At 62.8% G+C, this 56,238-nt stretch carries 52 protein-coding genes (1 of these 52 only partly in view); 30 read left to right on the top strand and 22 right to left on the bottom strand.

Annotated features, from left to right (window positions below):
• Positions 1 to 122: 122 nt before the first annotated feature.
• Positions 123 to 455: a cupin domain-containing protein gene (locus tag OKC44_RS20845; protein WP_270814884.1), complete on the bottom strand. Its 333-nt coding sequence runs from the start codon at positions 453 to 455 to the stop codon at positions 123 to 125.
• A 226-nt stretch (positions 456 to 681) separates the two neighbouring features.
• Between OKC44_RS20845 and OKC44_RS20850 the strand changes: the two genes are divergently transcribed.
• From OKC44_RS20850 to OKC44_RS20870, 5 genes are all read left to right on the top strand, one after another.
• Positions 682 to 2,040 (top strand): NCS2 family permease, encoded by a 1,359-nt coding sequence (locus OKC44_RS20850; protein ID WP_070169624.1) that lies wholly within the window; start codon positions 682 to 684, stop codon positions 2,038 to 2,040.
• Positions 2,041 to 2,271: 231 nt separating this feature from the next.
• The gene (gene dhaK, locus OKC44_RS20855; RefSeq protein ID WP_158196496.1) at positions 2,272 to 3,342 is read left to right on the top strand and encodes a dihydroxyacetone kinase subunit DhaK; all 1,071 of its coding nucleotides are present in this window, start codon (positions 2,272 to 2,274) and stop codon (positions 3,340 to 3,342) included.
• Positions 3,343 to 3,357: 15 nt separating this feature from the next.
• Complete coding sequence (dhaL, locus tag OKC44_RS20860; protein ID WP_016352257.1) at positions 3,358 to 3,987, top strand: dihydroxyacetone kinase subunit DhaL; 630 nt, start codon at positions 3,358 to 3,360, stop codon at positions 3,985 to 3,987.
• Between the two features lies 1 nt (position 3,988).
• Positions 3,989 to 4,705 (top strand): dihydroxyacetone kinase phosphoryl donor subunit DhaM, encoded by a 717-nt coding sequence (dhaM, locus tag OKC44_RS20865; protein WP_073352063.1) that lies wholly within the window; start codon positions 3,989 to 3,991, stop codon positions 4,703 to 4,705.
• A gap of 138 nt (positions 4,706 to 4,843) precedes the next feature.
• Positions 4,844 to 5,926, top strand: a complete 1,083-nt coding sequence (locus OKC44_RS20870) for a glycerol dehydrogenase (protein ID WP_139749572.1) — start codon at positions 4,844 to 4,846, stop codon at positions 5,924 to 5,926.
• Between the two features lie 95 nt (positions 5,927 to 6,021).
• On the opposite strand, the gene dhaR is transcribed toward OKC44_RS20870, so the two are convergent.
• Positions 6,022 to 7,932: a dihydroxyacetone kinase operon transcriptional regulator DhaR gene (gene dhaR / locus OKC44_RS20875; RefSeq protein WP_270814889.1), complete on the bottom strand. Its 1,911-nt coding sequence runs from the start codon at positions 7,930 to 7,932 to the stop codon at positions 6,022 to 6,024.
• 67 nt (positions 7,933 to 7,999) lie between these two features.
• On the bottom strand, positions 8,000 to 8,893 hold the full coding sequence (locus OKC44_RS20880) for a LysR family transcriptional regulator (RefSeq protein WP_270814891.1): 894 nt from the start codon (positions 8,891 to 8,893) through the stop codon (positions 8,000 to 8,002).
• Positions 8,894 to 9,060: 167 nt separating this feature from the next.
• Between OKC44_RS20880 and OKC44_RS20885 the strand changes: the two genes are divergently transcribed.
• From OKC44_RS20885 to OKC44_RS20900, 4 genes are all read left to right on the top strand, one after another.
• Positions 9,061 to 10,179, top strand: coding sequence for an agmatine deiminase family protein (locus OKC44_RS20885; RefSeq protein ID WP_270814892.1), 1,119 nt, complete (start codon positions 9,061 to 9,063; stop codon positions 10,177 to 10,179).
• Between the two features lie 416 nt (positions 10,180 to 10,595).
• Positions 10,596 to 10,880 (top strand): hypothetical protein, encoded by a 285-nt coding sequence (locus OKC44_RS20890; protein WP_270814893.1) that lies wholly within the window; start codon positions 10,596 to 10,598, stop codon positions 10,878 to 10,880.
• Between the two features lie 75 nt (positions 10,881 to 10,955).
• Positions 10,956 to 11,204 (top strand): hypothetical protein, encoded by a 249-nt coding sequence (locus tag OKC44_RS20895; RefSeq protein ID WP_270814894.1) that lies wholly within the window; start codon positions 10,956 to 10,958, stop codon positions 11,202 to 11,204.
• Positions 11,205 to 11,289: 85 nt separating this feature from the next.
• Positions 11,290 to 11,856, top strand: a complete 567-nt coding sequence (locus tag OKC44_RS20900; protein WP_270814895.1) for a hypothetical protein — start codon at positions 11,290 to 11,292, stop codon at positions 11,854 to 11,856.
• A gap of 311 nt (positions 11,857 to 12,167) precedes the next feature.
• On the opposite strand, the gene ydiK is transcribed toward OKC44_RS20900, so the two are convergent.
• Together ydiK and OKC44_RS20910 are read right to left on the bottom strand one after the other, a co-directional pair.
• Positions 12,168 to 13,253 carry an AI-2E family transporter YdiK gene (gene ydiK, locus OKC44_RS20905; protein WP_017410775.1) on the bottom strand — a complete coding sequence of 362 codons (1,086 nt, stop codon included), beginning with the start codon at positions 13,251 to 13,253 and terminating at the stop codon, positions 12,168 to 12,170.
• Positions 13,250 to 14,629, bottom strand: coding sequence for a bifunctional NUDIX hydrolase/phosphatase PAP2 family protein (locus tag OKC44_RS20910; protein WP_270814898.1), 1,380 nt, complete (start codon positions 14,627 to 14,629; stop codon positions 13,250 to 13,252). Before OKC44_RS20910 ends, ydiK begins: the two co-directional genes overlap by 4 nt.
• 197 nt (positions 14,630 to 14,826) lie before the next feature.
• Here OKC44_RS20910 and OKC44_RS20915 point away from each other — a divergent pair, with 197 nt between their 5' ends.
• On the top strand, positions 14,827 to 15,207 hold the full coding sequence (locus OKC44_RS20915; protein ID WP_024946339.1) for a hypothetical protein: 381 nt from the start codon (positions 14,827 to 14,829) through the stop codon (positions 15,205 to 15,207).
• Between the two features lie 54 nt (positions 15,208 to 15,261).
• Here OKC44_RS20915 and OKC44_RS20920 read toward each other — a convergent pair whose 3' ends face one another.
• Both OKC44_RS20920 and OKC44_RS20925 read right to left on the bottom strand, forming a co-directional pair.
• Positions 15,262 to 16,035, bottom strand: coding sequence for a substrate-binding periplasmic protein (locus OKC44_RS20920; protein WP_135318829.1), 774 nt, complete (start codon positions 16,033 to 16,035; stop codon positions 15,262 to 15,264).
• 158 nt (positions 16,036 to 16,193) lie between these two features.
• On the bottom strand, positions 16,194 to 17,432 hold the full coding sequence (locus OKC44_RS20925; RefSeq protein WP_270814900.1) for a hypothetical protein: 1,239 nt from the start codon (positions 17,430 to 17,432) through the stop codon (positions 16,194 to 16,196).
• Between the two features lie 215 nt (positions 17,433 to 17,647).
• Here OKC44_RS20925 and OKC44_RS20930 point away from each other — a divergent pair, with 215 nt between their 5' ends.
• Positions 17,648 to 17,974, top strand: a complete 327-nt coding sequence (locus OKC44_RS20930) for a YnjH family protein (protein WP_270814902.1) — start codon at positions 17,648 to 17,650, stop codon at positions 17,972 to 17,974.
• A gap of 392 nt (positions 17,975 to 18,366) precedes the next feature.
• Here the strand turns inward: OKC44_RS20930 and OKC44_RS20935 are convergent, their stop codons facing one another.
• Positions 18,367 to 19,815, bottom strand: a complete 1,449-nt coding sequence (locus OKC44_RS20935) for a catalase (RefSeq protein ID WP_044800997.1) — start codon at positions 19,813 to 19,815, stop codon at positions 18,367 to 18,369.
• A 163-nt stretch (positions 19,816 to 19,978) separates the two neighbouring features.
• Between OKC44_RS20935 and OKC44_RS20940 the strand changes: the two genes are divergently transcribed.
• Together OKC44_RS20940 and OKC44_RS20945 are read left to right on the top strand one after the other, a co-directional pair.
• Entirely contained in the window at positions 19,979 to 20,464 is a 486-nt protein-coding gene (locus tag OKC44_RS20940; protein ID WP_270814904.1) for a GNAT family N-acetyltransferase, read from the top strand.
• Complete coding sequence (locus OKC44_RS20945; RefSeq protein WP_029305214.1) at positions 20,461 to 21,318, top strand: AraC family transcriptional regulator; 858 nt, start codon at positions 20,461 to 20,463, stop codon at positions 21,316 to 21,318. The genes OKC44_RS20940 and OKC44_RS20945 overlap by 4 nt, the downstream gene beginning before the upstream one ends.
• Positions 21,319 to 21,510: 192 nt before the next feature.
• Here the strand turns inward: OKC44_RS20945 and OKC44_RS20950 are convergent, their stop codons facing one another.
• A complete protein-coding gene (locus OKC44_RS20950; protein WP_270814907.1) occupies positions 21,511 to 22,410 on the bottom strand; it encodes a DMT family transporter in 900 nt (299 codons plus the stop codon).
• Between the two features lie 148 nt (positions 22,411 to 22,558).
• The gene (locus tag OKC44_RS20955) at positions 22,559 to 22,999 is read right to left on the bottom strand and encodes a DUF2214 family protein (protein ID WP_011707672.1); all 441 of its coding nucleotides are present in this window, start codon (positions 22,997 to 22,999) and stop codon (positions 22,559 to 22,561) included.
• Positions 23,000 to 23,108: 109 nt separating this feature from the next.
• Between OKC44_RS20955 and OKC44_RS20960 the strand changes: the two genes are divergently transcribed.
• Positions 23,109 to 24,719: a sensor domain-containing diguanylate cyclase gene (locus OKC44_RS20960; protein ID WP_039215952.1), complete on the top strand. Its 1,611-nt coding sequence runs from the start codon at positions 23,109 to 23,111 to the stop codon at positions 24,717 to 24,719.
• 15 nt (positions 24,720 to 24,734) lie between these two features.
• On the opposite strand, the gene OKC44_RS20965 is transcribed toward OKC44_RS20960, so the two are convergent.
• From OKC44_RS20965 to OKC44_RS20990, 6 genes are read right to left on the bottom strand one after another with little or no spacing between them, the layout of a single operon-like run.
• On the bottom strand, positions 24,735 to 25,394 hold the full coding sequence (locus tag OKC44_RS20965) for an HAD family hydrolase (RefSeq protein WP_166464753.1): 660 nt from the start codon (positions 25,392 to 25,394) through the stop codon (positions 24,735 to 24,737).
• A 39-nt stretch (positions 25,395 to 25,433) separates the two neighbouring features.
• The gene (locus OKC44_RS20970; RefSeq protein WP_270814911.1) at positions 25,434 to 26,441 is read right to left on the bottom strand and encodes an ABC transporter ATP-binding protein; all 1,008 of its coding nucleotides are present in this window, start codon (positions 26,439 to 26,441) and stop codon (positions 25,434 to 25,436) included.
• Positions 26,442 to 26,447: 6 nt separating this feature from the next.
• Positions 26,448 to 27,224 carry an ABC transporter permease gene (locus OKC44_RS20975; protein ID WP_270814913.1) on the bottom strand — a complete coding sequence of 259 codons (777 nt, stop codon included), beginning with the start codon at positions 27,222 to 27,224 and terminating at the stop codon, positions 26,448 to 26,450.
• Positions 27,217 to 28,116 carry an ABC transporter permease gene (locus OKC44_RS20980; RefSeq protein WP_270814917.1) on the bottom strand — a complete coding sequence of 300 codons (900 nt, stop codon included), beginning with the start codon at positions 28,114 to 28,116 and terminating at the stop codon, positions 27,217 to 27,219. Before OKC44_RS20980 ends, OKC44_RS20975 begins: the two co-directional genes overlap by 8 nt.
• Entirely contained in the window at positions 28,116 to 28,949 is an 834-nt protein-coding gene (locus OKC44_RS20985) for an alkaline phosphatase family protein (RefSeq protein WP_270814919.1), read from the bottom strand. Before OKC44_RS20985 ends, OKC44_RS20980 begins: the two co-directional genes overlap by 1 nt.
• A 10-nt stretch (positions 28,950 to 28,959) precedes the next feature.
• Complete coding sequence (locus tag OKC44_RS20990) at positions 28,960 to 30,006, bottom strand: ABC transporter substrate-binding protein (protein WP_017410788.1); 1,047 nt, start codon at positions 30,004 to 30,006, stop codon at positions 28,960 to 28,962.
• A 212-nt stretch (positions 30,007 to 30,218) separates the two neighbouring features.
• Here OKC44_RS20990 and OKC44_RS20995 point away from each other — a divergent pair, with 212 nt between their 5' ends.
• Positions 30,219 to 31,031, top strand: a complete 813-nt coding sequence (locus OKC44_RS20995; RefSeq protein WP_270814921.1) for a UTRA domain-containing protein — start codon at positions 30,219 to 30,221, stop codon at positions 31,029 to 31,031.
• A gap of 183 nt (positions 31,032 to 31,214) precedes the next feature.
• Here OKC44_RS20995 and OKC44_RS21000 read toward each other — a convergent pair whose 3' ends face one another.
• Positions 31,215 to 31,979: a helix-turn-helix domain-containing protein gene (locus OKC44_RS21000; protein ID WP_011707663.1), complete on the bottom strand. Its 765-nt coding sequence runs from the start codon at positions 31,977 to 31,979 to the stop codon at positions 31,215 to 31,217.
• A 452-nt stretch (positions 31,980 to 32,431) separates the two neighbouring features.
• Complete coding sequence (locus OKC44_RS21005; protein WP_270814923.1) at positions 32,432 to 33,346, bottom strand: LysR family transcriptional regulator; 915 nt, start codon at positions 33,344 to 33,346, stop codon at positions 32,432 to 32,434.
• 257 nt (positions 33,347 to 33,603) lie between these two features.
• On the opposite strand from OKC44_RS21005, the gene OKC44_RS21010 reads away from it, so the two are divergent.
• The 9 genes from OKC44_RS21010 (at position 33,604) to OKC44_RS21045 (ending at position 46,101) form a co-directional block, all read left to right on the top strand.
• Entirely contained in the window at positions 33,604 to 33,936 is a 333-nt protein-coding gene (locus OKC44_RS21010; RefSeq protein ID WP_011707661.1) for a hypothetical protein, read from the top strand.
• Positions 33,937 to 33,966: 30 nt separating this feature from the next.
• Positions 33,967 to 34,653 (top strand): pirin family protein, encoded by a 687-nt coding sequence (locus OKC44_RS21015; protein ID WP_236766238.1) that lies wholly within the window; start codon positions 33,967 to 33,969, stop codon positions 34,651 to 34,653.
• 40 nt (positions 34,654 to 34,693) lie between these two features.
• Positions 34,694 to 35,086 carry a DoxX family protein gene (locus tag OKC44_RS21020; RefSeq protein WP_016352231.1) on the top strand — a complete coding sequence of 131 codons (393 nt, stop codon included), beginning with the start codon at positions 34,694 to 34,696 and terminating at the stop codon, positions 35,084 to 35,086.
• A gap of 226 nt (positions 35,087 to 35,312) precedes the next feature.
• Positions 35,313 to 38,663, top strand: coding sequence for an exodeoxyribonuclease V subunit gamma (gene recC / locus OKC44_RS21025; protein WP_270814927.1), 3,351 nt, complete (start codon positions 35,313 to 35,315; stop codon positions 38,661 to 38,663).
• Positions 38,663 to 42,280 carry an exodeoxyribonuclease V subunit beta gene (gene recB / locus OKC44_RS21030; RefSeq protein ID WP_270814930.1) on the top strand — a complete coding sequence of 1,206 codons (3,618 nt, stop codon included), beginning with the start codon at positions 38,663 to 38,665 and terminating at the stop codon, positions 42,278 to 42,280. Before recC ends, recB begins: the two co-directional genes overlap by 1 nt.
• The gene (gene recD / locus OKC44_RS21035; RefSeq protein ID WP_270814932.1) at positions 42,277 to 44,316 is read left to right on the top strand and encodes an exodeoxyribonuclease V subunit alpha; all 2,040 of its coding nucleotides are present in this window, start codon (positions 42,277 to 42,279) and stop codon (positions 44,314 to 44,316) included. The genes recB and recD overlap by 4 nt, the downstream gene beginning before the upstream one ends.
• A 154-nt stretch (positions 44,317 to 44,470) precedes the next feature.
• Entirely contained in the window at positions 44,471 to 44,800 is a 330-nt protein-coding gene (locus OKC44_RS21040) for a DUF6678 family protein (protein WP_270814933.1), read from the top strand.
• A gap of 176 nt (positions 44,801 to 44,976) precedes the next feature.
• Positions 44,977 to 45,315 (top strand): septation protein IspZ, encoded by a 339-nt coding sequence (locus tag OKC44_RS22220; RefSeq protein ID WP_442865725.1) that lies wholly within the window; start codon positions 44,977 to 44,979, stop codon positions 45,313 to 45,315.
• Between the two features lie 12 nt (positions 45,316 to 45,327).
• Entirely contained in the window at positions 45,328 to 46,101 is a 774-nt protein-coding gene (locus OKC44_RS21045; RefSeq protein ID WP_270814935.1) for a tetratricopeptide repeat protein, read from the top strand.
• Positions 46,102 to 46,229: 128 nt separating this feature from the next.
• Here the strand turns inward: OKC44_RS21045 and OKC44_RS21050 are convergent, their stop codons facing one another.
• Positions 46,230 to 46,628, bottom strand: a complete 399-nt coding sequence (locus OKC44_RS21050; RefSeq protein ID WP_042065484.1) for a VOC family protein — start codon at positions 46,626 to 46,628, stop codon at positions 46,230 to 46,232.
• A gap of 75 nt (positions 46,629 to 46,703) precedes the next feature.
• On the opposite strand from OKC44_RS21050, the gene OKC44_RS21055 reads away from it, so the two are divergent.
• The 3 genes from OKC44_RS21055 to OKC44_RS21065 all read left to right on the top strand — a co-directional run bounded on the left by OKC44_RS21055 (position 46,704) and on the right by OKC44_RS21065 (position 49,393).
• Complete coding sequence (locus tag OKC44_RS21055; protein ID WP_270814938.1) at positions 46,704 to 47,624, top strand: AraC family transcriptional regulator; 921 nt, start codon at positions 46,704 to 46,706, stop codon at positions 47,622 to 47,624.
• Positions 47,625 to 47,812: 188 nt separating this feature from the next.
• Positions 47,813 to 48,814, top strand: coding sequence for a sensor domain-containing diguanylate cyclase (locus OKC44_RS21060; RefSeq protein ID WP_270814949.1), 1,002 nt, complete (start codon positions 47,813 to 47,815; stop codon positions 48,812 to 48,814).
• A 159-nt stretch (positions 48,815 to 48,973) separates the two neighbouring features.
• Positions 48,974 to 49,393 (top strand): hypothetical protein, encoded by a 420-nt coding sequence (locus OKC44_RS21065; RefSeq protein WP_016352223.1) that lies wholly within the window; start codon positions 48,974 to 48,976, stop codon positions 49,391 to 49,393.
• Positions 49,394 to 49,456: 63 nt separating this feature from the next.
• On the opposite strand, the gene OKC44_RS21070 is transcribed toward OKC44_RS21065, so the two are convergent.
• The 3 genes from OKC44_RS21070 to OKC44_RS21080 all read right to left on the bottom strand — a co-directional run bounded on the left by OKC44_RS21070 (position 49,457) and on the right by OKC44_RS21080 (position 52,573).
• Positions 49,457 to 51,451, bottom strand: coding sequence for a methyl-accepting chemotaxis protein (locus OKC44_RS21070; protein WP_270814940.1), 1,995 nt, complete (start codon positions 51,449 to 51,451; stop codon positions 49,457 to 49,459).
• Between the two features lie 225 nt (positions 51,452 to 51,676).
• Positions 51,677 to 52,027 (bottom strand): hypothetical protein, encoded by a 351-nt coding sequence (locus tag OKC44_RS21075; RefSeq protein ID WP_011707650.1) that lies wholly within the window; start codon positions 52,025 to 52,027, stop codon positions 51,677 to 51,679.
• 219 nt (positions 52,028 to 52,246) lie between these two features.
• Complete coding sequence (locus OKC44_RS21080) at positions 52,247 to 52,573, bottom strand: hypothetical protein (RefSeq protein ID WP_011707649.1); 327 nt, start codon at positions 52,571 to 52,573, stop codon at positions 52,247 to 52,249.
• A 441-nt stretch (positions 52,574 to 53,014) separates the two neighbouring features.
• On the opposite strand from OKC44_RS21080, the gene OKC44_RS21085 reads away from it, so the two are divergent.
• From OKC44_RS21085 to OKC44_RS21095, 3 genes are all read left to right on the top strand, one after another.
• On the top strand, positions 53,015 to 53,737 hold the full coding sequence (locus tag OKC44_RS21085; RefSeq protein WP_011707648.1) for a response regulator: 723 nt from the start codon (positions 53,015 to 53,017) through the stop codon (positions 53,735 to 53,737).
• 4 nt (positions 53,738 to 53,741) lie between these two features.
• A complete protein-coding gene (locus OKC44_RS21090; RefSeq protein WP_024946365.1) occupies positions 53,742 to 55,133 on the top strand; it encodes an ATP-binding protein in 1,392 nt (463 codons plus the stop codon).
• Between the two features lie 103 nt (positions 55,134 to 55,236).
• Positions 55,237 to 56,238, top strand: the 5' portion of a protein-coding gene (locus OKC44_RS21095) for a transporter substrate-binding domain-containing diguanylate cyclase (protein ID WP_270814943.1). Its footprint extends 486 nt past the window's final position; 1,002 of the gene's 1,488 nt are visible here — the first part of the coding sequence; the start codon lies at positions 55,237 to 55,239; the stop codon falls past the right edge of the window.

The following is a 56,238-nucleotide window of genomic DNA, read 5'->3' on the forward strand; positions in this document are numbered from 1 at the left end:
TCGCGGGTTCGAGTCCCGTCCGCTCCGCCACTACTTAAGAAGCCCAGTCTAACGACTGGGCTTTTTTTCGTTTCCGATACAGCCATCATTTCCCCCGAATTGCCTTTTCTCCCTCTAGAGACTCAGTAAAACACACAAAGCCAGACGGTGGTCATGTCGGGATGGGTCCATTCCACCCTGTGTTTCTGGCGGGCGGGAATGTTGATGTGATCGCCTGGGCCCAGCTGTACCAGCTGCTGTTGCTGGGTCTGCGGATCGATGAACAGCAGGCTGGCTTCCCCCTGTACCACCAGGATCCACTCATGCTCATCCTGAGCGTACCATTCACCCGGGGCGGTTTGATGGCCGTGGGAGAGGATACGTTCGATCCGCAGGTGGTTGGTGCTGACCAGATCCTGAAAGAGTTCGGTAGGCAGTGGCGAGGGAATATCGTTCAGCAGATTGCGCGTGTGCATGGGTATCTCCCGTCTGACAGTGCGAGTGGTTCTCTGCAGTATAGGAGCGAACCTGGTGGATAAAGGTGAGAGCCGTGACAGGCAGGCAAGCAAATTCGTGCCCGAACGAGAACGATTACGGCCATTTTGATGAAAAAGTCAGGGAATTCGCTGCAATTCCGACAAATTCTTGCTATTTTGCGCGCCACGAAAGCAAACGATTTCCTTCACACTTTCAGGACAAGTTATGGCAAAGCAAGATATGGCCGCCCAATCAGGGAATGGCGGCTTTTTGGACTCTTATTTTTCCATTTCTGCGCGCGGCAGCAGCGTGCGCCAGGAGTTGCTGGCCGGGTTGACCACCTTTTTGGCCATGGTTTACAGCATCATAGTGGTGCCAAACATGCTGGGCGCCGCCGGTTTTGAACAGGGGCCGGTGTTTGTGGCCACCTGCTTGATCGCCGCCTTCGGCTCTCTGCTGATGGGGCTGTGGGCCAAGCTGCCGATGGCCATCGGTTGCGCCATCTCCCTCACCGCCTTTACCGCCTTCAGCCTGGTGCTGGGTCAGGGGCTGAGCATTCCGGTCGCGCTGGGCGCCATCTTCCTGATGGGGGTTCTGTTCACCTTGATCAGCATCACCGGCGTGCGCCAGTGGATCCTAGACAACCTGCCCTCCGGCATCGCCCATGGTACCGGCATCGGTATCGGTCTGTTCCTGCTGCTGATCGCCACCAACGGCGTCGGCATGGTGATCAAGAACGAAGGTGCCGGTCTGCCGGTTCAGCTGGGTGAAGTGACCGCCTTCCCGGTCATCATGACGGTGCTGGGTCTGGCCGCCATCTTTGGTCTGGAGCGTCGCAAGGTGCCGGGCGGCATCCTGATGGTGATCATCGCCATCTCCATTCTCGGCCTTGTGTTCGACCCGAAAGTGACCTGGCAGGGCTTCTTCGCCATGCCGAGCCTGACGGGCGAGAAGGGCTCTCTGGTGGGCAGCATGGATCTGCTGGGCGCCCTCAATCCGGTGGTGATCCCGACCGTACTGGCGCTGGTGATGACCGCGGTGTTTGACGCCACCGGCACCATCCGTGCCGTGGCCGGTCAGGCGGGCCTCATCAACGAGCGCGGCCACATCATCAGCGGCGGCAAGGCACTGACTGCCGACTCCGTCAGCAGCATGGTGGCGGGTGCCGTCGGTGGTGCACCGGCTGCCGTCTACATCGAATCTGCCGCAGGCACCGCCGCCGGTGGCAAGACCGGTCTGACCGCTGCCCTGGTCGGCGTGCTGTTCCTGCTGATGATCTTCCTCTCGCCGCTGAGCTATCTGGTACCGGCCTACGCCACCGCGCCGGCGCTGATGTACGTCGGTCTGCTGATGCTGGGCAACGTCACCAAACTGGACTTCAACGACTCGGTCGATGCGCTCTCCGGCATGCTGTGCGCCGTCTTTATCGTGCTCACCTGCAACATCGTTACCGGCATCATGCTGGGCTTTGTGGCGCTGGTCGTCGGTCGTCTGTTTGCCGCCGAGTGGAAGAAGCTCAATATCGGTACCGTGATCATTGCCGTGGCACTGGTGATCTTCTATGCCGGTGGTTGGGCCATCTAAGGCTCCCGGTTTACGTGAAGGGCTCCTGCGGGGGCCCTTTTTGTTGGCTGTGAGACGGCTAACAGTTTTCCTCATATTGGCTCCGCGCTGTTTCAGATTGAAACGCCGACCACCCTTCTGCCGTTTCAGATCCGAACCAAACTCCCGGTTATTTTTATCCTGATTTCTGTCGTTAGACTGGCTCCATCAACCATCTGCCTACCCGTGTGGTGGCAAGCCAAGGAGTGAGCCATGAAGAAACTGATCAATGCCGTCGATGCCGTGGTCCGTGAACAATTGATGGGGATGGCGGCCGCCCACCCCGAGCTCAAGGTCCGTATCGAGCCACACTACATCACCCGTGCCGACTCCCCCGTGATGGGCAAGGTGGCGCTGGTCTCCGGTGGTGGCAGCGGCCACGAGCCGATGCACGGCGGTCTGGTGGGCAAGGGGATGCTGGATGGTGCCTGCCCCGGCGAGATCTTTACCTCGCCGACCCCGGATCAGATGTATGAGTGCGGCCAGGCGGTCGACGGCGGTGCCGGCGTGCTGTTTCTGGTGAAGAACTACACCGGGGACGTGCTCAACTTCGAGACCGCGGTCGAGCTGCTGCACGGTGACGGGGTCAAGGTGGGCTTCGCCCTCATCGATGACGACGTGGCGGTCAAAGACAGCCTCTATACCGCCGGCCGTCGTGGTGTCGCCACGACCGTGCTGTGCGAGAAGCTGGTCGGTGCCGCCGCCGAGGCGGGCTACGATCTGGCGCGCTGTGAGGCGCTGGCCCGCCGCATCAACAACCAGAGTCGCACCATAGGCGTCGCTACCCACGCCTGTACCGTACCGGCCGCTGGCAAGCCCTCCTTCACCCTGGCGGACAACGAGCTGGAATTTGGTGTGGGCATTCATGGCGAGCCGGGCATAGCGCGCCGTCCCTTCACCAATCTCGACACCCTGGTGGGTGACATGTTCAATGAACTGGCGGACAACACTCCTTATGGCCGTACCCTGCGCCACTGGGACAGAGCCTCCGGCAGCTGGCAGGAGGAGCACACCTTCATCGAGCCGTTCAACAAGGGCGATCGCGTCATCGCACTGGTCAACAGCCTGGGCGGCACTCCCATCTCCGAGCTCTACGGCGTCTATGGTCGACTCGCCACCCTGTGCGAAGAGGCTGGCATCCATCTGGTGCGCAACCTGATCGGCCCCTACTGCACCTCCCTCGACATGACCGGCATCTCCATCACCCTGCTCAAGGTGGATGACGAGCTGATGACCCTGTGGGATGCCCCCGTTCACACCCCGGCCTTGCGCCGTGGCTGCTAAGGAGTCCTCATTCCCATGTTAAGCAAACATCAGATCGTCAACTGGCTGCTCGACTGCGAACACATCTTCACCGAGCAGCGTGACTACCTCACGGCGCTGGATACCGACATCGGCGACGGCGACCACGGCCTCAACATGCAGCGCGGCTTTACCAAGGTGGCCGAAAAGCTGCCGGCAGTGGCGGACAAGGACATCGGCCAGGTACTGAAAACCACCGGCATGACCCTGCTCTCCTCGGTCGGCGGCGCCAGCGGCCCGCTCTACGGCACCTTCTTCATCCGGGCCGCGGCCAGCAGCGATGCCTGCCAGAGCCTGACCCTCGGCCAGCTTGGCAAGATGCTGAGCGACGGGGTGGAGGGGATCGTCTCGCGCGGCCGCGCCGAGCCGGGTGATAAGACCATGTGCGACGCCTGGTGGCCGGCCCTGGCCGCCCTGCAGCAGGCAGAGCAGCAAGGCTTGCCGCTGCCCGAGGCGCTGGACAAGGCGGTGGCGGCCGCTGCCGCCGGCACCGAGGCCACCATTCAGATGCAGGCCCGCAAGGGGCGCGCCAGCTACCTTGGCGAGCGCAGCATCGGCCATCAGGATGCTGGGGCCACCTCGACCCTGCTGCTGCTGACCGCCCTGCGTGACAGAGCGAGGTTGTGACATGATCGGAATCGTAGTGGTCTCTCACAGCGCCATGCTGGCAGCCGGCTTGAAAGCGCTGGCCGACCAGCTGGGTAGCCCGGCGAAACTGTTGCTGGCGGCCGGGGTCGATGACCCCGACCACCCCATCGGCACCGACGCCATCGCCGTGATGAGTGCGATTGAAGAAGCGGACGACGGCAGCGGCGTGCTGGTACTGATGGATCTGGGCAGCGCCCTGCTCAGCGCTGAAACCGCCCTCGAGCTGTTGCCCCCGGAACTGAGTGCCCGGGTGCGGCTCTGCCCGGCCCCGCTGGTCGAGGGCACCCTGGCCGCCGTGGTGGCGGCCGGATCCGGTCTGACGCTGGACGAGGTCGCCGCCGAGGCGCTCGGTGCGCTGGGCCCGAAACAGGCGATGCTGACGGGCAAGGCGGAGCCGCAGGATGTCGAGGCCGCTCCTGCCCCCGACGACGGCTGGCTGCGCTGCGAGGTGGTGGTGGACAATCCCCACGGCCTGCATGTGCGCCCCGCCGCCCGCCTGGTGGCGGCACTCAAGCCTTTTGCCGCCGAACTCAGGCTGCAAAAAGAGGATAAAGAGGCCAACCCCCGCAGCCTGACCCGGCTCACCATGCTCAACGTGCGCCAGGGTGACCGGCTCACCCTGCTGGCGCGCGGGGAGGATGCCGAGGCCGCCTTGGCCTGCTTCCAGCAGCTGGCTGCGGAGCGCTTCGGCGACTGACGCCACTGTTTCAAGGCGCTGCACCCGCTCGCTGAGCCGGTGCAGCCCCATTCAAGACGAAGGAGTCCCCGGCACTGCCGCCCCTTCGCCCCTGTTAGTTTCAAAAGATGTCTTATGAACTAGAGAGAGGGATAAAATATGGACCGCATCATCATCAGCCCCAGCAAATACGTGCAAGGCAACGGGGCCCTCGCCAACATCGGCAACTACGTCAAGGCGCTCGGCGCCAAGCCGCTGATCCTGGCCGACGCCTTCGTCACCAAGCTGGTTGGCGATACCGTGGCCACCAGCTTCCACGGGGCAGGCATCCAGCCCGAGTTCGACTGCTTCAACGGCGAGTGCTCGCGCCCCGAGATCGACCGCCTGCTGGCGCGCTGCAAGCAGACCCCGTTTGACGTCATCATCGGCATCGGCGGCGGCAAGACGCTGGATACCGCCAAGTCGGTCGCTTTCTACCAGCAGGTGCCTGTGGTCATAGTGCCGACCATCGCCTCCACCGATGCCCCCACCAGTGCGCTGGCGGTCATCTACACCCCGGAAGGGCAGTTCAGCGAATACCTGATGATCCCGACCAACCCCAACATGGTCATCATGGATACCGGCGTGGTCGCCCGTGCCCCGGTGCGGCTGCTGGTCTCCGGCATGGGGGATGCGCTCTCCACCTACTTCGAGGCGCGCGCCAACAAGGTGTCCGGTTGCCAGACCATGGCCGGTGGCGCCTCCACCCTGGCGGCGCAGGCCATCGCCGAGCTCTGCTACAAGACCCTGCTGGCCGATGGCTACAAGGCCAAGCTGGCGGTGGAGCAGGGGCTCTGCACCAAGGCGGTGGAGAACATCATCGAGGCCAACACCTATCTGAGCGGTATCGGCTTCGAGAGCAGCGGTCTGGCCGCCGCCCACGCCGTTCACAACGGCCTGACCCAGCTGGCCGAGTGTCACCACCTCTATCACGGTGAGAAAGTGGCGTTCGGTACCCTGGTGCAGCTGGTGCTGGAGAACGCGCCGATGGCGGAGATCGAAACCGTGCTGGCTTTCTGCCGCTCGATCGGCCTGCCCACCAACCTGCATATGATGGGGGTCAAGGAGCTGGACATGGCGCGCCTGATGGACGTGGCCAAGGCCTCCACTGCGGAAGGGGAGACCATCCACAACATGCCGTTCAAGGTCACCGCCGAGGACGTGCTGGCGGCCATCGTCACCGCCCACCAGCTGGGGCTGTAACCGGGCCACGGCTGACCTTGCCATATAAAGATGGCCCCGCATCTGCGGGGCCTTTTTATTTTCAGTGGGTCTGTTGGCGAAAGCTCGGCTCATCGTCAGCCGTGATAGTCGGCGGGATCGATCTCGAGCAGTTTCAGCCGTCGCCAGAGGGTGGTGCGGCCGATCCCCAGTTGCTGGGCCATCTGGCTCACCTGCCCCTTGCAGGCGTGGGCGCAGCGCAAGATGGCTTGACGCTCCAGCTCGGCCAGGGTGAGCAGTGGTTGTCCCACCACCTCGTCCGCCACCAGCTGATGGCCGTGGCGAATGGGGGCCGGCAGCGCCTCGGGCGGGATCTGCGGCTGGCTGGAGTGGAGCAGGGCATGCTCGATGGCACTGCGCAGCTCCCCCAGGTTGCCAGGCCAGGGGTAGGCGAGCAGGCAGTCGAGGGCCGCCGGACTGAACTGGCGCCCCGGCTCGCGCCCCTGCGCCCCCAGCTGCTGGCTGATGAGGCCCGGCAGATCGGCAGTGCGCTCGCGCAGGCTCGGCAGCCACAGTTCGCACGCCTGCAGCGCATAGAGCAACTGCCGCCCGAAGTGCCCCTCTTGCACCTTCTGCTCCAGCGCGGCGCTGCTGGTAGCGATGATCCGTACCTTGAGCGGCAGGATACGGGCCGAGTCGAAGCGCTGGAGGCGGCCGGTCTTGAGCAGTTGCAGCAGCGCCGCCTGCATGGGGGCAGAGAGGCACTCCACCTGCTCCAGCACCAGGGTGCCACCGTGGGCCAGTTCGAACTTGCCGGCCCGCTCCTGTCCTGCTTCGTCAGAGCCCATCAGCTCCAGCGCCATCCGCTCGCTTGGCAGCGCCTGGCAGTTGAGGGTGACAAGCGGGCCGGCGGCCTGCTCGCTGCCAAAGTGAATCGCCTCCGCCAGCTGGGCCTTGCCCACCTCCTCCTCGCCGCGCAGCAGGATGGGGCCCGGGCTTTGGGCCGCCTGCCTGGCGTAACGCAGCAGCTTGCGCATGGCGCTCGATTCCCCCACCAGCGCCGACAGCTCGGGCACCGTCTGCCGCAGCTGATGGATGGCTCGCAGCCGATCGACCGGGTGCAGCAGCACGATAAAGCTGACGCCGTCCGGCCCGGGCAGCGGCTTGAGGCTCACCAGCGCACTGATGAACTCCGCCTCCTGCCCGCCCACCCGCTCCAGGGTTACCTCCACGTGGCTCAGGGTGGTCTGCCCCTTGATGGCGAGCTGCAACCGCTGGGGCAGCAGCAGGTGCTGCTCCAGCGGCTGGCCGAGGCAGAGATCCGGGTCGAGCCGCAGCCGCCTGGCCGCCAGGGCGTTGAGGTAGCGCAGCCGGCCCTGCGGGTCCCAGGCCAGCACGCCGTCATCCATGCCGTCGAGCAGGGCGTAGAGCTCGCTCAGGTGGTGCTGGGACTCCTGCATCAGGGTCTCCATCTGCAGCAGGTGGGCCAGCTCGCGCCCGGCGCTGACGGTGAGTGCCAGATCGCCGGCGCTCGCCTCTTCCACCTTGCAGGTCAGCGCCATGATGGCGACCTGACGGCCGTTGCTGTTGTAGACCGGGCTGGCGCAGCAGTGCCAGGGGTGCAGGGTCTGGTTGAAGTGCTGGGCACCGCTGATGCAGAGTGGCATCCCCTCCAGCGCCGCCAGATTGATGGCATTGGTGCCGATGCGCCCCTCGCTGAAGAAGGCGCCGGGGCCAAACCCAAGCACTGCCAGCTCCGCTAGCGTGTCGGGGTGGCCGGTCTGGGCCAGCAGGCAGCCGCTCTCGTCGGTGAGCAGCAGGGCGCAGGGGCGCCCCTCCATGAATTCGTAGAGATCCTCGAGCGCCATCTCGCCGGTGGTGAGCAGGTCGCGCTTGCGCTGGCGCAGGCTCTGCAAGGTCTGCCCCTTGGCGCTGTGGGGCGGATGCCAGAGGGTGGCGCTGGTCTGGTGGGCGCAGCGCAGCCAGGAGGCTTGCAGATAGTCAGGCCAGGCCCGGGCTGGCGGTATGGAGGCGGACAGGATGGTCACGACAAGATCCGGCAAAGAGACGAACGCCCATTTAACCACCCTTGCCGACCCGATTCAGTGACCTGCCTCAGAGGGATGGCAAACCATCCTCGGCGGGAGCCGGGTCGGCAAACTGCAACTCAAGCCAGCGACAGAAGGCGCGGCACTCCGGCATGGTCTCGCTCTCCTGATGCACCAGCAGATGCCACTGCGGCCCCTTGACCCTGTGGGTAGAGAGCGGCAACAGCTGCCCCTGCTGACGAGCGGGACGGGAGAGCTGCTCGCTCACCAGGGCGATGCCGAGCCCCTGGCAGGCGGCGTCCAGCAAGAGGCCGGGATCGGAGAAGTTGAGCCCCCGGGTCTGCAGGTGCAGATCCTCTCCACCCTTGAGGGTCCAGTGGTGCCAGTCCAGCTCCCGCTCTCCGTGCAGAGTGGTGCGCTCTGCCGCAGGTAGCGCCAGCACGGCGGGGGCCGCCACCGGCAGCAGGTGGTCTGCCAGCAGCAGCTGGTGGCGGCACTCGGCCTGGGGAGCCAGTTCCCAGCGCAGGGCGAGATCGATGGTCTGCTCGGCCATGTCGGGCTCTTCGTCGCTGGTGAACAGCCAGAGATCGACCTCGGGATGGGCGCGATGAAACGCCCCCAGCCGCGGCAGCAGCCAGTGGCGGGCGAGGGCGGTGCTGGTGTTGAGCACCAGCTGGTTGGGCTTGCGGTACTGCTCCAGCCGCTGGATCCCCATCGCCAGCTGCAGCAGCACGCTCTGGGTGGTCTCCAGCAGATCCTGCCCCGCATCGGTGAGGGCGACCGAGCGCCCCTGCCGGTGAAACAGCGGCTGGCCCAGCAGCTCCTCCAGCGAGCGGATCTGCTGGCTGATGGCGGACTGGGTCAGGTGCAGCGCCTGCGCCGCCTGATGAAAACTGCCGAGCCGGGCCGCCGCCTCAAAGCCCCGCAGCACGTTGAGCGGGGGCCACTGCTTGAACACCATTGATTAGCTCCACTTATCACTTTTACGGAAAATCGATCGTTTGTTCGCCATCCATGCAGCGGATAGTCTATTACTCAGCGTGATTCGATTAACAGCGCTTGTTTTTGATCCCCCTTTTGTTGGGCCCGGACGCTCAGGTTCGAGCCCGTTTTCACAGGAGTCATCTCATGTCATCCCGTCGCCATGTTCTGAAACAGCTGGCCGCCCTCGGCGCCTTGGTCGGGCTGGGTACGCTGCCAAAGGCCAAGGCCGCCGCAACCGTCGCCAGCTCGGCAGACGCCCGCTTCTACATGCCGGAAGAGTCGACGTTTCAGACCCGGGTCTGGGTGGCGTTTGCCGCCAGCGAGGCCATCTGGGGCAGCGACTATCCGGCGGTGCAGGCCACCATAGGCCGGCTGGTACAGGCCATGGTGCCTTATACCCAGGTGAACGTGCTCTGCCGCGAAACCGAACAGGCGCTGGCCCGCCAGCTCTGCGGCGAGCAGAACACCCGCTTTGTCGTCGCCGAGCTGGACGACATCTGGCTGCGGGATACCGGCGGCGTCTTCGTCCAGAACGAGGAGGGGGAGCTGGCGTTGGTGGATTTCAACTTCAACGGCTGGGGTGACAAGCAGGAGCACGAACAGGATGCCGGCGTCGCCGAGCTGGTCAGCCAGCAGGCCAAGGTCCGTTATCTGCAGAGCAAGCTGACCGGCGAGGGGGGCGGCATCGAGGTGGATGGCAACGGCACCGCCATCCTGACCGAGAGCTGCTGGCTCAACAGCAACCGCAATCTGGAAGTGAGCAAGGCGCAACTGGAGGCGGAGCTGAAAGCCAATCTGGGGCTGCGCAAAATCATCTGGCTGCCGGGCATCAAGGGCCGTGACATCACAGATGCCCACGTCGACTTTTACGCCCGCTTCGTGCGCCCCGGGGTGGTGGTGGTCAATCTGGACAACGACCCCCAGTCTCACGACTACGAGGTGACCCGCCGGCATCTGGCCATCCTCAAGCAGGCCACCGATGCGGACGGCAACAAGCTGGAGCTGCATGTGCTGCCGCCACCGCTGGACGGGCGGGACAACCGCTTTAGCCGCAGCCGCGACTTTGCCGCCGGCTACATCAACTATCTGCCGATCAATGGCGCCGTCATTGCCCCCGAGTTTGGCGACAAGGCCGCCGACAGCTACTGCCACGAGTTGCTGACCCGCCTCTATCCGGGCCGCGAAATCGTGCAGATCAATATCGATCCGGTGGCCGCCGGAGGCGGCGGGATTCACTGCATCACCCTGCACCAGCCCGCCTGACCCTCATCTGCCAGCTGATAACCCGAGGCGTTGCCACGCCCCGGGATATTTGTCTCCGCCCATTTCTGTTGACCACAAGCCCCTGACCCACCGCCGTTCTGTATCTTGGCCAGCTATGTCATATGGAGTGTCACCTTGGTCACATTCCCGAGTTATTCAAGTAGCTGAGACGGGATGGCGCTTTCCATTACCGCTCGAGGAGTGTATTTTTGCCCGATGGCCAAAAATAGAGCCAAAGGAAGATGTCTGGCGAATACGTTCAGCACCAGAGATTGGTCGGCAATGTTGTGATTTAAAATGAATTTTTCGTGGCGGTGATCAGGGCAAACTGGAGTTATATGAAAGGCTCTATTAACGGATTAGCACTGCCCTCAATCTAATCACCATTAGACTACTTTTACATGGGAGTAAATATTTTGTTCGAGAGCCAAGAAATCATATTTTTAAAACAAAACACTACAGAGCTTGTACCAGACCACTCTTTGACGTTAAATTATAAGAAAGGAAATTTAGACTGGTACGTTTCTGTTGGTCGACCAGGCTACCAAAATGATGGCGCTACACTCAGCATAAATGAGGCGTTTACTTGTTTTTTTGGTGACTTATTCGAAGTTAGGCTTCTCGATGCGGACTACGATAGCGCTCGAATTTTATTGACAAAATTACCTGTATTAAAAGAAGCGGAAAGCATTTTTAATTAATCTCAATTTTTTAAAGGCAATAATACAGACTTTACTGAAAAAGAAGTTGTAATACTAAGAAAGCAAATGGATCTAATGAGAGACCGTATTGAAGGTCTTGTTCAGCTCACAGAGATTCAGCAGGACTACTTAGAAAAGTCATTTGAAATGTTAAAGGAAAAATTAGATCAAGGAAGTAAAGAAGGGTGGCGACAAGCGGCTTATGGCGTTGTTACAAGTGTCGCATGTACCTTTGCTACTGATATTACTTCAGCAAGAAACTTATTTGATATTTTTGGAACTTATATTACTTCAGCATCAAATTTCTTACTGACAAACAGTTAACGAATACCTCAAGAGGGACTGTTAACGCGTGGCGCTTCCAGTCCCTTAGACGGACGTTAGGTTTTCAGCATTTTAAGAGGGCTTCATGGAATACGTCACTATCGGAAGTTTATTGGCTGCTTTAATGTCTATATTGGCAACGTTTTCTGTACAAAGATTAAGCAATAAACATAGCGCACTAGAAGGACTCTTAAATCGTAATCATTCAACTACCTTGGCCGCATTGAACCATGCTTACTCTAAAGAAGCTCACGCGGCCAATCACCTCTATACACGAAAGGCCTCGCACTTAGAAAAGGCTGGACAGATTGTCGGAGATTTGAATTTTTGGGCCGAGAAATGTGTTGTTCCAAGAACTCGAGTTGATTTCGGTTCTAAACAAGAAATTGCTGACCGAATGTCACGAGCCTTTGAAGATCTTACTCAGCACACAATGCAGTTTCCTGTTGCATTTAAGAGAATTGAAGGCTTTCAAACGCACATGGGGAATTTAATGGCTTCGGTAAATTTCATCGAAAACATGGTGCACTCGCAAAATTTCAGTGCAGAATCAGACGCATGGAAAAATGCTGTGTTGAGATTTATGAACGAGCTTTCGCCACTAACTAGCGCCCTTCAAAACGAAATTGAAGTTTTGATGCAACAAACCTAACAATGCCTTCAGAAACGCTTTACTTCGTTCCGATGGGACAGGCTTACGCTTCGCTCCAGCCCGTAGGTTCGATTAGCCGTCAGGCGTAATCGGACATTCGCGTAAATCCATTTCCCCGCAATAACGGCCATCCATATTCCCCCTCTGCCAAATGCCGCTGATTCATGGAAATACCGGGACGGCGGCATCTCGATCGTCCGATTACGCTTCGCTAATCGAACCTACATGGGGCGGTAATACACAAAAGAGCCACCCGATGGGCGGCTCTTTATATCAGTGATGGATGGCTGAATCGTCTTTCGACCGAATCGTTATTGGGCCTTGGGTGGTTCCACCGCGGCGGTCGCCGGTTGGTCATCTTCCTTGATCCAGGCATCCAGCAGGGTGTAGCCCACCGCCAGCACTACCGGGCCGATAAAGAGGCCGATGATCCCCATCGCCAGCAAGCCGCCGATAACCCCCACCAGAATGAGGATCAGCGGCAGGTCGGCACCACGTTTGATCAGGAAGGGGCGCAGGAAGTTGTCCATGGTGCCCGCCAGCAGCGACCAGACCAGCAGGAAGGTGCCCCAGGTGGTGTCGCCGCTCCAGTAGAGGTAGCCGACACAGGCCAGCAGCACCGGGAAGGGGCCGATCTGGGCGACGATCAGCAGGAACATCACCACCACCAGGATCATGGTGTAGGGGATGCCGGCAATCAGCAGACCCAGCCCTGCCACCGAGGATTGCACCAGGGCGGTCACCACGACCCCCATGGCCACGGCGCGGATCGCCTGTGAAGCGAGCACGGTGGCGTTGTCGCCGCGCTCGCCGGCCAGCCGGTGGGCGAAACGGCGAATGCCGGTCGCCACCACTTCACCGGAGTGGTAGAGCAGGCCGCAGATGCCGACGGTCAGCAGGAAGTGGACGAACAGCAGCCCCAGATTACCCGCCTGGGAGGCGAGCCAGCGGGCGGTCTGGCCAAAATAAGGGGCCAGCTTGGCAAACAACACCTGACCGCCGCTCGCCAGGATCTGCTGCCAGAAGTCATAGAGCTTGCCGCCCACCAGCGGCACCTGCTGCAGCCAGAGCAGCTCGGGAGGTGGGGAGTGGCTGATGGTGGTACCGAGCTCAATTAGCATGGGCGCCTTCTCCGCCACGTTGGCCAGCGCCATGAAGAGCGGGATGACGAACATCAGCAGCAGTACCAGGGTCATGCTGAGGGCCGCTAGGGCGCGCTTGCCCCACAGCAGGCGCTGCACCATCAGCATCAGCGGCCAGGTGGCGATGGTGATCATGGTGGCCCACACCAGGGCGGGCAGGAAGGGGCGCAGTACCATGAAGCAGGAGACGATGAGGAGGCTGAGAAACAGCACTCCCAGGGTTATCTTGGCCAAATCCACTTTTTTCATATTCATAGCAATCCCTTGTCAGGGCCTGGGCCCTTGGGTAGCGGGTCATTATTCACGAGTGAGAGTATCCACCAGAGACCGGCGCTCAACCAGAGCCCCAGGCAACAATAAAGTAGCCACTGGCCGAGCAGGATAAGCCAGGAGCTGGTCAGCCAGAGCGGCAGTGCCCACCAGAGTGCCCCCAGCGGCAGGCCGCCGAGCAGCGCCAGCAGCGGGGGGCGCCAGCCGGTCTGCGTCGTGCGCGGCAGCGGCAACAACATGCCAAGGGTCAGCCCCAGACTGAAGGTGGCCAGGCCCGCCAGCGCCGAGGATTGGCTCCACCCGGCGGCCAGCGCGCAGGCGAAGGTGAGCCCGGCCCAGCTCCACGGCTTGGCCGCCAGGTTGGCGAGGCGGGGATGCAGGGCCAGCAGCAATGCGCCAAGCAGCAGGCCTGCCGCCACATCCGACAGGAAGTGAACTCCGAGCCAGACCCGGGCCAGCCCGGTCAGGGCCGCCAGCAGCAGGGCCAGGACGGTGCTGCGCCAGGGGTTGGCGGGCCAGCACCCTCTGAGCAATGCGCCCCAGAACAGCAGTGCCGAGGCGGCGTGGCCGCTCGGCATGCCGAAGCCCTGGGCGCTGCCTTGTGCCAGCGCGGGATCGAGGTGGAAGGGTCTGGGCCAGCCAATCCCCTCCTTGGCCACCTGCACCAGCAGGGCGAGGGTCAGCATGGCCAGCAGCAACTGGCGCACCCGGGGCCAGCCCAGCCAGGGCAGCAGCAAGGGTAGCAGGGCAAGCTGAAAGGCGGCTGAACCGAACAGATTGCTGAGCTCGAGCCAGCGCACCTGGGCACCGAGCCAGGTTTGCAGCTGGTGGATCAGCGGCACTTCCATTTGGTGCAGTGCATTGCCCTCGCCACGAAAATCGGGCTGCCACAGCACGGGGCTGTCGGGAATGGCGGCCAGTTGGGGGGCCAGCCAGTCGAGCTGCGCCGGAAAGCGGTGTTGATCATCCGGCAACCGGACCGGAGCGATCAGCCTGGCATTGAGGATCTCGCCGCCCAGATTGGGGGCCCGCAGCAGGGAGACAAAGCCAGAACCGGTCTGTGCGCGAATGGGTTCCAGAGTCTGGCAGGCGAACAGCAGAGCGCGCTGCCATGACCCCAGCTCGGCGATGACCCGGCCCCGCAGGCCGGTCTCTTCGTACAGCTCCCGCAGCGCCGCCTGCTGCGGCGTCTCGCCCGCATCTATGTAGCCGCCGGTCAGGCTGTAGCGGGACGAGACCCTGTCCTGTACCAGCAACAGCTGTTGTTGATGTTTGACGACGCAGACGGCGGCGCCTGGCGCGGCCAGGGCGGGCAATCCCGCCAGCAGGAGGCAGAACAGCAAAAAACAGTAGCGCGACATGACCGCCTGACGAGTGAGGGAGAATGGGCACAAGCGTCACAGAAATCAGATAGTTGGGCAATGGTTTCAAGTCAGGCTTCGCTACTTGGGGCGGCCTGGCGAGGGGCCGGCCGGCTGCGCAAGGATTGCCGTGGGGAGAGGCAGTCCCTAGTATTGGCAGCTATGTTATTTTCATGCAGCAAACCTTGGGACCTTCCATGAAACAGTTTGGCTTTTTTCTGGGTATCGCCATCGGCGTCATCCTGATCCTGTTCGGCAGCATCGTCATCTTCCAGGCCCTGCCTGCCGCGCTGGACGTGCTGGAGATGCCGAGCCGCATCCCCTTCGTGCGCGAGGTTTACACCTGGCTGATGACCAGCGCCAGCGGCCTGACCGGCCAGCTGGAGCAGAACTTCCTGGAAGCGTTCCAGACCGTGCTCAAGCTGATCCTGCTCATCACCTTCATGTGGGTCTGTGTCAAGCTGGTCAACATGGGGGTCTTGATCATCCGTGCCGGGGTGGACCTCATCCGCACCGCCATCGAGCACAGCGAAAGTGCCCAGACCAAGAAGTCCGATCACGACCACCACTTCCAGTGAGCGGATCGCACCATGAAACAGGCCACCCTCGGGTGGCCTGTTTGCATCTTGGGTTTATTCGATCGTGGGCAGGTGATCCGCCGGCGGTGACTGCACCACATCCTGATAGCGGGCGATGAGCCGCTTGAAGGCCTCCCCCTGTCTGACCTTGTCGAGCGCCTGCTGCAGGCGGGCGACCTGCTGTTTGTCCGCCGCCGGGTTGAAGGCGAAGCAGTTGTCCTGATCCGCCAGGGTGGCGACGGTGACGAAGGTATCGGGCGAAAAACCGAGCTGCCTTGCCTGGTGGAACAGCATGACTTCGTTGCCGGCCACCAGATCGGTGCGGGCCATGATGAGCTGGCGCACCACCTGATCCATGCGCTCCACCGACATCAGGTTGGCGGGGCTGATGCCCCGGTTGAGCAGCAGCTGCTCCCCCACGTCCGCCTGCATGACCCCGATCTGCAGCTTGGTCAGATCCGCCTTGCCGGTCACCTTGGGGGCATCCCGCTTGCGCCCTACCAGCGAGACCCGCGAGTGACTGATGGGGCAGACCCAGAGAAAGTGCGGATCCCGCGCCTGGGTGTGGGCTGTGGTGAACAGCACGGCGTCCGGCTGCTGGGTCAGCAGGTACCAGGCCTTGGCCCAGGGCATGAAGTGGATGGGCTGCTCCGGCTCGCCCATCTCCTGCCACATCAGTCTCAGCAGCTCCACCGCCAGGCCGGTGCTGTTGCCCTGCTCATCCTGGCCGTTGAACGGCATGTTCTGCTCGGAGTAATAGGTGAACGCCGAGGCGGGCAGGGCTGTGCCAAGACAGCAGCAGATCATCAGGCTGAGCAGACGCGACATGGCAGCACTCCTTGCAACAAATCGTCCTTCCAGTTTAGGGGGCTATGTCGAGAAGTTCATGATTTCCCGCGCCCGGTAGCTTGGATGGCGAGAGGTTGTGGTGGGGAGCGAGAGGGCGGAAAACAGCCAGGCCATCTTGCGATGGCCTGGTGAAGGGCTTACTTGAGCAGGGCTTCCATCTCGGCTTCGGCAGCGGCGCGCGCGGCCTCGGCCTTGGCGGCCGCATCCGTTGCGGTGGCAGTGGCGCTGCTGACCGCCTGCTTGGCCGGCTCGGTCACGGCCTTGGTGGCCTGCTGTTGCACGGTGGCAGTGGCACTGCTGACCGCTTGCTTGGCCGGCTCGGTCACGGCCTTGGTAGTCTGCTGCTGTACGGTGGCAGTGGCGCTGCTGACTGCCTGCTTGGCGGGCTCGGCCACGGCCTTGGTGGCCTGCTGCTGCACGGTGGCAGTGGCGCTGCTGACCGCCTGCTTGGCCGGTTCGGTCACGGCCTTGGTGGCCTGCTGCTGCACGGTATCAGTGGCGCTGCTGGCCGCCTGCTTGGCAGGCTCGGTCACGGCCTTGGTGGCCTGCTGCTGCACGGTGGCAGTGGCGCTGCTGACCGCCTGCTTGGCGGGCTCGGTCACGGCCTTGGTGGCCTGCTGCTGCACGGTGGCAGTGGCGCTGCTGACCGCCTGCTTGGCGGGCTCGGCCACGGCCTTGGTGGCCTGTTGCTGCACGGTAGCAGTGGCGCTGCTGGCCGCCTTGCCGGCTTGTTGCTGGGCCGAGGTAGCGGCGCCGTTCACGACCTGTTTGGTGGTGTCAGCCATGGTCTTGCTGGCGCCCTGCTGCAGGGAACCCAGCACGCTGCCAAATACCGAGCTGGTGGTGGCGGCGCCAGTCAGGCTCTTGGTCGCCGAGCCAGTCAGACTGTTGGTGGCGCCGGTGAGCGCGCTGGTCGCCGGATTGCCCTGCGTCTGCCAGTTCTGCATCTCGGTTGGCCAGCTCGGGGCGCCGGCCGCCAGGTTCTCGCCAAATACCTGGGGTGTACCGTCCCCCTTGAGCAGCATGACGGACATCTGGTTGGTCTGTGAGTTCCACACCATGCCGGCCTGCTTGGCGACGTCCGGCACGGGGGCGTAGCGGGAAACCACGTAGAACAGCGGCCCCTCCTGCTGCAGCTCGTTGGCGGTCTTGAGCAACTGCATGGTGCTGTCGTAATTGGGGCCGAGGATGCTGGTCATCCGGTCCTTGATCAGCGGCTGTTCAAACAGGTTGGCTTCATTGGGGTCGAAGCCGACCAGGGGTTTGAGCAGGGCCCACATCAGCTGGCTGGTGGGGCTCATCATCAACAGGGGGGCGACGCAGGCGGACAACATCAGGCTCAGGCAGGCCGCCTGGAGCAACGGCATGATACGCATTGGGATAATATCCAAATAACGATTTGATTAATAAGGTTATATTCGTCGAGAACCGACAAATCCACCGGGGTTTTCCTGCACCTGTTTTGACGGGCATGAGCAGGCGCTGGCAGGCTATCATATTGGCTTGGGAATGCCAGCGAGGGCGCTGCTTATTAATCAAGTTTGTGTCGTTTCCGGTCGCCTGAACCTTCTATCGAGCAAGGAGAGACATCATGTATCTGGGCAAGAGGGTAGGTGGCTGGCTGTTGCTAGCCCTGCTGGGCGGGGCGACCGGCACTGGCGTGGCGGCAGAGCCGAAGCGGGCGGAAGTGGGGGCCGAACTGGTGCTGCCGCTGGGCTCGCTGCCGGAGCGAGTCTGCTGGTATCAGGATCAGAGATATTCGCTGGGTGCCAGGATCCAGCAGGGCGACAGCTGGCTGGAGTGCGCCCCGCAAAACGAGCTGGAGAGCAACGGGCCACTGGCCTGGCGCGAGCCGCAAAGGGCGTCGGATGCGGCCGGAAAGGTGACGAAGAGCGGCACCATCAGCGTCGGTCAGTGAGGGTTTTCTTGAGCCAGCTAAAGACATGGACGTGACCTCTATCGCATAATGCGGCTCTTTTCCTCTCTTGGCTGGAACCTAAGAAATGGCTCGTCGCTCTTCCAATGCACAACGTCGTCGCAGTAGCTGGTGGTACAAACGCCTGTTGGCAAGGGAGCGGGAAGAGCGCGAAGCGCGTTCCGTCCGGGATTGATACAGCAGTGAAAACAGAGCCTTGGGCTCTGTTTTTTATTCATCACCGCAGATGGAGCACGGCGGCGCTGCGTCCGGGATGGATACCGCAGTGAAAACGGAGCCCAGGGCTCCGTTTTTTATCTATCACATACCGTCATGACGAGAACGGGGGCCAGCAGGCCCCCGTTTTGCTTTTGCAGATGTTGGCTGCCTGCGACTTAACGCTGCAGGGCGGCCAGCGCCAGCTCGACCCGCTTGGCGTACTCGGGGTCAGCCTGCTCGAAGTGCTTGAGCTGGGCCGCGACGATGGCGTCATCCTCCACGTTGATCAGGGAACGCGCCAGGTTGGCGGCGAGGCGCGAGCGCTGCCCCTCGTCCATGATCCGGAACAGGTTGCCCGGCTGGCTGTAGTAGTCGCTGTCGTAGTCGCGAAAATCGTAGTGCAGGGCGGCCCCTTCCAGACTCAGCGCCGGCTCGTGCTGCTCGCTCGGCTGCTGGGTGCCGAAGCGGTTCGGCTGGTAGTTGGGGCTGGCGCCGCCGTTGCTGTCGGCCCGCATGGCGCCGTCGCGGTGGGCACCGTGGTGGAACGGACAGCGCGGGGCGTTGACCGGCAGCAGGCCGTGGTTGACGCCGAGGCGATAGCGCTGGGTGTCACCGTAGGAGAAGAGCCGGCCCTGCAGCATGCGATCCGGCGAGAAGCCGATGCCGGGCACCACGTTGGCCGGGGTGAAGGCGGCCTGCTCCACGTGGGCGAAGTAGTTGTCCGGGTTCTGGTTGAGCTCCAGCACGCCGACCGGGATCAGCGGGTAGTCGCTGTGCGGCCACACCTTGGTGAGGTCGAACGGGTGGATCTGGTAGGTCTGGGCTTCGGCCTCCGGCATCACCTGCACATAGACCTTCCAGCGCGGGAAGTCGCCCCGTTCGATGGCGTTGAACAGATCGGCCTGACTGGTCTCCCGATCCTGGCCGACGGCGGTGGCAGCCTCTTCATCGGTGTAGAAGCTGTGACCCTGCTCGGTCTTGAAGTGGAACTTGACCCAGAAGCGCTCGTTGGCGTCGTTGATGAAGCTGAAGGTGTGGCTGCCGTAGCCGTTCATCTCGCGCAGGCTCTTGGGGATGCCGCGATCGCTGAACAGTATGGTGACCTGATGCAGGGACTCGGGATGGCGGGACCAGAAGTCCCAGGCGGCGGTGGCACTGCGCAGGTTGGTGCGCGGATCCCGCTTCTGGGTGTGGATGAAATCGGGGAACTTCAGCGGATCGCGAATGAAGAACACCGGGGTGTTGTTGCCCACCAGGTCCCAGTTGCCCTGCTCGGTGTAGAACTTGAGGGCGAAGCCGCGCACGTCGCGCTCGGCGTCGGCGGCGCCCTTCTCACCGGCCACGGTGGAGAAGCGCAGGAACACCGGGGTCTGCTTGCCGACGGCATTGAACAGGTCGGCCTTGCTGAAGGCACTGATGTCATGGGTCACGGTAAAGGTGCCGTAGGCGCCCGAGCCTTTAGCGTGAACCACCCGCTCCGGGATCCGTTCCCGATCGAAGTGAGCCAACTTTTCCATCAACCAGATGTCTTGCATCAGCACCGGGCCGCGGGGGCCGGCAGTGAGGCTGTTGTTGTTGTCGACAACGGGGGCGCCATTGGCACTGTGCAGGGTCTTGTCGTTCATGGTGCTTCTCCTTGTTGGTGAGCCTTGAGTCTATAACAAGGAAAAACCAGGGAACCAATGGGCCCTCCCTCGCCCTTTGATAGGCATCACAAATGGGTGGGGCTGGGGGGATGACCGGACCCTTCTGATGCTGCATGATGAGGTTTTCGAGAAGGAGCCTCAGATGCAGATCACCATTCGTCACGCCGAACCGGCTGATGCCCCCGCCTTGCGGGATCTCTATGCCATGCCCAACGCCCAGGCGGGCACCCTGCAACTGCCCTATCCGACCCTGGGCGTCTGGCAGAAGCGGCTGGAGAGCGGCAGCGTGGTGGCGCTGGTGGCCGAGGTCGACGGCCTGCTGGTGGGCCAGCTCTCGCTGCATATGGAGCCCAATCCCAGGCGCAAGCACGTAGCCTGTATCGGCATGGGGGTGCGGGATGACTGGGCCGGCAAGGGAGTGGGATCCGCCCTGCTGGGGGCCGCGCTGGAGATGGCCGACAACTGGCTCAACCTGCAACGTATCGAGCTCACCGTCTACACCGACAATCAGGGGGCGCTGGCGCTCTATCGCAAGTTCGGTTTCGTCGAGGAGGGACTGGCCCGTGGCTACGCCTTCCGCCAGGGTGAGTACGTGGATGCCCTCTACATGGCGAGGATCCGGCCATGATCGACTACCGCCGCCGGCTCATCCCGGTGCTGCGGGCGCTGGAGCAGGATCCGGATCTCTCCATCGAGGCGCTGGCGGAGCGGGCCTGTCTCTCCCTCTACCATTTTCACCGGGTGTTCACCGCCGTGGCGGGCGAGGCGCCGGGGGAGATGTGCCGGCGCTTGCGCATGCAGCGGGCCGCCTGGCAGCTCTGCTACACCGATGCCAGCATCACCGCCATCGCGCTGGGGGCGGGGCTAGGCAGCTCCCAGGCGTTTGCCAAGGCCTTTCGTCGCTACTATGGCTGCACACCGGGCGCGTTTCGCAGTGACAAGAGCAAGAATGGACACCTGGAGAGCAAGGATGGACACGCATGGGATGGCCCGTCCCCTTATGCTGAAGGCCACTCATCAGCAAGGAGCAACACCATGAAAACTGTCGAGATGGACGCCCGCACTTTGGCCTATATTCGGGTCACCGGTCCCTATGGCGAGGGTTATGATGCCGTCTGCGGCCGCCTGCACCAGTGGGCCGCTGCGCGCGGGCTGGAGGGCGGGGAGTGGATCTTCATCTACCACGACAACCCGGAGGTGACGCCGCCGGCCCAGTGCCGCACCGACATCGGCATCACTGTGCCGCCTCAGACCCGGGGTGAGGGAGAGGTGGAGACCCAGCTCATTCCGGCTGGCCGTTATGCCCAGTCCCGTTACCTTATCACCGACCGCAACCAGTACGGACCGCGCTGGCAGGAGCATGTGGGTGACATAGTCGCGGCCGGGCTGGAGTTCGGCAGCGGCCCCTGCTTCGAGCTCTACCACAGCGTGAGCAACGATCCCCTGCGCGACGACGTGAGCTTCTGCTCCAGCGTGCGCTAGGCGTGCGGCCATAAAACGAGGCGCCCTGGGCGCCTCGTTTTGTTTGGGGTGACTGGCGTTCCGGCATGCCTGCCACATCAGGGCTGGCTCGGCACCTTGTCCCGCCGGGACTTCCACCACCAGCGCAGGCGGATCTGGGAGATCAGGAATATGGGCCAGCATCAGACGATAGGCCGAAGATGGCCCACTCGGCTAGGGTTGGCTGGGCACCTTGTCCCGCCGGGATTTCCACCACCAGCGCAGGCGGATCTGGGAAATCAGCATGCCTGCCAGCATCAGGACGCAGCCGACCATGGCACGTTCGTCGAGGGTTTCTCCCAGCAACAGCACGCCACCGATGGCGGCGAACACCGTTTCCAGGCTGAGGATGATGGCGGCATGGGCCGGATGGGCGCCGCGCTGCCCCACTACCTGCAGGGTGTAGCCTACCCCGACCGATACCAGGCCGGCATAGAGCAGGGCCTGCCAGCCTGCCACCGCGCCGCTCAGACTGGGGGTCTCGATGACCAGCGCCGTGCCCAGACTGAGCAGGCCGCACACCACGAACTGAACACCAGCGAGGCGAATGGGGGCGACCCGACTCGAGTAGTGATCCAGCACCAGCAGGTGTACGGCCCAGAACAGGGCACCCACCACCTGCAGCAGGTCGCCGTAGCCGATGCTGAAATCCTCGGTGACGCTGAGGTAGTAGAGCCCTACCATGGCGATGAGGGCGCCAACCCAGGTGTTGGCCCCCGTCTTGTGGCGCAGGGCGAGCCCTATCACCGGCACCAGTATGATGTAGAGACCGGTGATGAAACCCGCCTTGGCTGCCGTGGTGTAGAGCAGCCCCACCTGTTGCAGCGAGGCAGCGCTGAACAGCACGGTACCGGCGATGAGGCCGCCGGTCAGCAGCAGACGCCGATCACCGTGCTGGGCACTGGGTTGCCGAGACTTGAGCCACCACAGTAGCGGCAGCAGAGAGGCGGCCCCCAGCAGAAAGCGCAGGCCGTTGAAGGTGTAAGGCCCCATGTGGTCCATCCCGAGTCGCTGGGCCACGAAGCCCAGTCCCCAGATGGCGGCGGCCATCAATAACATCATGTTCGAACGCATAGATTCATCCCTGAAAGACGGACGGGCAGGGCCGTGCCGCAACACTCCAGCCTCCAAGATAACCGTGCGCGGGGGGATTTGTCTTTAGCTGTCGATGAGGTTGGCAGTGTGAGCGGTTATCCCACGGCCTTGCCGCAGCTCGTGCGGCTCAACCGTTGGCGATGCCGGCCAGCAGGGGGATGAGGGCGAGCAGCAGCAAGTTGCCGCGCAGGATCCAGATCACCCAGAACTGCTGCTGGATGGAGACCATGGGGGCGCGCCCCTGGCGCAGGGAGCGGCGCCAGCGGTAGAAGAGACGGCTGGGATAGCCAAAGCTGATGGCCATCACGCAGAACAGCAGCAGCTTGGTGCGGTAGCCCGGATTGGCGAGCAGCACGGAGGGCTCGTCGGGGTGGGCAAGCACCTGCAACACCCCGGTGATGAAGATGAGCAGCAGGGCCAGCGCCGCCAGGCCGTCGGCCAGCAGCAGCTTGCGCACCTGCTCGATGGACATGCCGCGACGGAACAGAAAATATTCGGAGGTGATCGCTCCGGTCAGGGTGATCACGGCGCAGTAGTGCAGCGCCATCAACAGATCCGGGTTCAGCATCCTTGTCGATTACCTCTAATTGAGCAGATGAACAGCTTCCTTTTGGACGCCATCTCGCGCTGCTGATATTCTGACACTACGCGTTGTCTGGCAATAGCAGGAGTCAGGATTGGATAAACGAGCGGTCTCCAAAAAAACCTGGTCCCTGGTTGCCCGGATGCGTCTGGGCCTGCTTCTGCTGTTCATCCCGGTATTGATGCTGGGGGGAATCTATTACCTGCACATGGAACGCAGCCTGCAAAACGAACTGCAGCAGCGCCTGCTCGCCACCAATCACCAGCTGCGTCACGTCTTCATCGAACCCTATCTGCACGAGATGGAACGCCAGTTCACCCTCATTTACGACCAGGTGCAGGTGGCGGACATCAGCGGCCCCCGTCTGCACAACACCGAGACCTATCTGAAGGAGTGGCAGCTCTACAAGGGGGTCATGGCCGACCTGGTCTACATCTACATAGGCACTGCCGAACGCCAGATGCTGATCTACCCCGCCTGGCAGGCGGATGCCAACTTCGATCCCAGGGTTCGCCCCTGGTATCAGCTGGCCAGCCAGCACGTGGGCAAGATGGTCTGGACAGAGCCCTATTACGACTACACCAACGGCAATCTGGTGATCGCCCTGGCGCGGGCCCTGACCGACAAGGAGGGCAAGGTGCGCGGGGTGTTTGCGATGGATGCCATCCTGGCCCCCTTTTCCGCCCAGCTGAATCGCCAGCTGGGGGACGGCTACCAGATGGTCGTCAACCAGTCCGGCAAGGTGCTGGCACATCCGGACACCGCCCAGCTGCTCAAACCCATGGCCCATCCCGAGTGGCTCTCTCGCTTCAGCCAGGAGGACGGCATCTTTCTGGACAAGGCATCCAGCCAGTTCGTGGCCTACAGCAAGCTGCCCGAGCGCAACTGGGTGCTGATCAGCGTGCAGCCGGCGGCCAGCGTGATGGCGGTGGTGGAGCGGGTCTCCCTCAACGTGCAGCTGATGGTGGCGCTGGCCTGCGTGCTCTACGTGATGCTGGCGCTGGTCTGGTCCCGCTATTTTCGCCGCATGCTCGACGAGATCTCCAGCATGATCCGGGCGAGCCGGATGCAGCCCGATGACGTGCCGCAGGGGGGGATGCGCGAGCTCAGGCACGTCTATGCCGAGCTGGCGGAGGTGAGCAAGGATTATCACGAGGCGCGCCAGCAGGCCAACCTCGACAAGCTGACCGGCCTCTACAACCGTCGTTTCTTCGACGAACGCGTCAATCGTCTGCTGTTCGAGCATCAGCCGTTCTGTCTGGCCATGGTGGATCTGGACGATTTCAAGCGGGTCAACGACACCTTCGGTCATCAGACCGGGGACGTGGTGCTCAAGCGGGTGTCCAAGCTGGGCATGCGACTGCTGGGGGATCACGGCTGGGTCTGCCGCTACGGTGGCGAGGAGCTGGTGGTGCTGCTGGTCAACCCGGACATTCACTTCTGCCAGATGCTGCTGGAGCAGTTCCGCAAGGGTGTGGAGTCACTGGACTGGCGCGAGCCCGAGCTCAGGATCACCTTCAGCGGCGGGCTGGTGGCCAGTCAGGCGGGGATGGATGGCAAGACGCTGCTGGAGATCGCCGATGCCGAGGTGTACCGGGCCAAACGCGACGGCAAGAACCGCATCTATCTGGGCAGGCCGGAGGCGAAGAGGCAGGAGGATGCACCCCCTGCCGACGATGCACTGCTGAGCAAAGAAGAGGCCTGAGGGCCTCTTCTTCATTCAGGAGGCCAGCTGCCAGTCGAGGGTGGGCCAGGCCTGCTCGATGGCGATCTGACGCAGACCGGGCGCCGGGTTGACCGCGTGGGGGTGGGCCACCGCCTGCAGCAGCGGTAGATCGTTGTGGGAGTCGCTGTAGCCGTGACTCTCCCGCCAGGGGTTGGCGCTGGCGGCAAACAGCTGGTTGATGCGGGCCACCTTGCCCTCGCGAAAGCTGAGGGTGCCGCGGGTCTGGCCGGTCAGCATGCCGGCTTCCTCGTCGAGCAGGATAGCCACGCAGTGATCCATCCCCAGCATCTGCGCCATGGGGGCTACCAGATGCTCGCCGGAGGCGGAGATGAGTACCAGCTCGTCGCCGCGCTGGCGGTGCCACTCGATGCGTGCCAACCCCTCCGGATAGATACGATCGCGCAGTACCTGCTCGGCAAAGCGGGCGCAGAGCGAGTCGAGCCACTGGCGTGTCTTGCCTGCCAGCGGTTGCAGGGTGAAGGCCATGTACTGGTGCATGTCCATCTTGCCCTGATGGTAGAGGGACATCATCGCCTGCTCTTCGGCGATCATGCTGGCCGGCGCCAGCTCCTCGGCCACCATGTACGCCAGCCAGAGGCTGGCGGAATCCCCGGCAATCAGGGTCTCGTCCAGATCAAACAGTGCCAGTGCCATGGGCGCTCCTCGCAGTAAAAATGGAAATGAAATGCGGTGTCATGCTACCTCACAGAGCTGATCCCGGGCCACCACCAGGGTCACGGCGCTGCCCACCGGCAGCAGATCGCCGGCACAGCGGTTGAGGCAGTCCACCGTCAGCAGGCCCGCCGCGCAACTCACCTGATAGCGGATCACGTTGCCGAGCAGTTGCTGCCCGCTGATGACCCCCGGCAGGTGAGGCTCATCGCTACGGGCACCGGCCGGCAGCAGGGAGAGGGACTCCGGCCGCAGCGCCAGCTTGCCCTGAACACGGGGGCCGAACAGGGAGCTGGCTTGCTCACCATCGAGCAGGTTGTAGTTGCCGATAAAGCTCGCCACAAACTCGCTGGCGGGACGGGTGTAGATCTCCTCCGGCGTGCCGCTCTGCACGATGGTTCCCTTGTTCATAAGGAAGATCCGATCCGACATGGTCAGCGCCTCCTCCTGATCGTGGGTCACGAAGATGGTGGTGAGCTCAAGGCGCTGCTGGATCTCGCGGATCTGCTGGCGCAGGCTGCGGCGGATACGGGCATCCAGCGCCGAGAGCGGCTCGTCCAGCAGCAGGATCCGCGGCTGCACTACCAACGCCCGGGCCAGCGCGACGCGCTGACGCTGGCCGCCGGAGAGTTCGGCCGGATAGCGGCGCTCGAAACCGGTCAGCTCCACCAGCTCAAGCGCCTCCTGCACGCTGGCGGCGAGATCCCGTCCCGGCTGGGGCTTCATCTTGAGGCCGAAGGCGACGTTGTCCCGCACCGTCATGTTGGGGAACAGCGCATAGCTCTGGAACACCATGCCGATGCCCCGCTTCTGGGGCTCCTGCCAGGTGATGTCTTCACCGGCCACCCGCACCTGACCGCCATCCACCGGGGTGAGCCCGGCCAGCGCCCGCAGCAGGGTGGACTTGCCGCAGCCGGAGGGGCCGAGCAGGGTCACCAGCTCCCCCTTGCGGATGCCGAATTCAATCCCCTCGAACACCTTGGTGTCGCCGTAGGATTTGTGCAGTTGATTCACTTCTAGATGGAACATGTTGATTCACCGATGAAATCTGTTGGCTGCCCAGGTGAGCAGCAGGGTCAGCAGGAAGTAGCTCATCACCAGCGCGCTGGTGAAGTGGCCCGAAGTCGCCCGCATGTTGTAGAGGTAGACCTGCAGGGTCTCGTAGCGAGTGCCCACCAGCATGTTGGCAAACACGAACTCGCCGAGCAGGAAGGAGAGCGAGAGAAACAGCGCCGCCAGCAGCCCCTTGCGCAGGCAGGGGATCACCACCAGCAGGAAGGCGCGGGCGCTGCTCGCCCCCAGCAGGTGGGCAGCATCCATCAGATCTTTCAGCGGCACCCCCTGCAGGCTGTTGGCCAGCGCCCGGTACATGAAGGGGAGCACCACGGTGAACCAGGTGCCGATCAGGATCCACGGCGTGCCGATGATGGGCAAGGCGCCATCGGCGTAGATCTGCAGCAACCCGACCGAGGAGACCACCGGCGGCACCGCGAAGGGGAGCAGGATCAGCAGGTTCATCCAGGGATCCAGCTTGGGGAAGTAGTAGGCCACCACCAACACGGTGGGCACCAGCACCAGGGTCCCCAGCAGCAGGGTGGCTAAACAAACCAGGAGGCTGCGGCCAAACGCCGCCAGAAAGCGCGGGTCGCCCCACAGTTTGAGATACCAGTCGAGGGTGAAGCCGTCCGGCAGCAGGGTCGCCCCCCAGCGGGTGGAGATGGAGTAGAGGAACGTTGCCAGCAGCGGCAGCAGCAGGGTGGCGACCAGACCACTCAGCACCCAGCGCGGCCAGCGCGGCGTCAAATCATGCATGGGATTGCCCCTTGTTCACATAGCTCTTTTTCAGCAGCCACTGGTTGGCGGCCGTCACCACCCCCAGCAGCACCATCAGGATCACCGCCAGCGCCGCCGCCATGTTGGGCTCGAGGAAGATGTCGCCGGAGACCAGACTGGCCACCCGGATGGTCACCAGATTGAAGTTGCCGGTGGTGAGGGCGTAGGCGGAGGCATAGGCCCCCACCGCGTTGGCAAACAGGATGATCAGGGTGCCGAGCAGCGCAGGCGTCAGCACCGGCAGCGCCACGTGCCACACATACTGTCCCTTGCTCGCGCCGAGCAGCGCGGCCGCCTGCGGCCACTCATCCTGCAGCGCATCGAAGGCCGGGTAGAGCAGCAGTAGGGCGAGCGGGATCTGGAAGTAGGTGTAGATGAGGATGAGGCCGCTGCCCGAGTAGAGGTTGAAGCCGTCGATGAGGCCCCAGGATTTGAGCAGCAGGGTCACCGCGCCATTGATGCCGAGAATGATGATGAAGGCGAACGCCAGCGGCACGCCGCTGAAGTTGCCGGTCATGGTGACGAAGGCCAGCAGCACCCGCTTGACCCGCTCGCCGCTGTGGCGCAGCGCGGCGGCTCCCAGAGTGCCGATGGCAAGTCCTGCCAGACTGGCGATACCGGCGATGCGCAAGGAGTTGCCGAAGGATTGCAGGTAGAAGGGGGAGCTCAAAATCTCCCGGTAGTAGGCGATGCCCCAGCCATCCGGGGTCTGGAAACTGCCCACCAGCACCCACACCATGGGGGCGAGCTGGAACAGGATCATCAAGAGGACAAACGGCAGCAGCACCAGGGCCGGCAGCCAGTGGCGGCGCGGCCGGCGCCGGGTGATGGCGGGGTGATCCGCCAGGATCTCGGTGGTGGCAGGCATCATCAGTGCACCTCCGGCAGGTTGCCGGCCTTGAGCAGCGGCGGGCCGCTCGGCTTGTCGTGAGTTACCCCCAGCAGGTCTGCCATCAGGGCGCAGAGCTGGGTCTGCTGTATGGCGGGGCCGGCGGGCCACTGAGCCACAAACGCATCGCCAAACAGCCAGAGCGGTACTCGGCGCTCCTCGGCCAGGGTGCCGCCGTGGCTCAAGTCGTTGTTCATGCCGTGATCCGAGGTGATCACCACCTGATACCCTTCCGCCAGCCACTGAGGCAGCAGGTCGGCCAGCAGGCTGTCCATCCGGCGCGCCTGATTGCGGTACTGGCGGGAATCGAGACCAAACTGGTGGCCGGCGTCATCCACCCCCATCGGGTGGATCAGCAGAAAATCGGGGTCGTACTGGCTGCGCAGCCACTCGCCGTCCATCAGCAGATGGCTGTCGGGGTAGCCGTCATCCCAGTAGAAGCAGCCGTGCTGGATGGGCAGGCGCTCGTCATGGGTGAAGCGATCGCGGGCCGCTTGCCAGGGACTCTGGTTGTAGAGCTCGCTCACCCAGTGGTAGGCCGCCGCCGCAGTGCGTTTGCCGCCCGCCCGGGCCAGATGGAAGATGGACTCCTGCCGGCTGAGACGGCTCACTCCGTTGTGGGTGATGCCGCTCTCCACTGGCGTCGTCCCGGTAAGGATGCACTCGTAGAGGGGCCGGGAGAGGGAGGGGAGGGCGCAGCTCAGGGTTGCCTGCAACCCCTGGCCCGCCTCCACCATGCCCGCGAGGTAGCCCATGCAATGGGCTACCTCGGCAGAGAGGCCATCCACAAGTACCACTATCACCTTGTGTTGCACTGGCCGCTCCTTATTGCATGTTGATCATGACGGTTTCCTGCCACTGGCGCGGCAGGGCCTTGGAGCTCTGCTCCCAGGCGGCGTGATCCTGTACCGGCTTGGCATTGGCGTACTGCTCGGCCGGCAGCAGCTTGGCCTTGACGTCGTCCGGCAGAGTGACGTTGCTGCGAATGGGACGGGCATAGCCGCGCGCCAGGTTGATCTGGCCGGCGTCGGAGAGGATGTATTCCCGCGCCAGCTTGGCGGCGTTGGGGTTCTTGGCCCACTTGTTGATGATGGTGGTGTAACCGGCGATGACGGAGCCGTCGCTCGGGATCACCACTTCAAACTTCTTGGGGTCGATCTGGTCGCGGTAGTTGAGGGCGTTGAAGTCCCACAGCACCCCCACTTCCACCTCGCCCTTCTCGATGTTGGCGATGGTGGGGTCATTGAGCGACAGACGGCCCTGCTTGGCCAGCTGGCCGAACAGCTCCAGCGCGGGTTTGAGGTTCTTCTCGCTGCCACCGGTGGCATAGGCCGCCGCCAGCACGCCGTTGTTGGCCTGGGAGGCAACACCCACGTCACCCAGGGTCACCTTGTAGTCGCCACCCAGCAGGGACTGCCAGCTGGTGGGGGCCGCCTTGACCAGATCCTTGTTGATCAGGAAGGCGATGGTGCCGGTATAGGCCAGCATCCAGTGACCGTCCGCATCCTTGGCCCAGTTGGGAATGTCGGCCCAGGTGGAGGGTTTGTAGGGCTGGGTGACCCCCTGCTTGACCGCCACCGGGCCGAAGGCGCCGCCTACGTCGCCGATGTCGGCGGTGGCATTGGCCTTCTCGGCGGCGAACTTGGCGATCTCCTGCGCCGAGCTCATGTCGGTATCCTGATGCTTGATGCCGTAGATGCTGCCGAGCTGCTGCCAGGTATCCTTCCAGTTGGCCCAGCTGTCGGGCATGCCGATGCTGCTGAGCTGGCCTTCACCGCGAGCGGCCTTCTCGAGATCCGCGATGTTCTCGGCTGCAAACAGTGGTTGGCTGATGGCCACCAGGGCCAGTGCACTTGCGATCACGCTTTTCATCATCCCATCCCTCTGGACTAGGTCAGTTAAGGTTCGAGAGGGATGCTAGAGGGGAAATATGACGGTGGCGGGGCGCTTTGATGGCAGTTTGATGACAATCGCCCTGTCATGGCGCTGTCATCCACAGCGGTTACAACTCTGAACCCAAGTGAAGCTGGACTACTCCAGCAAGGGCTGAGCCAACAAGGGCTAAGCCAGCCGCCGCAGTCAGGATGAGCGACAGGGACATGAGCGTGATTGAATCGAGATTGAGCGAGCGGGTCGCGGCCGATGGCCGCGCCTCCAAGTGTGAACAGATTTGCCAGATCCTGCGCCGTTATATCGGCAGCGGCCAGCTGGGGGCGGGGCAGCAGTTGCCCGCCGAACGGGCCCTGAGCGAGCGCTTCGCCACCACCCGCATCACCATCAAGGAGGCGCTTTCGAGCCTCGAGGCGGATGGCCTCATCTACCGGGCCGAGCGCCGTGGCTGGTTCGTGGCGCCGCCAAGACTCACCTACGATCCCGCCATCCACACCCACTTTCACCAGTGGATCGGCGAGCAGCAGCGCACCGCCGAAACCCGGGTGCTGGCCCACGGCAGCGAGCTGGCCAGCAGTGAGCTGTGCCGCAGGATGGGGCTGGATCCTTTTACGCCGCTGTATGAAATTCGCCGCCTGCGCCTCATCGACGGTCGCCCGGTGCTCCACGTCAGCCATCACCTGCTGGCCAGCCGCTTTCCCGATATCGCCAGCGCGCCGCTGGCCAGCTCCCTTACCGAGCTCTATCAGCAGCGCTATGGCATAGGCCAGGGTGGGGCCTGCCTCGAGATCACCCCCTCGGCGGCGCGCGGCGCCATCGCCCGCGCCCTCAATCTGGCGGAGGGGAGCGCCGTGCTGCGGCTGGTGCGGGTCAATTATGACCAGCGAGGAGCACTGGTGGATTGCGATATCGAGCACTGGCGACCGGATGCGATCCGCATCTGTCTCGATACGCGGGCATTGCAGCCCCTCACAGGCAAGCTGCAGCAAACCCGGCTCGCCGACTAGGGGATATCCAGAGCACTGGCGGGTACAGTGGCCATCCGCATCTGTCTCGATACGCGAGCATTGCTGCCGCCTGGATTCGACAGGCCGGCGCAGAGCCAGCTCGCGGATAAGGGATGATCCAGCGAGCCTCGGCGTGCCACGCCTGCGTGGAAAGGGGGGCGGATCCCGCAGGATCCGCCGGGATCAGTTGTCGATATTGGGGATCAGGTCGTCGAAGCTCTGGTAGCCGCAGTCGGCCAGCTGCAGCGACATGGTGTAGGTCTTGCTGCCCTCCCGCTGGCCGATGGCGGGGCGGTTGAGCTTGAGCTCCTGGTGCCAGTACTCCTTCATCCGCTCGATCAGCGCCATCGCCTCGCTCTCGTCCAGGTGGAGCTGGCACAGTGCCATGTAGTTGTTGGACTTGTGCATGTTCTCCACCAGATAGTCCCCCAGCACGGACATGGCCTGGCGCGCCTGCTGGCGGGCGAAGCGGCTGTGCTGCTCGAAGCTGATCCGCTCGCTGATGAGGAAGTGGTAGCTGTTGTCGATGCCGAGCTGCAGGATGCCGAGCTTCTCCAGCTTGCGCAGATAGAGGTAGCAGGAGGCATCGGTCAGGCCGTACTCCCGCTTGAGATCGATTAACGTCTTGTCGCGCCAGAAGATGTTGGCGAGAAAGGCGTAGAGACCGGGCTCCTTGTGGAATGCCTCGTCCTGCTCCTGGGTGAAGACGGCGCGGCGGCTCTGAGCGTCCTGGGTGCGGTCCAGCAGCTCCTCGAACGACAGCCCCACCAGGTGGCAGATCTCCAGCAGGGTATCGAACGGCAGGGAGGGCTTGTTCATCATCCGTTTGACGGTGGCGATGGAGACGCCCATGGCTTCTGCCAGGGTCTGATAGCGGATCCCCTTGTCGGTCAGGGTCTTCTTCAGGGTGTCGAGAATATTGTTGGCCAGGGTCTGGCTGTAGGTCATGCAACTATTCCTTTATCTGCATCTTTATGTTGTGTCAGAAACTGAGTTCTTTTGTCGTTGTGGGCTCAGATACTGACACTTAAAAAAACCAGAGGAAACAAACCCGGCGTAATCGATGGAAATGGCCAGACCAGTCTGAGTGGAAGGTTGCAGATAGTGATACTCTGCGGTGCATATCCTTCAACCATTCAACATTTTGCTGGTGGCGCATAAAACATCGCGCATAATTCAACACGAATCGGATTCAAGACCTTCCTGGTTGAGAAATCGATTGTTTGCTTCCAATTTAAGGGTTTTTTAAACCGCAAGGTTTTTATTCTTTCCTGGCATTGAGCGGAACTCGCAAGAGGGCCGCTTTTTTCTTTTCTCCGAATTTGCGCCCGCCGTCAAGCGGCGGGGCACCGGCAGCCCGCTGTCGCTGCTTGCGCCCCCTCTTATTGTTGCCGCCCGTCTTACTCCCCCTTGCAGGGAAACAGCTTGGGGATCTCCCGAATAAGCCAGCTCTTGGCCTTGCCCATGGTGTCGCGCCGCCAGGCCAGCACGACCTGGATCTGGTGGCGATACTCGGGGCTGATCACCTTGAGCCGTCCGGCCCTGATGTCCTCTTCAATCCAGCTCAGCGGCATGGTGCCGACCCCGATCCCCGCCAGCAGGGCGTCGCGCTTCTCGCCCATGGTGCTGACGGTCAGGCGCGGCTGCTTGTCGAGCAGGCGGTAGGTGAGCACCGGCTTGCGCAGCGCCGTGTCGGCCACCGCGATGGCCCGGTAGCGGCGCAGGGTATCGTCCGCTAGGGGCTCGGGCTCCTGATGCAGGGGGTGATCCGGGTGGGCGACGTAGAGCATCACCTCCTCCTGCAGCGGCTGGTGCTTGATGCCGGTCATCATGATGTCGGGATTGAGGGAGGAGATGAGCAGGTCGGCCCGGCCATCCTCCAGACACTCCCAGCTACCCGCCAGCACTTCGGCCCGCAGCCTGAGCCGGGTATCGGTCAGCTCGGCCAGCCGCTCCACCAGCGGGTAGAGGGCCTGCAGCGGCACCAGGGCATCGACGGCGATGGTGATGTCGGTCTCCCAGCCGCGGGCCAGCGCCCGGGTCTCGCCCACCAGGTGCTCGGCCGCCTCCAGCAGAACCCGACCCCGCTCCAGTAGCATGTGGCCCGCCGGGGTGAACTTGGTTCTGTGGCCGCTGCGGTCGAACAGCATGGCGTCCAGCTCGTCTTCCAGCTTCTGCACCGTGTAGCTCAGCGCCGAGGGCACCTTGCCCAGTTCGTCGGCCGCCGCCGCGAAGCTGCCACGACGGTCGATGGCATCCAGCACCCGGATGGCTTCCAGGGTCAGGGCCCGTTCCTTGTTCAGTTCCTTGGCCATAAATTGCCTTCAATTTTTTTGAACATGTTTGCCAGTTTATCTCGCTAACAAGTTAGGCCAAGTGTCTTTAATATTCAATCAACGCTTAGGCAGGAACGCCAAGCAGCCAAATAAACGGGTAGTTCCAGACTGTGACTCCATCAATCAGGGAGTCTGACTTCGGTGAAAGAACAACACACTATTTGAATGACCTCTTGCATGGATGCATTGATTCTGGCCACAGCGGCCTTGGCAATGACATAAAACCAAGAGAGTGAATGAACATGAAAAACGTAATCAAGATGCTGGCCGTTGCAGGCCTGATGACCGCAGGTTTCGCCCAGGCTTCCGTCCCGGCTGACCTCAACGCCGCCCCGGGCGTGCTGTTTGTGAACTGGCACGCCACCGCCGCGGTGGAAGGCAAGGGCAACCCCATGCTGGAAGTGCGTGACGAGTCTGGCGACCTGGTTGCCTCCGTCCATGCCAACCTGATGGGCAGCCAGCAGGTACAGATCCCGAGCCGCACCCAGGGCAACCTGACCGTGAGCCTGGGTGAGCAGAGCAGCGACTACCGCATTCCGTTCGGCATCGGTAGCGGCAAGCAGCGTTAATCAACCGTATCGGTACGTGAGGAGCACACCATGATGAAATTGAGAGCCGCAGAAGCGCGCGGCAAGGCCAACTTCGGCTGGCTGGATGCGCGCCACAGCTTTTCCTTCGGGCACTACTACGACCCGGACTGGATGGGGCATTCAGTGCTGCGGGTCATCAATCAGGATCTGGTGGCGCCGGGTGGCGGTTTCGCGACCCACCCTCACGCCAACATGGAAATCCTGACCTGCGTGCTGCAAGGCACCATAGAGCACAAGGACAGCCTCGGCCATGCCGAGCAGATCCCAGCGGGGGATTTCCAGCTGATGAGTGCGGGGTCCGGCATCCGGCACAGCGAGTACAACCCCTCGCAGACCGAGCCGCTCTCCCTGCTGCAAATCTGGATCGAGCCGAACGAACACGGCACGACACCCGGCTATCAGCAGAAGAAGATTGAAGCCAATCCGGGCATGACGCTGGTGGCGTCACCGGACGGCGAAGCAGGATCCTTCAGGATCCGCCAGCAGGCCCGCGTCTGGCGACTGCAGCTTGAACCGGGTGAGAGCCTCACCTGGGAGCTGGCCGGCCGACACGGCTACCTGCAGATGATTTCAGGGGAGCTTGCCGCCAACGGTCTGGCTGCCCAACCCGGCGACGGGGTTCTCAGTCGTGATGAGCCCAAATGGGATCTGGTGGCCGCGAGTGCCAGCCAAGCCCTGTTATTTGACCTACCCTGAAGCAGTCAGCGGTGATGTGACGCAAAACGAGGATATTGAAATGGACAAGATGAAAGATTTGGCACTGCTGGTGGGTCGCGTTCTGCTGGCTCTGATGTTTGTGATTGCAGGCTGGGGCAAGATCGGCGGTTATGCCGGTACCCAGGGGTATATGGAAGCCATGGGCGTGCCCGGTTTCATCCTGCCGCTGGTGATCCTGCTGGAGCTGGGCGGTGGCCTCGCCATCATGCTGGGCCTGTTTACCCGCAGCCTCTCCGTGCTGATGGCCGGTTTCACCCTGATGGCCGCCTTTATTTTCCACTATCAGCCTGCGGACCAGATGCAGATGCTGATGTTCATGAAGAACGTCTCCGTGGCCGGTGGTTTCCTGGCCCTGGCGGCGGCCGGTGCAGGGGCCTTCAGCCTGGATGCCCGCTTCGGCAAGAACTGGTAATCCCCGCAGGTTCGAGTTTTCCAACGCCTTTTGGCCGGTGCAACTGCACCGGCTTTTTTATGCCCGTCACATTTGCCTGCGGCAGATGACGGCGACGTGATCGGCGACAACAAGCGCCTTTTGCATCTTCCCCCCTGATCCCCGACAATCCCGATACCTGTGAAGTGACGGGGATCCTTGAGGTTTTCCCGCGCTGACCCCTCTTTTGCTCTGGCGGGAATTGCCCATGTTTACCCTCTACCATTCCAATCAGCTGGATCTGCTCAAAGAGCTGCTGGTGAGCCGCATCCGGCAGGTGCCCCTCGCTCACCCCTTCGAGCGCGAGCAAATTCTGGTGCAGAGCCCAGGCATGGCCCAGTGGCTCAAGCTGGAGCTGGCCAAAGCCTTCGGCATCGCCGCCAATATCGACTTTCCGCTGCCCGCCAGCTTTATCTGGGAGATGTTCACCCAGGTGCTGGCGGACGTGCCGCGCCAGAGCCCCTACAACAAGGGCTCCATGAGCTGGCAGCTGATGACCATTCTGCCTGCCCTGCTCGATCGCCCGGCCTTTGCGCCGCTGGCCGCCTATCTGGGCGGGGATGACGCGGATCCTGCCAAGGATCCCGAGCAGGTGCGGCTGTGGCAGCTCTGCCAGAAGGTGGCGGATCTGTTCGACCAGTATCTGGTCTACCGGCCGGACTGGATCGCCCGCTGGGAACAGGGGGAAGGGTTGAGCCAGGAGCTGGCCGGGGTGAGCGGGCAGGATTGGCAGCCGGAGCTGTGGCGCGAGCTGGTGGCCCGCACCCTGGCGCTCTCTCCAAGTGGCTACCACCGCGCCAACCTCTACGAGGAGTTTATCCACGAGCTGGAGCGTACCGCCACGCTGCCGGGCAAGCTGCCGCAGCGGGTCTTCGTGTTCGGCATCTCGGCACTGCCGCCGCGCTATGTGGAGGCGCTGCTGGCCCTCGGCAGCCGGCCGGAGGTGGAGGTGCACCTGTTCGTCACCAACCCCTGCCGCTACTACTGGGGGGATCTGCTCGATCGCAAGACGCTGGCGCGCCTCGAGAACAAGCTCAAGCCCGGCACCGACATCGAGACCCTGCAGGGCCCCGCCAACCCGCTGCTCGCCTCCATGGGCAAGCTGGGGCGCGACTACCTGCATCAGCTGATGGAATTGGAGGTGCCGCAAATAGAGGCCTTCGTCGATATCGACGAGCTGGATGGCAAGGGCAATATCAAGCTGCTGCACGCCATCCAGAAGGATGTGCTGGAGCTGGCCGAACGGGGTGCCGGCCAGTTCGATCTCGACGCCAGCCACCACAAGAGCCCGCTCGATCCGGCCGATGGATCCCTGCAGATCCACGCCTGCCACGGCCCGATGCGCGAGCTCGAGGTGCTGCACGACCGGCTGCTGGCGCTGTTCGAGCAGGACAAATCCCTCACCCCGAAAGACGTGGTGGTGATGATGCCGGACGTGAACAGCTACGGCCCCTACATTCAGGCGGTGTTCGGCGCGCGCGGCCAGATCCCCTTCGCGGTATCGGATCGGGCGGCCAGCCAGGAGAGCCCGCTGCTGCAGAGCTTCCTCGCCCTGCTCAGGCTGCCCAACGCCCGCTTCGGGGCAGGCGAGCTGCTCGCCATTCTCGAGGTGCCCGCCGTGCTGCGCTGCTTCGAGCTGGATGACGAGGAGTTCAATCAGCTGCGAGTCTGGGTGCAGGAGACCGGCATCCGCTGGGGGCTGGATGACGGCTACCCCGAGCGCTTCGATCTGCCGCGCCTCTCTGGCAACAGCTGGCTGTTCGGCCTGCGCCGCATGCTGCTCGGCTTTGCCATGGGCGACGGCGAGCCGGTGGCAGGCATCCTGCCCTATGCAGACATCGAGGGTCAGCAGGGGTTGGCGCTCGGCAAGCTCGCCTGGTTCGTCGATTCGCTGGCCGAATTTTTACCCCGCCTGCAACAGGCGCAGCCGCTAGGGGAGTGGGTCGCCTGCCTCAACGCGCTGCTGGAGCGCTTCTATCTGGCCGACGAGGATGAAGAGCGCCAGCTGCAGCTGATCCGCAGCCAGCTGGCCGACTGGCTCGCCCAGCTGGGCGAGGCCCGCTTCGAGCAGCCCATCAGTGCGGACTTGTTGCAGGACTACCTCGGCAGCGTGCTGGGGGAGTCCCGCTCCAGCCAGCGCTTCCTCGCCGGTCAGGTCAACTTCTGCACCCTGATGCCGATGCGCTCCATCCCCTTCAAGCAGGTCTGCCTGCTCGGCATGAACGACGGCGTCTACCCGCGCACCCTGCCGCCCATGGGGTTTGACCTGATGGCGGTGGCGGGCCGGCGGGGGGATCGCTCCCGTCGCGATGACGACCGCTATCTGTTTCTCGAGGCGCTGCTCAGCGCCCAGCAGGGGCTCTACATCAGCTATCAAGGCTTCAGCGCCCAGGACAACAGCGACAAGGTGCCCTCGGTGCTGCTGGCCGAACTCATCGACTATGTGCGACAGGGCTTCGTGCTGGCGGGGGATGAGCAGCTCGATGACGAGACCTCCGGCAAGCGGCTGCTGGCGCACCTGATCACCCAGCATCCGCTCACCCCCTACAGCCACGCCTACTTCTATCCGGCGGCAGGCTCCGGCCTCTTTACCTATGCCGCCGACTGGCTGCCGGCCCTCCATCCGCAGCGCGGCGCGGCCAACTTCCAGAGTGGCGAGCTGCCCTTACCTCCCGAATGGGGCAAGGAGCAGGGGCTGGAGCTGGCGGAGCTGCTGCGCTTCTATCGCCAGCCGGCCCGCTACTTCCTCAACCGCCGTCTCAAGGTATGGTTCGAGCTGAACGAAGCCAACATCGAGGAGAGCGAACCGTTCGAGCTGGATGGCTTGCAACATTATCAGCTGAAAGACCTGCTGCTCGCTGCTCACCTGGCACAGGGGGACAGTGCCATGCGCCGCGAGCGGCTGCAGCTCACCGGCCTGCTGCCGCAAGGATGGTTCGGCAGCCTGCTGCTGGAGGATCTGGACGAGCAGATGGGCAAGCTGGCGGAGCGGCTGCGGCCCTGGGTGGCGGCCAATGAGGCAGAAAAACAGGCGGTGGAGGTCGATATCGCGCTGGCTCAGGGTCAGCTGCAAGGGTGGATCGACACCCAGAAGGGGCGCTTGCTGGTGGTGAAACCCGGCAGCTTCAACGGCAAGGATCTGCTGCTGGGCTGGATCCAGCACCTCTGCCTCGCCTTGAGCGATGCTCCCGGCGACACCCTGCTGTTTGACGCCAAGCAGAGTCTGCGGCTGGCCAGGCTCCCGGCTGACGAGGCGCGGCCCAGACTGGCGGCGCTGGTGGCGCTCTGGATGCAGGGGATGAAGCGGCCGCTGCCCTTCTTCCCGAGCACCGCCTGGGACTGGCTCAAGGCGATTGAGAAGGATCCGGAGAAACCGGAGGCGGCCGACAAGGCGGCCCTCACCCGCTTCAACGGCGGCTACATGGCCAAGGGGGAGGGGGAAGATGCTTATGTCGCCCGCTGTTTCCCGGAACTCGACGAGGCCGTGCTGGCCCAGTTGCAGGCGCTGGCCCGTGAACACCTGACCCCGCTGCTCAAGAGCCTGGAGGAGTTGCAATAATGGCCAACCCGCTCAATACATTGCGTTTTCCCCTTTATGGCGAGCGACTGATCGAGGCCTCCGCCGGTACCGGCAAGACCTACACCATCGCCGGTCTCTACCTGCGTCTGCTGCTGGGCCATGGCCCGCTCATCGAAGAGGGGGAAGACGCTGGTCAACCCAGCGCCCACGAACGGCCGCTCTCGGTGACCGAGATCCTGGTGGTGACCTTTACCGAGGCGGCCACCGCCGAGCTGCGCGGGCGGATCCGCGCCCGCATCCACGAGGCGCGGCTCGCCTTCATGCGCGGTGAGAGCAAGGACGCCCTGCTGAGCCAGCTGCTGGCGGAGGTGGAGGATCACGAACTGGCGGCCCGCCGCCTGCTGGCCGCCGAGCGCCAGATGGACGAAGCGGCGGTCTTCACCATCCACGGCTTCTGCCAGCGGATGCTGAAACAGAACGCCTTTGAGTCGGGCGCCCTCTTTGAAACCGAATTTCTCACCGACGACAGCCAGCTTCGGCTGCAGGCGGTGAGTGACTACTGGCGATCCGAGTTCTATCCGGTGGACAAGCCCCTCGCCAGCGCGGTGCGTGCGCTCTGGCCGAGCCCCGCCGCCCTGCTGCGGGAGATGGGCAGCTGGCTCGACAACAGCGAGCTGGAGATGCGCCCGCCGGCGGGGGACGAGACCCTCGCCGCCCGCCATCAGGCGGCCATGGCCCGTATTGAGGCGGTGAAGCGTGAATGGCTGGCGCAAGGGGACGAAATCCGCCGCCAGACGGATGGGCAAGTAAGCCGCTACACCGGCAAGAACTACGAAGGGTGGCTCGCCAAGATAGCCGACTGGGCGCAGGACGAGGCCAGTGGCTACGCCATCCCCAAGGAGCTGGAGCGCTTCGGACAAAGTGTGCTGGAGGAGAACCTCAAGAAGGGGGGCGCGGTGCCGACCCTGCCGCTGTTCAGCCAGATCGATGAATTGCTGGCGAGCCGTCCCGGCATTCGGGATCTGATCCTGCAACGGGCGGCCGTGGTGGTGCGCAGCCGGATGCAGGCCAGCAAGCGGCAAGCTCATCAGCTCTCGTTCGATGACCTGCTCAAAGACCTCGACGGCGCGCTTGGCTCCGGCCTTGGCGAGCGGCTGTGCGAGCGCATTCGCGCCACCTACCGGGTGGCGATGATCGATGAATTTCAGGATACCGACCCCCAGCAGTACCGCATCTTCCACCGTCTTTACGGTGGCCACACCGACACGGCGCTGCTGATGATCGGTGACCCCAAGCAGGCCATCTACGGCTTTCGCGGCGCCGACATCTTTACCTACATTCAGGCGCGGCGAAATGTAAGCGCCCACTACACCCTCGGGCGCAACTGGCGCTCCAGCCGCGCCCTGGTGGCGGCGGTCAACGGCCTGTTCGAGCGCGCCAAGGATCCCTTTATCTACGAGGCGGATATCCCCTTCCTGCCGGTGGAGGCGCAGGGCAAGAGCAAGGCGCTGCAGCTGGATGGCGAAGCCGCTCCCGTGCTCCACTGCTGGCAGCTGAGCGGCCAGCCCACCTTCAACAAGGGGGATTACCAGAGCCGGATGGCCCGCGCCACGGCGGTGGAGATCCATCGCCTGCTGACCCTGGCCCGGGCGGGCAAGGCGCAGATCGGCGATCAGCCGGTGAAAGCGGGGGATATCGCCGTGCTGGTGCGCACCGGCGCCGAGGGCAAGCTGGTGCAGCAGGAGCTGGCGCGCCTCGCCATCGCCTCCGTCTACCTGTCGAATCGCGAAAGCGTGCTGGCGCAGGTGGAAGCGCGGGAGATTTTGCTCATTCTGCACGCCTGCCAGAACCCGGGAGAGGAGCGCAGCCTTAGGGCGGCGCTCGCCACCGGGCTGTTCGATCTGGATGCCAAGGCGCTCGACGAGCTCGCCAGTGACGAGCGGGCGTGGGAGAGCGCGGTGCAGGAGTTTATGGAGTACCGCAAGATCTGGCACAAGCGCGGCGTGCTGGCCATGCTGCGGGCCCTGCTGCACCGGCGCAATCTCGCCTCCTCCCTGCTGGCGAGCCCGAACGGCGAGCGGCGGCTGACCAACTTCCTCCACCTCGGCGAGCTGCTGCAACAGGTGAGCTGCGAGCTGGATGGCGAATATGCCCTGCTGCGCTGGCTGGGGGAGGCGGCGAGTCGCCCCGACGGCCAGGATGCGGAGCAGGTACTGCGGCTCGAATCCGAACGCAAGCTGGTGCAGATCGTCACCATCCACAAATCCAAGGGGCTGGAGTACCCGCTGGTGTTCCTGCCCTTTATCTGTAGCCACCGCGCTGCCGATACCCCGCTGTTCCACGAAACGGACAGCGCGGGCAATCGCACCGTGCTCGATCTCACCGGCGCCGACTCGTCGCTCGCCGAAGCGGACAGGGAGCGCCTTGCTGAAGATCTGCGGCTGCTCTATGTGGCGCTGACCCGGGGCGTCTACGCCACCTGGCTGGGGCTGGCGCCGGTGCGCTCCGGCAATGGCAAGTCGGAGCAGACCGACCTGCACCAGACCGCCATCGGCTACCTGCTGCAAAAGGGCGAGGAGGGGGATGCCGCGACGCTGGCGACCGCTCTGGCCGAGCTGGCGCAGGCGCTGCCCGGGGTGGCCGTCGGTGAGCCCTCGCTCACTCGCCCGACCCCCATGCCGGCGGAGGAGGAGCAACTGGGCGAGCCGCAGGTGCGCCACTTTACCGGCACCCTCGAGCGGGACTGGTGGATCAGCTCCTACTCCGGGCTGGCGGCGCAGGGCCACGGCCACAGCAAGGGGGTGCTGGCCAATCCCGGCTTCGATGACGAGGTCGTGACCGAGGCGGCTGCATTGGCTGCTGACCTGTCTACAGCACAACAGGAAGAGGCGCCCCAGCCTTCCATCTTTACCTTCCCGAAAGGGGCGCGCCCCGGCACCCTGCTGCACAGCCTGTTCGAAACCATCGACTTTCAAAGCGCCGCTGGTGAGCCGCTGGCAGAGCATATCGCCACCCTGCTGGTGCAGGATGGCTTCGACGAGAGCTGGGCGCCCGTGCTGCAACAGCAGGTGGAGGCGGTGCTCGATACCCCGCTGGAAACGGGCTTTGGCGAGCCGGTGCGGCTGCGGGACCTGGCCCCCGAGCGCAAGCAGGTGGAGCTGGAGTTCTTCCTGCCCATGGGGCGGGTGACGGCACCGGCGCTGACCGCACTCTGCCAGCAGCACGACCCGCTGTCGCGGGGCAACAAGCCACTCAGCTTTGCCACCGTGCAGGGAATGCTCAAGGGCTTTATCGACCTGGTGTTCGAGTGGCAGGGGCGCTGGTATCTGCTCGACTACAAATCGAACCACCTCGGCATGAGCCCGGGCGATTACAGCCGTTCGGCGCTGGAGCAGGCGATGGCCGAGCACCGCTACGACCTGCAATACCAGCTCTACTCGCTGGCCCTGCACCGGCTGCTGGCCCTGCGCCTGCCGGGCTACGACTTCGAGCAGCACTTTGGTGGGGTCTTCTATCTGTTCCTGCGCGGCATGCCGCAGGGGGGGATTTTCCATACCCGCCCCAGTCGTGAACTGGTGCTGGGGCTGGATCGGTTGTTTGGCGAGGGGGCGGCGCCCGCCCTCGCCGGGGTATCGGATAACGGGGTAGAAGCATGAACGGCACCATGATGATTGAACGGCTCAAGGCTTTGGCGCTGGCGGGCCGCATCCGCCAGCTGGATCTGCAATTTGCCAAACTGGTGGCCGATCTGGGCGGCAGCCCCGAACTGGTGCTGGGAGCGGCGCTCACCTGCTTCGAGCTGGGGCGCGGCCATGTTTGTCTGCCGCTTGAGATGCTGACAGCTGGATCTTTGCGCCCGTTCGGGCTGGATCCGGATCAGAGTCGGGATCTGCTGGCCGATCTGGCGGATCCTGCCCGCTGGCCCGCCCTGCTTGCGGCAAGCCCGCTGGTTGGCACCGGGCAGGATGACGGGCTCGCCCCGCGCTGGCCGCTGCGGCTCTGGCACGGGCGGCTCTACCTCACCCGCTATCACGACTTTGAGCTGGGAGTGGCCCGCCATCTGCGCGCTTTGAGTGAACGCGCCGAATGGCCGGAGATCGCCCCCGCCCTGTCGCGGCTGTTTGCCCGCGACTACGGCCTGGTGTTCGCGGCGCTGCTCAAGGCCCGTCTCGCCCCCGACTTCTCGGCCCGCCACTTTACCCTGAAGTATCTGGATCTGGTGTTCCCGAGCGAAGTGGACTGGCCCGCCATTGAGGCGCTGCTGGCCAGCGCCCAGGCCGCGAGTGATTTGAGCAAGCTGGATACGCTGGTGCCCGAGGCGCTCTGTTGCAACGGCCAGAAGCTGGCGGCGGCCACCGCGGCGGCGCGCCCCTTTGCGGTGATCTCCGGCGGCCCCGGCACCGGCAAGACCACCACGGTCGCCAAGCTGCTCGCCATTCTGGTGGAGACCGGCCTGCAGGCGGGCAAGGCCCCGGCGATCCGGCTGGTGGCCCCCACCGGCAAGGCGGCGGCGCGCCTCACCGAGAGTATCGGCTCTGCCCTGCAGGCCCTGGATCTGCCCCCCGAGTGGGTCGAGGCGATCCCCACCGAGGCGGGCACCCTGCACCGGCTGCTCGGGGTCATTCCGGGGCGCAGCCAGTTCCGCCACCACGCGGGCAACCCGCTGCACCTCGACTTGCTGGTGGTGGATGAGGCCTCCATGGTCGATCTGCCGATGATGGCGCGCCTGCTCGATGCGCTGCCAAGCCACGCCCGCCTGATCCTGCTTGGCGACAAGGATCAGCTCGCCTCGGTGGAGGCGGGGGCCGTGCTCGGCGATATCTGCAGCTTTATCGAACAGGGCATCAGCCCCGCGCAGGCGCAGTGGCTCTCCCGCCAGACCGGCTACCGCTTGCAGGGCACACCCGCAGGGGCGACCGTGCGTGACAGCCTCTGTTTGCTGGCCAAGAGCTGGCGCTTTGATCAGCATTCGGGCATCGGCCAGCTGGCGCGCGCCTGCAACAGCGGCGATGCCACGGCGGTGGAAGCTGTCTGGGGCATGAGCTTTGTCGATATCAGTCTGCATCCCTGGGCCGGGGAGGCCTACGAGGCCCTGATTGCCCAGGGGGTGGCCGGTTACGGCAGCTATCTGAAGGCGGCCCGCGCGGGGGAAGCGCCCGCCGCCGTATTCAAGGCATTCAACAGCTTCCAGATCCTCTGCGCCCTGCGCGATGGCCCATTCGGGGTGCTGGGGCTTAATGAACGGCTCGAATTGGCCCTGTCACGGGCTGGCCTGATTGCCCGTGATGGCGACTGGTATGCCGGTCGCCCGGTGATGGTGGTGCGCAACGACCACGGGGTCGGCCTCTACAACGGCGATATGGGGCTCTGTCTGCCCGATGAAACCGGGCGGCTCAAGGTATGGTTTGAGCAGCCGGACGGCACCTTGCGGGCCCTGCTGCCCAGCCGTCTGCCGCCCCATGAGACGGTCTACGCCATGACCATCCACAAATCCCAGGGCTCGGAGTTTGCCCATACCGTGCTGGTGCTGCCCGACAGCCCCAGCCCGCTGCTGACCCGCGAGCTGGTCTATACCGGCATCACCCGCGCCAAGGCCCGCCTCGATCTCTACGGCGATCGCGCCCTGCTGGCCCAGGCGGTACGGAAAAAGACCGAGCGTTATTCCGGATTGGCGGAGAGGTTGGGGGAGTGAGCGATGGTACGGCGGTGAAGGGATTTACTGCCCGATTATACATTGCTAAGGATTGCGCACTTTTCATTGAAGGGCATATACGCACGCCAATCAGCGATAGGAAAGAGGGATATCTGTGGCCACTGCGTCAGTGAATCTGGATTGGATGGAGGGCATGATGGAACTGGTGCGACTGATGAATGCCAGTAGGTGGGAAGAAATCCGGCTCGGTATGCATGCGTTGGGATCGCTCTCTCCTAGGTGGCGTGTGCGGGACCTGCACAGCCGGTATCTATCTGATTGGGATGGGGAGTGGTTCTATCACTTTAAAGTGGGTGGCTACGAGCATATCGAGTTGCTGGAAGTAGATACCACATCGCCTGAGCAGACCGCAGCCGTGCAGGATCTGTTGCTACAGGTGCGGGTGCCCGGAGAGCGGGTCGGGAATGTATTTCGGGTCTACGGCTATGCACCGCTCGGTAAACCGATGGACTACTTGGGGTAAACCAGCAATTGGACAGCGGTAAATGAAATTTACCGCTGTCTGTTGTGCATAGATGTTCAAAAATATTTTATTGCAGAATGTAATAGGAGATTAAAGTGATTAAAAGTGTATGGGGATTGTATTGGCGGACATATTTATTATTTCTCTTTGCCGCGTTACCCTTATCGTTTGCAACAATGTATTTTTTTGTTTCTGAGTCATGGATAGTATTGAAACCTTCAGTTTTCTATACAGTTGTAGGTGTTTTGTTATTAGTGCCATTTAATCATCACAAAGGTCTATTATTTTCTCTCTGGGGTAATCGCTTAGGCTTGGGTGATATAATATGGTGTTCTTATCGAAAGGTCATGGGGACATCTTATATCCTATACGCAGCGATATTATATGTTGTCAGTGAAACATTGCCACTAACCTACTGGGTATATACAAAAATATATGGCAGCCTATTTGTGAATTTTGCTTTGTCTATTCTGATAGGTGTGATTGTTATACAGAAAAACAGAATGAAAATTTAAGGCGTCAATGATATGAAATTTACAAGTGTGAAGTTTGTTTTAATGGTGTTGACGCTATATATTAGCGCTAATGTCTTTGCTAATGCAGCAGAGTCTGGTGATGATATAGCAAAAGAGATGTGTGCAAAACTGCCTGCGGTTATCAAAAAAGGTGATGAATCATACAAGGCAGGGGAATATGCCAAAGCAAGAGATTATTTTACGGAGCAAGTCTCGTTAAGTGAGGGGTGTGGATATGTTTATGGTAAGCCAGATCAAGCGGCGACTATTACGGCATATAACAATGTTGCACTTTCCTATATAAAACAAGGGGAGAAGCTTAAGGCTCTGGCATGGTTGTCATTAGCCCCGAATGATAAGAAATCTAAATTCAACTACGGTCTGCTTAAAAATATGCCAGCCTCTGTTGGGCCTGATATGGTGGGAACTTATTGGGAATATGCTGGTTTCGGAAGTTGGAATGTTGCCTCTGTAGAAAAGCAAGGTAATGACTACCTGATATCCTTGAATCTGCTCTATTTTGGGTTAATGGGGATGGTTTATGGTCCCAACATGGGGGAAATATCTCAGGTTGTGACTATGAAGGATAATGATGGGATGATAAAGCTAACCGGTGAGGAAGGTAATTGTGAAATTTCGATAAAATTTATAGAAAAAGATCATGGTATTCTGAGGGTTGATACAAACCAGAATAAAAATGAGTGTGGGTTTGGTCACAATGTACACGCGCATGGTGATTTTATTAGAGTGTCTGGCAAACCTACACCATTTGAGATTGGTTACTAATGTCGAGTAATCGAAAGATCGCGCAATAACTCACTTCCAAACCTCCCCCATTGCCAACGTTATATCCTCGATGCTGAATGATCCCCTCTCCCATTGGGAGAGGGCAGGGTGAGGGGATCATTCAGGTATTAGATGGTCAGCTCCAGCCGGTTGCCTTCGGGGTCGAGGAAGGTGCTCTCGTAATAGCCGTCGCCGGTCCAGCGGGGGCCGTCCAGGTGTTTGACCTCGGCGCCCTTGAGCAGCTTGAGGCGGGCAGTCATCTTGTCCACCTCTTCCACGCTGCCGAGGGAGAAGGCGATATGGGCCAGCCCCTGCAACGGGTGTGGCAGATGCAGATCCGCCGGAAACAGGATGGGGGTGTGCATCAGCTCCAGGCTGGCGCCCCCCTCGAAGCGCACGAAGTAGGAGCTGAACTGTTTGCTCGGGTTGTGATAGCGCTCATTGGCCTGTCCGCCAAACAGGGTGCAGTAGAATGCCTTGAGTGCCTCCAGATCCTGTGCCCAGATGGCGACGTGATGGATATGCATGGCTGGTCTCCTGTGACTTGATGTCCTTAATGCTATGCTGGGGCCTGTCCCTTCGACATGGCTGAGCCCGTCCTGATGATGTCTGAAACTGCCAACACCGATCTTGTCGATGTCTCCCCTGACTGCCGCGAGCAGATCTGCTGTGACAGCCTGTTGCCGGCCCTCGCACAGGAGCAGGTGTGGCTGGCGGGCTATTCCCGTCTCAAGACCCGTTACCGCATCGCGCGCCGCTTTGCCGATGTGCACTGCTTTCTGCTGACCCTGGGCGGCGAGGGGGAGGTGCAGGTAGGCGATCGCCGCGAGCGGTTGCAGGTCGGCGAGTGGGCGCTGATCCCGGCCGGGGAGCCGCTCTGCTACCAGCTTGGCGAGCAGTTGAGTGAGCAGGTGAATGAGCCGTTGAACCAGCAGGTGAATAAGGGTAGTGAGTGGGAACTGGTGTGGCTGCTGCTGCACAAGGACTCCCCCTGGGATGCCTTCGCCAGCCACCCCCGGCTTGGCTGCACCTCCCAGCAGGCTACCGTGCTGCGCACGATCGAGAACCTCTATGCGGAGCAGGAGCGCCATCAGGACCCGCTGCTCAGCGCCCTGCTGGTTGAGCAGCTCGGCTTTTACCTGCGCCGGTTACTGCAAAAGGGGGAGGGGCAGCGGCGCGGCGAGCGGCTGGCGCTGCGCCTTGAATTGCTGCTCAAAGAGGCGCTGACCGAGCCGTGGGACATAGCGCGCATGGCCGGCGCCCTGCACCTCTCCGAGCGCCAGCTCTACCGGCTCTGCCAGCAGCACTTTGCGCTGGCACCCATGGCGCTGCTGCAACGGCTGCGGCTGCAGCGGGCGGCGCTCCTGCTGGCCAGCCGGGCCGACTCGGTGAAGCGGCTGGCCGAGCAGTGCGGCTTCAAGAACGAGTACCACTTCTCCACCGCCTTCAAACGCCAGCACGGGCTGGCGCCCAGCCACTATCGCAGCCTGCATCATCCCGCCTTTAAAACCGGACAAGGGTGAAATATTGAGCCACACTGGTTGCTACTGTTATTCAGACGAACCCGATGGCGGCCGATAACCGGAACAAGCGGTGGCGGTTTTCATCGATCAACGGATAGCGGGCTGTGCAGCCGTCTGCCGCTGTCATTTCTCAACATCAGGCTGGAATGCCCCGCACCCTGCGGGGCGGCAAGACAAGGATGGTCTCCATGCTGCAGGACAGCGACACGATCAGGATCTCGGACGTCAGCGAGGCCGTAATACACGGCATTCTGGCGGTGGTGAGCGACGGGATCTGGGACTGGAATGCCAACACCGGCTTCGTCTATCGCAACCCGGGCTGGTATCAGATGCTGGGGTACGAAGCCCACACCCTTGGCAACAACGTCTTCACCTGGGAGAGCGTGATCCACCCCGACGACATGGATCGGGTGATGGCCAGCTTCGATGCCTACCTGAGCGGCGCCGCCCCCGACTACCGGGTCGAGTATCGCTGCCGCAGTCGCGGCGGCGACTATATCTGGATTGAGGATTGCGGCCGCGTCATCGCCCGCAACCAGGATGGGTCGGTGGCCCGGATGATCGGCGCCCATCGCAACATCCACGCCCAGAAGCTGCTGCTGGAGCAGCTGGAGCGGCGCAATCACACCCTGGAGCAGCAGATTGCCGAGCGTACCGCCGAACTGGTGCGGCTCAACGAGGCGTTGCAGCAGAAGGCGGAGGAGAATCGCCAGCTGGCGGAGACCGATGCCCTGACCGGTGCCGCCAGCCGCTACCGGCTGGAGCGGGCCATCCGCCAGGAGTGCGAACGGGCCAAGCGCTTTCACCAGCCCTTCTCCGTCATCGCCATGGACGTGGATGACTTCAAGCAGATCAACGACAACCACGGCCACCACGCCGGGGATCAGACCCTGATCAACATAGTGGCGCTGGTACGCAGCCATATCCGCGAAATCGACCTGATTGCCCGCTGGGGCGGCGACGAGTTCATGGTGGTGCTGCCCAATACCGGCCGGCTCGATGGCCGGCTGGTGGCCGACAAGCTGCGGGAGCTGCTGGTACAGTCGCGGGTCTGCCAGCACTTCGACATCACCATGAGCTTCGGGCTGGCTGAGTACCAGCCGGACGAGCCCATGAGCCAGCTGATGGTGCGGGTGGATCGTGCCCTCTATCAGGCCAAGCTGACGGGCAAGAACCAGATCTGCGAGTAGTCCGCCCATAGCCGGCGTCGGCGGTCCGGCGAGCTTGCCGCCATGTCGGATTATTCTGGTTATCCCCCCCGAATGCGTCTTGACCGCACCCTCATCTTGACTCCGTACGAGTACGCTGGTCTGATGCGCGCTCTTTAATCCCCCGCGAGAGATGAAACGATGAAAAAGAGCATCCTGGTTGCCCTGACTGCATTGCCGCTGATGGCCAACGCCGGTCTGATGGATTCCCTGACCGACACAGTGACCAGCAGCGTGACCAGCACTGCCAAAGAGATGGCCGGCACCGCCATGGACAGCGCCTCCAATGAAGCGATCAAGAAGGCGCTGGACATCAAGGAAGGCGGTTCCAACAAACAGGCCATCAAGGACAAGCTGGGCGCACCGGCCAGCACCAAGACCGAAGCCGGTCTGGAAGTGTGGACCTATGACCTGGGTGCCCTGAACAAGGTTTCTCCCATGCTGGCAGAGACCTCCAAGACCCTGTTCAAGGATGCCGAAGCCGCTCAGAAGAACGTGCTCATCAAGTTCGAAGGCGAGACCGTCAAGACCCTGAACCTGGTCGACAAGACCAAGGCTTGAGTCTGAAAGACGTGCATGAAAAAAGGGGCCCGCGGGCCCCTTTTTGCTGCCTGATGCCGGCCATCAAACCTTGAAGCGATGTACCAGCGCCAGCAACTGGCGATTGGAGCTGAGCAGCGCCGCTGCACTCTGTTCGGTGTGCTGGCCGTTTTCCAGCAGCAGGTTGAGCATGTCGCGAATGCTCACCATGTTGCGGTTGATCTCCTCGGTTACCCGGCTCTGCTCCTCGGCGGCGGTGGCGATCTGGCTGCTGAGGTCGTGGATCCGCACCACTGAGTCGGCCATGTTGTCGAGCCCCCCCGTCACCTGGCCTGTGGTATCCGCTGCCGCCTGACAGCTGCGCTTGGTATGTTCCATGGCGACCACGGCTTCGGCGACGCCCTGGGTGAGGCGCGACAGCATGCTGCCCACCTCGGCCGTGCTGTTCTGGGTGCGCGCGGCCAGGGCGCGCACCTCGTCGGCGACCACTGCGAACCCGCGTCCCTGCTCACCGGCCCGCGCCGCCTCGATGGCGGCATTGAGCGCCAGCAGGTTGGTCTGGGCGGCAATGCCACCAATCACCCCGAGCACGCTGCCGATCTGCTGGGCATCCTCCTGCATCTCCAGCACCTTGGCGGCCGCCAGATCCACCTCATCGATCAGGGCCACCACGCTGGCGGAAGCCGATCCCACCACGGTGCGTGAATTGGCGGCCTGGCCGTTGGCGGCTTCGGTGAAGCTGGCCGAATCGCTGGCGTGTTGCGCCACGCTGTCGGCGGTGGAGCTGAGCTCGGTGAGTGCGGTGACCACCTGCTCCGTCTCGGCGGCGTGTTCGTTCAGGATCCGTCTGGCCTGGCCGGTCTGCTGATCGAGGCGTGTCAGCTCCTGGGTGATGAGATCGGTGGCGTCCGTCACCTGTACCATCATCTGCTGCAGATAGGCGATGAAGCGGTTCACCGACAGGGCGATGTGATCCAGCTCATCGTGCCCCTTCACCTGAATGCGGGCGGTCAGGTCGGCATCACCGGCACTGAGAGCATCGATATTCTGCTTGAGGGTCTGCAGCCGGTTGCCGAATTGACTGACGGCGAGCAACATCAGCCCGAACAGCAGCACCACCAGTGGCAGCTGGATAGAGGCCAGGGTGGTGAGCACATCCCTGCTGTCTTGTGTCAGCAGGCTGGTTGGCAGGGCAGTCGCCAGCAACCAGGGTGTCCCCTCGATGGCTTGCAGCAGCAGGGTCTGCTCCTCCCCCTGATCCTGGAAAGTGGTTCGCAACTGCGCTTGGCTGCGGGCTTGACCGAGCAGGTCGGCAATGGCGCTGGCGAAGGGATAATCGGCGTGAGCGGAGAGATTGCCCAGCACCACATCACCGTTCAGGCGGGCGTTTCGGCTCAGGATCTTGCCGTCAGCCTCGACGATCATCACCTGGCCACCAATCTCCTGCTCCTTGCTGGCCACCAGATCGTTGAAGAAGCCCAGGGTCACGTCTATGGTCGACACCCCGTAGAGGGCACCATTGCGGTAGATCCCCATGGCGCAGTTGGTTCTCGGCTGCTGGCTGGCGCCGTCCTTGTAGGCGGCGGCCCAGGCACACATGCCTTGAGGGGCTTGCTGTCCCGCCTTATGCCAGGGTTGTTCGAAGTAGTTTGGGGCCTCAGATGAGTTCCAGTAGGTATTGGGGATCAGCTTGTTGGCCGCATCCCTGTGATAGAAGGTGCTGAACTTGGCGCGACCGGCTTCCCGCTGATCCGGCAGTGGCCAGATGCCGCCGCCAAACACCATGGCATTGCCGTATTGATCGATCAGCGCTGGCAGCAGGGTATCGATCTGTTCGCTCGGCAGCTGGGCGACCAGCTGGGTGATGCTGCGGGACTGGCTCTGCACCCCATTGAGCTGATCGCGGATGTCGGTGGCGATCTCGCTGACCCGCAGTGCCACGTTCTGTTCACCGGCCTTCTGCAGCGCCGGCTTGATCCAGAGCTGAATGCCAAATACCGTCAGGGCACACACCAGCGCCATGAATCCCACAAAAACGGCGCTATAGCGCCCCTTGATTGTCCCCAGACTCCACCCCATAACGACTCCTGTCTTTTGTTGGCTCGCCGATGCGCGACCTTGTTATGCGAGGCGTCATTATTAGCTATTTCGAACATAAAACGTTTGTTATCGCTCACAGAACTCGGAGCAGGGAGGAAGGGAAGTGAGGGATGTTGGAGTGGATCTCGGCGGGTAACCGGCCGAGCGGGAGGGAGGAACGAAAAAAGGGTGGCCGAGGCCACCCTGTTGCAGGTCGAAGTGCGTTTACTGATGCGCTTCGGCGAACTGCTTCATCGCTTCGGCGTGCTTGGTCATGCCGTCGGCACGCAGGCTCAGGTTCTTCACGAATTCAGCCTTCTTGGCCGGGTCTTCGATCTTGTCGTAGCGCTGCTGCAGGTGAGTCTGGATCTGCTCCGGCGTCATGTTCTGCATGCGGGCCATCTTGTCGTGGCGGCCGCCATGGTGCTTGCCGCCCATCATGCCGCTGCCATCCATCGGGCAGTCGGTCATCATGCCGGGCTGGGCGGTGGTGACGGCTTCGCTGGCGGCATAGGCGCCGAGCGGCAGGCCAAGGATCAGGGTGGCGGTCAGCAGGGTCTTGGTCAGTTTTTTCATGGTCTATCTCCTTGCGGATTGAGTTCGGGGTCGGCTTGCTCGCCTTGACCCTAAGTAAACACCAGACTGGTGTCTGAACTTTGCCAGTTGAAGCCTATTTTGTAGCAGAGTGTGACACGGTGACCCTGTACAGGGCTTGACCGGGCGCATGCCGGACGGGAAATAAAAATACCCCGTCAGCGTCGCCCGCTGGCGGGGTATTTTTAGGCTGGGGCCGGCTTAGCGCTGGCGACCGCTGCCGACGCTGTAGGGCATGCGGTAGCTACTGCTCTCGCCGTCCAGGCTGAGGGTCAGGTCACCCTGGGCCCGCATCGGCAGACGCACCTGCTGCATCCCCTGCAACTCGGCAGGCACCCGCTTGAGCACGTCGCCGGTGGCGTTGCGGATCACCAGGGTGGGGTGTGCCTCATTGCTGCTGACGGCGTCGTGCCAGTTGACGAACAGCAGGCCGGGGGCGGCACTGACATCGGCGGGCAGGGCGGCCTGGGCCAGGCCGGTGTGGGCCAGGCCGGCCAGCATTAACAGAGTCAGGCTCTTGTTGATCATGATATTGCTCTCCTTGGTATGACTCGCCGCAAGATGGCGGCAGAAAAGTCAGGGTGCGCAGCGCCGCCTGGCGGCCGCACATCATGACGAAGGGGGTTCGGTCGCACCCTTGGCGTCGCCGTGGCCGGGGGCCCTGTCGGCGGGGGATGTCTGCTGGTGGTCCGGGGGGCTCGCCGGTTGGGGTGAGCTGCCGCTCGCCTTTCTGGCAAGGGCTTCGCTGGCGGCAAAGGCCAGCAGCAAGGGGGTGGTGAGGGCCAGCATGGCCTGTCTACTCCTGCAACCGATGGGATGGCCACAGTAAACAGCCGGCTTGTGTCTCAACTTTGCCGAACGGGCGCTTTTTTGTAGCAGAGTGTGGCATCTTGCTGATCTGGCACACTTTGACACAAACCGCCCGGCAGATTTTCGTATACTCGTGCCAGCTCTAACAGGAGAGGCCTCATGAACCAAAGCAGCACCCACATTCTGGTGGTCGACGATCACAGCGAGATCCGCGATCTGCTGAAGCGTTTTCTGGAACAGCATGGCCTGCGGGTCAGTTGTGCCCGGGATGGCAAGGAGATGAAGCGGCTGCTGGAGGAGCGGGAGTTTGATCTGCTGGTGCTGGATCTGATGATGCCGGGAGAAGACGGCCTGACCCTTTGTCGCGAGCTGCGGGCCAAGTCCAGCCTGCCCATCATCATGCTCACCGCCATGGGGGAGGAGACCGACCGCATCATAGGGTTGGAGATGGGGGCCGACGACTACCTCGCCAAGCCGTTCAATCCGCGCGAGCTGCTGGCCCGCATCAAGGCGGTGATGCGCCGCACCCAGGTCGAGCCGCAGCCGGCGGCCGAGACGCTGACCCGGGATCTGCGCTTCGATCGCTGGCTGCTCGACATCAACCGGCGCGAGCTGGTGGATGAGGAAGGGGTGGGCCTGAGCCTCTCCACCGCCGAATTCGACCTGCTGCGGGTCTTTCTGGAGCGGCCGCAGCGGGTGTTGAGCCGGGATCAACTGCTGGATCTGGCCCGTGGCCGCGAGGCGGTGGCGTTTGACCGAGCCATCGACACCCTGGTGAGCCGGCTGCGGCGCAAGCTGGAGCGGGATCCCAAGAACCCGGAGCTGATCAAGACCATCTGGGGCGGCGGTTACCTGTTCGCCGCCGATGTGACCCAGGTATAAGGCCGTGGGGATCCTCAAGCGTGGCTGGTCGAAACTGTGGCCCAAGGGGCTGACCGGCCAGATCATCCTGGTGGCGCTGGCCGGGCTGGTGTTGATCCAGCTGCTCAGCATCCAGATCTACCGTACGGATCGGGAGGAGGCGCTCGGCTACATCAACAGCCGCAACGCCATGCAGCGCATCGTCTCCGTGGTGCGGCTGCTGGCCCTCTCTCCCCCCTCCCTCTATGACGAGATCATCAAGGCGAGCCGCAGCGAGACCTTGCTGCTGCGCATCGCCGACGAACCGCTGCAACCGGACAACCGCAGTCCCCGCTTCGAGCAGCTGGTGCGCTCCCGGCTGGGTTACCCCTCGACCCTGATGGTGGAGATCAGCGCCGAGCTCAAGCAGGATGCCCAGCGCAGCCGCGCCTGGCAGCACCACAGCCGGATGATGAAGGATCGCAAGGGGATGCCGCCACCGCAGGACATGCGGCTGTACGGCTCCATCCAGCTGCCACGCGGTGGCTGGCTGCAGTTCAGCTCGCTGGTGGACAAGGAGTCGGCCAGCTGGTCCTGGCAGACCACCCTCAACCTGATGCTGGTGGCGAGCCTGGTGATCGGCCTGATGATCTGGCTGTTCCGCCGCGCCACCCTGCCGCTCAAGCAGCTGGCCGCCAATGCGGATCGGCTCGGCCGTGGCGAGGACATAGAGCCGCTGCGGGAAGAGGGGCCGACCGAGGTACGCGAATCCATCCAGGCCTTCAACCGCATGCACACCCGGCTCGACCGTTTCGTGCAGGACAGAACCCGGATGCTGGCGGCCATCTCCCACGATCTGCGTACCCCCATCACCAGCCTGCGGCTGCGCACCGAGTTTCTGGACGAGGGGGAGGACAAGGAGCGGATCCAGCAGACCCTGCAGCAGATGGAGCAGATGCTGGCGGCGACCCTCAGCTTCGCCCGGGAGGAGGGGCAGCAGGAGGCGACCCGGGAGCTGGATCTGGTCAGCCTGCTGGAGAGCCTGTGCGACGACTATGCCGACACCGGCCAGCCGGTCACCTGCCTGGCCGAGGGCAAGCAGGTCTATGCCTGCCGCGCCAATACCCTGCGCCGGGTGCTGCAAAACCTCATCGGCAACGCCATCAAGTACGCCGGCAGCGCCGAGGTGTCGCTGGAGCGCACCGACAGCGAGCTGGTGATCCGGGTCTGCGATCAGGGGCCCGGCATCGATCCGGCTAGACTGGAAGACGTGTTCAAGCCGTTCGTGCGGCTCGACGAGGCCCGCAACACCGAATCCGGCAGCGTGGGGCTGGGGCTCTCCATCGCCCGCACTCTGGTGCACCAGCATGGCGGCGAGCTGACCCTGCACAACCGGGAGCAGGGCGGGCTGGAAGCGCGCATCAGCCTGCCGCTGTAAGAGCGGCGGGAACTCGGTGGGGAGGATGGCGACGAGCCGCCTCCCCGTTTTTTATCTTGCACTTATCTGACTGAAATCACGCCTATTTCATACTCGCTCATGCTTGTTCTTCTATGCTGAAGGTGGCGATAATCGATGGCCGCACAGACGGCCAAACAGCAAGGTTGGTGCAGGGATGGCGGGCGATTCTGGTTTTCGGTGGCGAGTCTGGTGCGGGGTGTGGTTGTTGCTCTTGGCACAGGCATGGCCCGTGTTGGCAAATACGCCGCCCAAGCCGCTCATCGTGACCAACTCCAAGGCCTGGCAGCCCTTCTCTTACCTCAATGAAGAAGGGGAACCCGATGGCCTGCTGATCGATCTGTGGCGCGAATATGGCAGGGTCACCGGTCGCCCGATCCAGTTCAAGCTGGTGGACTGGCAGGCCTCGCTGGACCTGGTTCGCAACGGCCAGGCCGATGTCCATGGCGGCCTGCTCTGGTCGCCGGAGCGCAATCTGGTCTACGACTACGGTCAGGCCCTCTCCCATGTCGATTCCCAGCTCTTCTTCGCCAACTCCCTGCGCGGCTCGGACGTAAACTACTACCTGCTGCACGAGAGTGTGGGGGTGGTTACGGGGGGCTACGAGGAGTACTACGCCCGCAAGCACTTCCCCACCACGCGCCTGCGTACCTTCGATGACAACGACGCCATGCTGCGCGCGGCCTTCAGCGGCGAACTGGATGCCTTCATCGCCGATCTGCAGGTGGCCAACTTCTACATCTACACCTCGGCGGATCCCACCCGCTTCATCCCGGTGCGCCACCTCTACAGCGACGAGATCCGCTTCGCCGTCGCCAAGGGCAACCAGGCGTTGCAGCAGGAGCTGGAGCAGGGCTTCTCCCGCATCGGCGAGGCCGATCGGGAGCGGATCGTCCGCAAGTGGATGCACATCGAGACCGTCTACCCGGTTCATCTCTGGCCCTGGCTGCTGGCCATCGGCGGTCTGGTGCTGATGGCCTACATCATCCAGTTGCGGCGGGCGGTGGCGAGCCGCACCGCCGAGCTTATCCAGGCCAACGCCAGACTGGAGCGCCTTGCCGGCACCGACTCCATGACCGGCATCCTC

Source organism: Aeromonas sp. S41-2 (genome assembly GCF_027705845.1).
Taxonomy (GTDB): Bacteria; Pseudomonadota; Gammaproteobacteria; order Enterobacterales; family Aeromonadaceae; genus Aeromonas; species Aeromonas hydrophila.

Excerpts from the sequence above, each read along its gene's own strand:
- OKC44_RS20885 (WP_270814892.1), top strand. The coding sequence starts at position 9,061 with ATGTCATCCCGTCGCCATGTTCTGAAACAGCTGGCCGCCCTCGGCGCC.
- OKC44_RS20965 (WP_166464753.1), bottom strand. The coding sequence starts at position 25,394 with ATGGCACTGGCACTGTTTGATCTGGACGAGACCCTGATTGCCGGGGAT.
- dhaL (WP_016352257.1), top strand. The coding sequence starts at position 3,358 with ATGTTAAGCAAACATCAGATCGTCAACTGGCTGCTCGACTGCGAACAC.
- OKC44_RS20940 (WP_270814904.1), top strand. The coding sequence starts at position 19,979 with ATGCAGATCACCATTCGTCACGCCGAACCGGCTGATGCCCCCGCCTTG.
- OKC44_RS21075 (WP_011707650.1), bottom strand. The coding sequence starts at position 52,027 with ATGAAAAAACTGACCAAGACCCTGCTGACCGCCACCCTGATCCTTGGC.
- OKC44_RS20980 (WP_270814917.1), bottom strand. The coding sequence starts at position 28,116 with ATGATGCCTGCCACCACCGAGATCCTGGCGGATCACCCCGCCATCACC.
- OKC44_RS20970 (WP_270814911.1), bottom strand. The coding sequence starts at position 26,441 with ATGTTCCATCTAGAAGTGAATCAACTGCACAAATCCTACGGCGACACC.
- OKC44_RS20945 (WP_029305214.1), top strand. The coding sequence starts at position 20,461 with ATGATCGACTACCGCCGCCGGCTCATCCCGGTGCTGCGGGCGCTGGAG.
- OKC44_RS22220 (WP_442865725.1), top strand. The coding sequence starts at position 44,977 with ATGTATTTTTTTGTTTCTGAGTCATGGATAGTATTGAAACCTTCAGTT.
- OKC44_RS20935 (WP_044800997.1), bottom strand. The coding sequence starts at position 19,815 with ATGAACGACAAGACCCTGCACAGTGCCAATGGCGCCCCCGTTGTCGAC.
- OKC44_RS21055 (WP_270814938.1), top strand. The coding sequence starts at position 46,704 with ATGATGTCTGAAACTGCCAACACCGATCTTGTCGATGTCTCCCCTGAC.
- OKC44_RS20950 (WP_270814907.1), bottom strand. The coding sequence starts at position 22,410 with ATGCGTTCGAACATGATGTTATTGATGGCCGCCGCCATCTGGGGACTG.
- OKC44_RS21010 (WP_011707661.1), top strand. The coding sequence starts at position 33,604 with ATGAACATGAAAAACGTAATCAAGATGCTGGCCGTTGCAGGCCTGATG.
- OKC44_RS20975 (WP_270814913.1), bottom strand. The coding sequence starts at position 27,224 with ATGCATGATTTGACGCCGCGCTGGCCGCGCTGGGTGCTGAGTGGTCTG.
- dhaK (WP_158196496.1), top strand. The coding sequence starts at position 2,272 with ATGAAGAAACTGATCAATGCCGTCGATGCCGTGGTCCGTGAACAATTG.
- OKC44_RS21080 (WP_011707649.1), bottom strand. The coding sequence starts at position 52,573 with ATGATCAACAAGAGCCTGACTCTGTTAATGCTGGCCGGCCTGGCCCAC.
- OKC44_RS21045 (WP_270814935.1), top strand. The coding sequence starts at position 45,328 with ATGAAATTTACAAGTGTGAAGTTTGTTTTAATGGTGTTGACGCTATAT.
- OKC44_RS20900 (WP_270814895.1), top strand. The coding sequence starts at position 11,290 with ATGGAATACGTCACTATCGGAAGTTTATTGGCTGCTTTAATGTCTATA.
- OKC44_RS21060 (WP_270814949.1), top strand. The coding sequence starts at position 47,813 with ATGCTGCAGGACAGCGACACGATCAGGATCTCGGACGTCAGCGAGGCC.
- OKC44_RS20995 (WP_270814921.1), top strand. The coding sequence starts at position 30,219 with ATGAGCGACAGGGACATGAGCGTGATTGAATCGAGATTGAGCGAGCGG.
- OKC44_RS20880 (WP_270814891.1), bottom strand. The coding sequence starts at position 8,893 with ATGGTGTTCAAGCAGTGGCCCCCGCTCAACGTGCTGCGGGGCTTTGAG.
- OKC44_RS20895 (WP_270814894.1), top strand. The coding sequence starts at position 10,956 with ATGAGAGACCGTATTGAAGGTCTTGTTCAGCTCACAGAGATTCAGCAG.
- OKC44_RS20930 (WP_270814902.1), top strand. The coding sequence starts at position 17,648 with ATGTATCTGGGCAAGAGGGTAGGTGGCTGGCTGTTGCTAGCCCTGCTG.
- recD (WP_270814932.1), top strand. The coding sequence starts at position 42,277 with ATGAACGGCACCATGATGATTGAACGGCTCAAGGCTTTGGCGCTGGCG.
- OKC44_RS20870 (WP_139749572.1), top strand. The coding sequence starts at position 4,844 with ATGGACCGCATCATCATCAGCCCCAGCAAATACGTGCAAGGCAACGGG.
- ydiK (WP_017410775.1), bottom strand. The coding sequence starts at position 13,253 with ATGAATATGAAAAAAGTGGATTTGGCCAAGATAACCCTGGGAGTGCTG.
- OKC44_RS20920 (WP_135318829.1), bottom strand. The coding sequence starts at position 16,035 with ATGTCGCGTCTGCTCAGCCTGATGATCTGCTGCTGTCTTGGCACAGCC.
- OKC44_RS21040 (WP_270814933.1), top strand. The coding sequence starts at position 44,471 with ATGATGGAACTGGTGCGACTGATGAATGCCAGTAGGTGGGAAGAAATC.
- OKC44_RS20955 (WP_011707672.1), bottom strand. The coding sequence starts at position 22,999 with ATGCTGAACCCGGATCTGTTGATGGCGCTGCACTACTGCGCCGTGATC.
- recC (WP_270814927.1), top strand. The coding sequence starts at position 35,313 with ATGTTTACCCTCTACCATTCCAATCAGCTGGATCTGCTCAAAGAGCTG.
- OKC44_RS21085 (WP_011707648.1), top strand. The coding sequence starts at position 53,015 with ATGAACCAAAGCAGCACCCACATTCTGGTGGTCGACGATCACAGCGAG.
- OKC44_RS20925 (WP_270814900.1), bottom strand. The coding sequence starts at position 17,432 with ATGCGTATCATGCCGTTGCTCCAGGCGGCCTGCCTGAGCCTGATGTTG.
- OKC44_RS21000 (WP_011707663.1), bottom strand. The coding sequence starts at position 31,979 with ATGACCTACAGCCAGACCCTGGCCAACAATATTCTCGACACCCTGAAG.
- OKC44_RS21065 (WP_016352223.1), top strand. The coding sequence starts at position 48,974 with ATGAAAAAGAGCATCCTGGTTGCCCTGACTGCATTGCCGCTGATGGCC.
- OKC44_RS21070 (WP_270814940.1), bottom strand. The coding sequence starts at position 51,451 with ATGGGGTGGAGTCTGGGGACAATCAAGGGGCGCTATAGCGCCGTTTTT.
- OKC44_RS21015 (WP_236766238.1), top strand. The coding sequence starts at position 33,967 with ATGATGAAATTGAGAGCCGCAGAAGCGCGCGGCAAGGCCAACTTCGGC.
- recB (WP_270814930.1), top strand. The coding sequence starts at position 38,663 with ATGGCCAACCCGCTCAATACATTGCGTTTTCCCCTTTATGGCGAGCGA.
- OKC44_RS20915 (WP_024946339.1), top strand. The coding sequence starts at position 14,827 with ATGAAACAGTTTGGCTTTTTTCTGGGTATCGCCATCGGCGTCATCCTG.
- OKC44_RS21020 (WP_016352231.1), top strand. The coding sequence starts at position 34,694 with ATGGACAAGATGAAAGATTTGGCACTGCTGGTGGGTCGCGTTCTGCTG.
- OKC44_RS20850 (WP_070169624.1), top strand. The coding sequence starts at position 682 with ATGGCAAAGCAAGATATGGCCGCCCAATCAGGGAATGGCGGCTTTTTG.
- OKC44_RS20845 (WP_270814884.1), bottom strand. The coding sequence starts at position 455 with ATGCACACGCGCAATCTGCTGAACGATATTCCCTCGCCACTGCCTACC.
- OKC44_RS20990 (WP_017410788.1), bottom strand. The coding sequence starts at position 30,006 with ATGAAAAGCGTGATCGCAAGTGCACTGGCCCTGGTGGCCATCAGCCAA.
- dhaM (WP_073352063.1), top strand. The coding sequence starts at position 3,989 with ATGATCGGAATCGTAGTGGTCTCTCACAGCGCCATGCTGGCAGCCGGC.
- OKC44_RS21050 (WP_042065484.1), bottom strand. The coding sequence starts at position 46,628 with ATGCATATCCATCACGTCGCCATCTGGGCACAGGATCTGGAGGCACTC.
- OKC44_RS20910 (WP_270814898.1), bottom strand. The coding sequence starts at position 14,629 with ATGTCGCGCTACTGTTTTTTGCTGTTCTGCCTCCTGCTGGCGGGATTG.
- OKC44_RS21005 (WP_270814923.1), bottom strand. The coding sequence starts at position 33,346 with ATGGCCAAGGAACTGAACAAGGAACGGGCCCTGACCCTGGAAGCCATC.